The sequence below is a fragment of the Paenibacillus sp. FSL R7-0216 genome, from assembly GCF_037969915.1.
Lineage (GTDB): Bacteria > Bacillota > Bacilli > Paenibacillales > Paenibacillaceae > Fontibacillus > Fontibacillus rhizolycopersici.
In genome coordinates this window covers 3,836,317-3,877,500 of the sequence record NZ_CP150222.1, presented here as the reverse complement: position 1 = coordinate 3,877,500, position 41,184 = coordinate 3,836,317, and the positions used below count along the sequence as shown (strand labels likewise).

Below are 41,184 nucleotides of genomic sequence, written 5' to 3'. Positions count from 1 at the left end.
TTTAGAAACATTCCTTTTAGCTGAACTTGTGTCAAAACAAGTTAAATAAGAGGTAGTGACTACTGATGCGAAGGTTTTGTGATGGCCGATCCTTTGGGAGTGCGCGGCTGCTTGCGAGAGCAAGTCAGCAAGCGACGGACAACGAGCGGACAGCACAATACCGAGCAACTTGGTTAAGCTTACTACTAAGAGCACACGGAGGATGCCTAGGCGCTAGGAGCCGAAGAAGGACGTGGCGAACAACGAAACTGCCTCGGGGAGCTGTAAGCAAGCTTTGATCCGGGGGTGTCCGAATGGGGAAACCCGGCTGGGTTAATATCCAGTCACTCGTATCTGAATTCATAGGATGCGAAGAGGCAGACCAGGGGAACTGAAACATCTAAGTACCCTGAGGAAGAGAAAACAAAAGTGATTCCGTCAGTAGCGGCGAGCGAACGCGGAACAGCCTAAACCAAGGAGCTTGCTCCTTGGGGTTGTGGGACGTCTCACATGGAGTTACAAAGGTTCATATTAGACGAAGAGGTCTGGAAAGGCCCGCCAAAGAAGGTAAAAGCCCTGTAATCGAAAGTGTGAACCCTCCGAGACGGATCCCGAGTAGTGCGGGGCACGTGAAACCCCGTATGAATCTGCCAGGACCATCTGGTAAGGCTAAATACTCCCTAGTGACCGATAGTGAAGCAGTACCGTGAGGGAAAGGTGAAAAGCACCCCGGAAGGGGAGTGAAATAGAACCTGAAACCGTGTGCTTACAAGAAGTCAGAGCCCGATCTATGGGTGATGGCGTGCCTTTTGTAGAATGAACCGGCGAGTTACGTTTGCAAGCAAGGTTAAGCCGTGAAGGTGGAGCCGCAGCGAAAGCGAGTCTGAATAGGGCGACTTAGTTTGTAGGCGTAGACCCGAAACCGTGTGATCTACCCCTGTCCAGGGTGAAGGTGCGGTAACACGCACTGGAGGCCCGAACCCACGTACGTTGAAAAGTGCGGGGATGAGGTGGGGGTAGCGGAGAAATTCCAATCGAACTCGGAGATAGCTGGTTCTCCCCGAAATAGCTTTAGGGCTAGCCTCGGAAAGAAGAATAGTGGAGGTAGAGCACTGATTGGGTGCGGGGCCCGCCAAGGGTTACCAAGCTCAGTCAAACTCCGAATGCCACATATTTATTATCCGGGAGTCAGACAGTGAGTGCTAAGATCCATTGTCAAAAGGGAAACAGCCCAGACCATCAGCTAAGGTCCCCAAGTGTGTGTTAAGTGGGAAAGGATGTGGAGTTGCACAGACAACCAGGATGTTGGCTTAGAAGCAGCCACCATTTAAAGAGTGCGTAATAGCTCACTGGTCGAGTGACTCTGCGCCGAAAATGTAACGGGGCTAAACACACCACCGAAGCTATGGCTAGATGCTTTGCATCTGGGGTAGGGGAGCGTTGTATGTAGGTAGAAGGTGTACCGTAAGGAGCGCTGGACAGCATACAAGTGAGAATGCCGGTATGAGTAACGAAAAGATCAGTGAGAATCTGATCCGCCGAAAGCCTAAGGGTTCCTGAGGAAGGTTCGTCCGCTCAGGGTAAGTCGGGACCTAAGGCGAGGCCGAAAGGCGTAGTCGAAGGACAACAGGTTGAAATTCCTGTACCACCGTAATCCGTTATGAGCGATGGGGTGACGCAGTAGGGTAGTGACGCGAGCTGATGGATGCTCGTCCAAGCAGTGAGGCTGGTGTGTAGGCAAATCCGCACACCGTAAGGCTGGGCTGTGATGGGGAGGGAAAATTATAGTACCGAAGGTCATGATCTCACACTGCCAAGAAAAGCCTCTAGTCAGGAGAAGGTGCCCGTACCGCAAACCGACACAGGTAGGCGAGAAGAGAATTCTAAGGCGCGCGGAAGAACTCTCGTTAAGGAACTCGGCAAAATGACCCCGTAACTTCGGGAGAAGGGGTGCCCCGGTAGAGTGAATAGCTCGAGGGGGCCGCAGTGAAAAGGCCCAAGCGACTGTTTAGCAAAAACACAGGTCTGTGCGAAGCCGCAAGGCGAAGTATACGGGCTGACGCCTGCCCGGTGCTGGAAGGTTAAGGGGAGTGGTTAGGGGTTAAACCCGAAGCTATGAACCGAAGCCCCAGTAAACGGCGGCCGTAACTATAACGGTCCTAAGGTAGCGAAATTCCTTGTCAGGTAAATTCTGACCCGCACGAATGGCGTAACGACTTGGGCGCTGTCTCAACGAGAGATCCGGTGAAATTTTAATACCTGTGAAGATGCAGGTTACCCGCGACAAGACGGAAAGACCCCATGGAGCTTTACTGCAGCTTGATATTGGACTTTGATACGATTTGTACAGGATAGGTGGGAGCCTAGGAAGCCGGAGCGCCAGCTTCGGTGGAGGCGCCGTTGGGATACCACCCTGATCGTATCGGAGTTCTAACCTGGTACCGTGATCCGGTACGGGGACAGTGTCAGGTGGGCAGTTTGACTGGGGCGGTCGCCTCCTAAAGAGTAACGGAGGCGCCCCAAGGTTCCCTCAGAATGGTTGGAAATCATTCGAAGAGTGCAAAGGCAAAAGGGAGCTTGACTGCGAGACTGACAAGTCGAGCAGGGACGAAAGTCGGGCTTAGTGATCCGGTGGTACCGCATGGAAGGGCCATCGCTCAACGGATAAAAGCTACCCTGGGGATAACAGGCTTATCTCCCCCAAGAGTCCACATCGACGGGGAGGTTTGGCACCTCGATGTCGGCTCATCGCATCCTGGGGCTGAAGTAGGTCCCAAGGGTTGGGCTGTTCGCCCATTAAAGCGGTACGCGAGCTGGGTTCAGAACGTCGTGAGACAGTTCGGTCCCTATCTGTCGTGGGCGCAGGAAATTTGAGAGGAGCTGTCCTTAGTACGAGAGGACCGGGATGGACGCACCGCTGGTGCACCAGTTGTTCCGCCAGGAGCACAGCTGGGTAGCTAAGTGCGGACGGGATAAGCGCTGAAAGCATCTAAGCGTGAAGCCCCCTCAAGATGAGATTTCCCAATTAGTAAGACCCCTTGAAGACGACGAGGTTGATAGGCCTGAGGTGGAAGTGCAGCAATGTATGGAGCTGACAGGTACTAATCGGTCGAGGGCTTATCCAAATATCTAAAACAGCAAATTCGTTTCGTATCCAGTTTTCAAGGATTAAACCTTGAACCGTTTGGTGGCGATGGCGGAGGGGTTCCACACGTACCCATCCCGAACACGACCGTTAAGCCCTCCAGCGCCGATGGTACTTGGACCGAAGGGTCCTGGGAGAGTAGGACGCCGCCAAGCAATATTCCCTGATAGCTCAGTTGGTAGAGCACTCGACTGTTAATCGAGTTGTCACAGGTTCGAGTCCTGTTCGGGGAGTCCATCCTGGAAGGAAGCATGTATGCATTTCATATTTGCTTCTCTTCTGGGGAAACCAACTCATATGGAGAGGTGTCCGAGTTGGCCGAAGGAGCACGATTGGAAATCGTGTAGGCGTCACAAGCGTCTCGAGGGTTCGAATCCCTCTCTCTCCGCCAGCAAGGACTTTGTTTGTGGCCCGTTGGTCAAGGGGTTAAGACACCTCCCTTTCACGGAGGTAACAGGGGTTCGAATCCCCTACGGGTCATTCTTTATCGTCCCAGATATGGAGGCTTAGCTCAGCTGGGAGAGCATCTGCCTTACAAGCAGAGGGTCGGGGGTTCGATCCCCTCAGCCTCCACCATATCGATTCTCTTTTACTGACGCGGGGTGGAGCAGCCCGGTAGCTCGTCGGGCTCATAACCCGAAGGCCGCAGGTTCAAATCCTGCCCCCGCAATTATCCTCGCAAGAGGATGGCATGATCCAAGTGTGGAGCCGTGGTGTAGAGGCCTAACATGCCTGCCTGTCACGCAGGAGACCGCGGGTTCGAATCCCGTCGGCTCCGCCATTATTTTATGCCTTCTTTGTACGAGCCATTAGCTCAGTTGGTAGAGCACCTGACTTTTAATCAGGGTGTCGAAGGTTCGAGTCCTTCATGGCTCACCAGTTTCATATTCTTTATGCGGACGTGGCTCAGCGGTAGAGCATCGCCTTGCCAAGGCGAGGGTCGCGGGTTCGATTCCCGTCGTCCGCTCCATCTAATACGCGCCCTTAGCTCAGCTGGATAGAGCGTTTGACTACGAATCAAAAGGTCAGGAGTTCGAATCTCTTAGGGCGCGTTTCCTTGCCGGTGTGGCGGAATTGGCAGACGCGCGCGACTCAAAATCGTGAGGGAAACCGTGGGGGTTCGAGTCCCTTCACCGGCATCAAACCAAACAGATTTATAAATTCACGCTAATGTGATATTTATAAATCTGTTTTTTTATTTTGCCTTTTTTCATGTTCCAAGCAATGTTTCTTCAGAAGGTGAATCGAATCATCCCCTCCCCATTTCTCCAAATCAGACAATGGCCATCCGGAGAGTGGAGGGTGCCCGCCCACTCCTTATCAGACTTTTCTTTATTGAAAAATCAAATCGTACAAGCATATAATGAAGACTCAAAGCAGATCAGGTCGTTATGGGTCAGGCTTGGATGAAATCGTAAATGATTACAGGGGGAAGCTGCTTTGTTAAGTAGTTGGTATCAGACTTTTATTAAAGACAAGACGCTCTCGAAGATGGTGGTTATATATAGTCTGATAGCCATCGTTACTGTGATAGGCATCGCCCAAGCGATCTTTAGGAGCATGTTGGATTCGGCCGTGCAAAGTCAGATGGAAATCCAACGCAGAGCCTTGGACAGTATAAATGACTACGTGCAGAAAAATGTGGACTATGTGGAGCAGATTACAAACGAAATATATAGTCAATCAGCGCTTGCGGATAATGTGTCTTTTTTTCTCATGCACAACTACAACGAATATGTGAACTACAGATTGGAGAAACTCACCGGTTCCGGCGCCTCATACTGGGATGCCGCGAGTTTCTTTGTTAGGAAAATGGATGCCAATCCTGCGATTAAAGAGCTTATTCTTTATGGGGAGGATAGTCAGCAAGTATACGATTTCTGGCATGGGCGATTGAAGTCCTATCAAGTAAACGCCGAGAAGTCCTATGTGCCTGGAGCCATCATGAATGAATCCGCTCGAATCTCTGTTCCTAATCTATGGCTTGAAAAGCTCGTCGATAAGAACCAGGAGCGGATGTACACGGCGCGTACGAACATCACAAACCGGTATAATCTAAAGACGGTTGGACATCTGCTGGTATACTATGATTCCGACCAAATCGGCTCAGCCATAGCCCCATACGAAAATAAGCTTAAAGGTAATTTATTGGTGCTCACCCCAAAGGGCAAGGTGATTTATGATCGGTCCGGCCAATATTATAACGAACCGTATCCATATGGCGAGCAAGTTCTATCTTACAATGGTTCGGCCATTTTGAAGGAAAATTCATGGATTAGCGCTGTCCAAAATAATAATGGTTACATTGTGCTAAGTGTCGTTCCCAAGGCGGAAATCAATGCCGGATTAGTGGATATTCAGCGAACTATTGTGATTTTGAGCATGGCTTGCATACTTGTCATCATTTTGATTCCCTTTGGATTCGTGATGAATTATACCAAACAGATGCATCTGATTATCCATTCAATGCGCATTGTTGAAACAGGGGAATTGAGCGTTCGCATTCCCGTTAAAAGGAAGGATGAATTAGGGCTGATCGCAGGCAGTTTCAACCAAATGCTGAATAAACTTACCCACCATATTAACCGTAGTTATAAGGCGGAAGCAGAGCAAAGCCGGGCGGAAATGACCGCGCTTCAGGCTCGCGTGAACCCGCATTTCTTGTTCAATACACTGGAAGTCATCCGAATGAGAGCCGTCTCGTTGGGCGTAACGGAAGTAGGGGACATGGTCTACAATCTGGCGAACTTATTTCGGAATCTAGTCGAGGAAGAGATGTTTGTAAGCCTTCAGCAAGAGATGGAGAACAGCAGGATGTATCTGGAATTGTTCAAGTCTCGTTACCAGGATAATTTCAGCTATGAGATCCGATTGGACCCTCGAACGGCGGACCATTGCATTGTAAAGTTGTCGCTACAGGTCATCATTGAGAACTTTATCGTTCACGGTTTGCGCGACGACGATATCATCAACCGCATTGAGGTGAGTTCCGAACTAAAGGACGAATTTGTATCAATTGTTGTCAGCGACAATGGAGTAGGGATGAGCGAGGAGAGGTTAAATGCAATCCGACAATCTTTGTCACAACCTGATTCAGGCAGCAAATCCTTCGGACTTCGTAGTGTATACCAACGGCTGATTTATATCTATGGCGATGAATGTACCATGAATTTGGACAGCAGGTATGGCGAAGGAACAACGGTAATAATCAGTATGCCTTACGTGAAGGGAGATTTATAGGTGTACAAAGTTCTTCTTGTAGATGATGAGAAATATATTCTTGAAGGTCTAAGCAGCTTAATCGATTGGGGAGCAATGGGACTGGAAATCGTGGGAATGGCAAAGGGAGGAAGGAAAGCCCTTGAACTGCTTGCCACCACGAAAGTGGATGTTTTGATTACGGATATCTCCATGCCGGGAATGAACGGGTTGGAGTTAATCCGCAAGGCACGTCAAGACGATGATCAACTCAAGGTCATCATTTTGAGTGGTTACAATGAATTCGACTATCTCAAGGAAGGGATGAGTCTGGGCATTGAGAATTATCTCTTGAAGCCGGTCAATGTGTCTGAACTCACCCAAACTTTGAGCACGCTCATGGACAAGTTGGAGGCTGCTAGACCCAATTACGATGATTTAAATGACATTTACATTATCAGAAATAACACCCTTCATCGCTGGATGACCAGGCAAATCGCGGCAGCTGAGTGGAAAGAGCGCTGTAAGCTGCTTCAGCTTGGCCCTACTCGCCAATACAGATTGGCCGCAGTTGCCAGGAAGGGAGACTATGCAGACCGGTTATTTGATGAATTGGACGAGACGAAGGGCAATCAAGCCCCGTGGGTCTACCGCGATCTTGATGGGGATGTGGCCATCATATTTCAGTCGGACAATGAGGGAGGGTTGAGCGAGTTTGCCCAAAGGTTTCTGCAAGAGTGGTGCTCGAGAGTTGGACAGGAAGAGCGAAACGATATCCGGATCGGACTTGGACGAGTCGAGGCTACGGAGGACTCTGATTCTCTGAGCTATGACGAGGCGAAACAGGCATTGGATTATTTCCTGCTGTTTCCCAGAGAAACGATTTTCCAATATGAGAAAATGAACATGTCTAAAGTGTTGATACGTTCGGAAAGCAGCATCAGCTGGGAACAGTATATCCAATTGCTTCATACCCGGGACGCCGATAGACTGAAAGACGTGATTCAAGAAGATTTTGTCAAGCTGCAGCAACAGGAGGGCATGACGCCTCGGCACTTATGGAGAATTGCCGCTGAGGTTATGATCCGCCTTAAGCTGGCTGTGGAAGAAGTAAGACCTGCGGATCCTGCGCTGGAGGAGAAGTTTTCCGATCATCTAGATCTTCTTCATAACACAGTAGAATGGGCAGGATTTATGGAAATACTGAGAAATATGGCGCAAATGTCAGTGGACACGTTACAGGCGGCCAATTACAGCCCTGTGATCCAGCAAGTATTAAAGCTGGTGAAAGATACGTATACCGAGAACTGGACACTCATGCAGTTGGGGGATCGGTTTCACACGCATCCTGTCTACTTGGGCCAACTGTTCCGCAAGGAAACAGGTGTGAGCTTTGCCGGATACGTGAACCGCTACCGAATTGAGCAGGCGAAGAGATTACTGCGAGAAACGAACCTGAAGGTCAATCAAGTGGCTCGTGAAGTCGGATATTGGGAAGTTGCTTATTTTTATAGGCAGTTCCGAAAATATGTCGGGGTCTCACCAATGGAATATAAATCACTCGTATGAAAACGGGTGAGCAACGAAACGCCGTTATCGTCGATAGATAAACGGCGTTTTTATTATGAAGTGCTGCTATGCTCCGAGGGGTATCGCACCTTTCTTTAGTTTGGTTAAGGTATCTTAGTTTTGTCTGCTGTTGGAACGGACGGTTTTTTGATAGCCTGAAAATGTAAGAGTAAAGCGGTTTCAAAACAAAAGGGAGGTTAACGCAAGATGAAAAAGAATTTCAAACTAACTCTGATTTTGGTCCTCGTATTGGCATGTACGACAATCTTGTCGGCCTGCGGCGGAACGGGCAAAGAGAAGGAGGCCGAAGTCGCCGGCAACAGCGGTGCTGCAAAGCCGGTGGAGTTGATCTGGTATAACATTGGCACACCTCAGAAGGATACCGATATGGTCATGGCTGAAGTGAGCAAGTATACCGCGGAGAAAATTGGGGTCACCGTAAAGATGAAACAAATCGACTTTGGCGATTACACGCAAAAAATGCAGGTTCTGACGCAATCCGGTGAGCCCATGGATATTCTGTTTACGGCTTCGTGGGGGTTTGATTATGTACAGAACGCAAGAAAAGGCGCATTCATGGAATTGAATGATCTTCTGGATCAATACGGGCAGGGAATCAAGGAGACGCTGGATCCCGCATTTCTGGAAGGATCCAAGGTGGATGGGAAGAACTATGGGATTCCCGCCAATAAGGAGCTTCCCGCCCAGGATGTCTGGCGTTTCAATAAGCAATGGCTCGACAAGTACAATTTGGATATTTCGGGCGTAAGAAGCCTGGAAAGTCTGGAGCCGCTCTTGAAAACGATTAAAGAAAACGAGCCCGGTGTAGTTCCGTTCATGATTGACCGAAACTTTATTCCTAATCTTCCCTATGATTACGTTATTCAGAATCTCCCAATGGCTGTGAAGCTCGATACGAACGACTTTAAAGTGGTTAATATTCTGGAAACTCCTGAGTTGAAGCAGTCTTTGGCGACAATGCGCAAATACTATCAGGCAGGATATATCGATCCTGAGGTAGCAACGACGACAGAAACTTCAGACTTAACCAAAACAGGCAACTGGTTTGTAGACCGTCCAACGACCCAACCGTTTGCTGATAATTTGTGGACGGCTTCCCTCGGCTATCCGGTAGTTTCTACACCGGCGACGGATCCTATCATTTACAATTGGTCGGTTATGGGATCCCTGCAGGCGATTTCCGCAAATTCTAAGCATCCGGTAGAAGCCATGAAGTTCCTCAATCTGCTGAATACCGATGCGTATCTGCGTAACTTGGTAGACTCCGGCATTGAGGGCGTGCACTATGAGAAGATCGGAGACAATGTTGCTAAAAATTTGGACAAATCGAGAGATTACGATATGCCTTCGTTTGCCATTGGAAACATGATGCTGACTTACTTGACTGAGGGGGATCCTGCAGATAAATGGGATGGCTTCCGCAAATTTAATGAAGAAGGAGTACCTGCTCCACTCTTGGGCTTTAATTTTAACGGCAATGATGTGTTACCGGAGTTAGCCGCATTGAATAATGCAAAGGATCAATTCTGGGCGCCGTTGATGACGGGTTCCGTAGATCCGGACAAATATTTGCCAAAAGCAATTGAGGAGCTAAAAGCAGCCGGATTGGATAAGATCATCGAAGAAACTCAAAGACAGCTGGATGAATGGCGCGCGACGCAGAAATAATGAATCAGAAACGGAGACAAGCGAACCAGACTGGGGTTACCCCAGTCTGGTTCGCTCCTAAACATCGAATAAAGTTTGGATAGGAGGAACGAAATGCATGCGATCCGCCATTTTTTTAAAGACTTTCACAAGAATTTACCTATTTTGCTAATGGTTCTGCCAGGAGCCATCGGTTTTATTATTTTTTCCTATTTGCCGATGGGGGGGACGTTGCTTGCCTTCAAGCAGTACCGATATAACGGTGAGGGCTTTTTGTCCAGCTTTTTAAGCAGCGAATGGGTAGGGATCAGAAACTTTACCTTTCTATTTGGTACCAATGATGCCTATATCATTACCCGAAATACGCTACTTTACAATATAGCCTTTATTACGCTAGGCACTTTAGCTGCTGTCATTATGGCGATCCTATTATCGGAGATCGTGAACAAGCGCTTGTCCAAGCTATATCAGACGGGAATGTTTCTTCCTCATTTCATGTCCTTTGTGATTGTCGGTTTTTTTGTTTACAGCTTCTTGAATGCGGATAAAGGACTACTTAACAGCGTGTTGAGCGGTTTCGGTTTGCAAGAAATATCGTGGTACGCTACGCCTGAATACTGGCCTTACATTCTCATTATAACGAACCTGTGGAAAAGCATAGGTTATACCAGTGTGGTCTATTTAGCGGCCATTACTGGATTTGACCGTTCATTATACGAAGCCGCCATGATTGATGGAGCCAGCAAGTGGAGGCAGATTCGCAGCATTACGATCCCCCTCTTAAAGCCGTTGATCATTATCATGACATTATTGGCTATCGGTAGAATCTTTTATGCGGACTTTGGATTGTTTTACAACGTTCCGCGCAACTCGGGCGCACTGTATCCAGTGACGAATGTCATCGATACTTATGTGTATCGCGGATTGAATGCTACCGGTGAAATGGGAATGGCGACGGCGGCAGGATTTTATCAGTCCATCATTGGGTTTATTCTGGTCATCACTTCAAATTACACCGTTCGTAAACTCGATAAAGACAGCGCGTTGTTTTAATAGATTTATGGAAGCGAGGAAAGCTTGTGGCTAGCAAATCCAAAACATATCGGGATATTCATAGTCTCTCGCCACGTATGAACCTGATACTTAATGTGGTCGTCGCAATATGTGCCTTAATTTGTGTATTTCCGTTTGCTTTTGTCGTGATTCTCTCCTTCACGGACGAAAAAAGCCTGGCCTATCATGGCTATCGCCTGATTCCTGAAAAATGGAGCACGTATGCGTACGAGTATCTATTTCAGAATGGCTCTCAGCTTTTGCGATCCTACGGAGTCACCATTACCGTAACGGTAGTGGGGACAGTGATTAGTCTTTTAGTCATTGCCTTGTATGCTTATGGAATCTCTCGATCCAGCTTTAAATACCGCAGTTTTTTTTCGTTTTTGGCGTTATTCACCATGCTGTTCAACGGTGGACTTGTACCGACTTTTATCGTGGTCACCCAGGTACTTCATTTGAAGGATACACTATGGGCACTGATCTTACCCATGGCGATGAATGCTTTCTATATTATGATCATGCGTACATTCTTCAAAGGCCTTCCGGATGGAATTATCGAATCGGGAAAAATTGATGGAGCCAGCGAGTTTCAAATTTTCGCCAGAATTGTGTTGCCGCTTTCCTTGCCGGGCTTGGCTACCATTGGTTTATTCTGCACGCTCGGGTACTGGAACGACTGGTTTAATGCCTTGCTGTATATCGACAATCCCGACCTGGTTCCGTTGCAATCCATGCTGATGCGGATTGAGAGCAGCATGGCCTTTATTCTGCAGAATGCAAAAAACAGCGGTTTAGGGAGCGCGGCAGCGAGCTTGCCTCAAGAGACTTCGCGTATGGCCATGGTTGTACTGGCTACAGGTCCGATCGTGTTGGCCTATCCGTTTTTCCAGCGTTTTTTCATCCAGGGTCTAACCGTAGGCTCGTTAAAAGAATAATGGAAATGCAGCAATCGCTGTACACCGGGAATGGAGTGCAATGATGAATAGAATGGATCGACTAATCCGCCATTTAAGCGAACTGCAATGGAAGGATTCGCAAACACTGACTACCTGGAAAATCAAGCGGGGACGCTACCTTCTCCCCGGCGAATATGATTGGGAAGAGGAAATATCAGTTGAGTTTGCGGGAGATGCACTGAACGGGGCTGCCGGAACTACGTATTTGCTGCGAAAAAGCGTGGTTGTCCCTGCGGAGTGGACCGCCGAGGATGTAGGATTGGTGTTCGAATCCAACGGTGAAGGACTGCTGCGAATCAACGGCCATTCCTATCATGGCTTGGACAGTAATCATTGCTTTATTCCTATGGATCCGCGTGAGGTCGGGTACCTTCCGGAATTGGAAATTGAATTGATGGACCCGGAACCGAATCCGGATGATCGCCTGAACCAACAATTCAATCCGCGAAGACAACCGATAGCCGACTTAAACGTTAGGCTCGTCATAGTAAACCGGCCCATCCGAAGTCTGTTGTATACGATAACTGTGGCGGCGGGATCCGCAGCGTTGCTGCCGGAACGGAGCCTTGAGAAGAACCGCCTGATGGAGGCGCTTTACAGGGTACATGACGCCTTTGCGTATTTGTCCGGGGACGCGGAGGAGGATCGGGCGGTGTTTCCGGACCCGGAAGAGGTCCAACGGCTTGAAGAAATGCTGCTCCATGCACTCCGCGAGGACTCGACGGGCAAAAAAGCGGGCGTGATGCACATGGTAGCCCAGTCCCATATTGATATTGCATGGCTGTGGCCTATACGGGAAACCGTGCGGAAAGGCAGCCGCACGTTCTCGACGGCTCTTCGTTTGATTGAGGAGTTTCCGGAGTTTCATTACGCCCAGAGCCAACCGCAATTGTATGCCTATGTCAAAGAGCATGATCCCGAGCTCTACGGCCGCGTCAGGGAACAGATAGCCAAGGGACGGTGGGAGCTGGTAGGGGGGATGTGGGTTGAACCGGACCTGAACATTCCCAGCGGCGAATCCTTGGTGCGACAAAGTTTGTATGGACAGAAGTTTTATATGGAGGAGTTCAGCAAACGCTCCTTTATTGAATGGTTACCGGATACCTTCGGATATTGCGCTTCCCTGCCGCAGATTTTAAAGCTTTCCGGGGTCGAGTACTTTATGACCAGCAAGTTGAATTGGAGCGATACCAATCCGTTCCCTTACGACATTTTTCATTGGGTAGGAATAGATGGAACGAGTATTCTTTCTTATCTGAATCATGGTTTAGGCGAGGATACCCGCCCGAAGGATATCAGAGAGCATTGGGACTTCTTCCGACAAAAAGACGTTCATGACGAAGAAATGCTGCTCTATGGTCATGGTGATGGGGGCGGCGGGGCGACTAGAGAAATGGTCGAGTACGTTGCGCGATCCGCCAATCTCCCCGGATTGCCTGTCAGTAAGTTCAGTACAGCCGAGGAGTACTTCCGCGGACTGGACGCTTCGGCAGAATCGTTTCCTAAATGGTATGGTGATCTGTATTTGGAATATCACCGCGGAACCTATACATCCCAGGCGAGAAACAAGCAGATGAACCGGAAGATGGAGCTGTTATTCCGGGAAGCGGAGGTATGGAGCAGTTTGGCGACTAGCGTGAATAGTGAATCCGCATCGAATAGGGGGTTCGCGACGTCTTTGGAAGAAGGCTGGAAGCTGATTTTGCTAAATCAATTCCATGATATTATTCCAGGATCCTCCATTCCCGAGGTATACGAGACTTCTTCAAGGGAGTATGCCAAAGTGGCTCAAATCGGCCATTCGGTTTTGAGAAGCGGGATTGCCAGTTTACTTTCGAAAATTAGCGTTGCGGGAGAGGGCATCCCTTACGTCGTTTTCAACAGTTTGGGCTGGGAACGAAATGCCGTGATTCAACTTCGGTTGGAAGCAGCGACAGTTGCGTGGGTGGTTGACAGTCAAGGGAGAACCCTGAAATCCCAGGTGATTGAGGACGAGAATGGACGCTTTCTGCTGACGGAACTGCCTGCGGTTCCCGCATTCGGTTATACAACGGTATGGCTGCGTACGAAGCCATTGGACGTTACGCGGAATCAGATTGACACTGAGCAGCAAGCGGGTGCGGTTCAGCCGTTACGCTGGGAAACGGATACCTACGTACTTGAGTTTAACGAGCGCGGAGAGATTACTCGCTGGCGGGATAAGGAAGAGAAACGCGAACTGCTGATAGGCGGAAGGGTAGCCAATGAATTTCAGTTCTTCCATGACCGGCCCGTGGAGTGGGATGCGTGGGACGTAGATCATCGTTACGCCAAACAGTCTGCCGGAACGGCGAAACTGGAATCTTTCGAGGTCATAGAAAACGGAAGCGTCAGAGATGTGCTGCGTTTACGCTGGTCTTGGAGCCGATCTACGATTGAGCAGGATATCGTCTTCCAAAAGGGCATGCGAAGAGTGGACTTCAAGACTTCTGTGAACTGGCAGGAAAGTCATAAATTATGGAAAGTCGCTTTTCCCGTGGATCTTATTGCTACCAAGGCCACTTATGAGATTCCGTTCGGCGCTTTGGAACGTTCCACGACGAATAATACGAGTTGGGATCAAGCCCAGTTCGAAGTTTGCGGGCATCGCTGGGCCGATCTATCCGAGGGCGGTTACGGAGTCAGCCTCCTGAACGACAGCAAATACGGATATGACATAAAGGAGGGTGTCTTGAGACTCTCCTTGTTGAGAGCACCGAAATGGCCGGACAAGCATGCGGATTTGGGGCAGCATGAGTTCACTTATTCGCTATATCCGCATCGCGGGAACTGGCGGGAGGCGAGTGTCGTACGTACCGCTGCGGAATTAAACCAGCCAGTGGTCGTTGAGCAAGCCAAGATTCAGGCAGGAATTCTGCCAGGCGATAATTCGTTCTTCCGTTTAGTTAGCGATCATGTCATATTGGATACGATTAAAATGGCAGAAGACAAAAAAGGAACGATTCTGCGCTTTTACGAGTCGTCAGGGGCTCGTGAACAAATTCGCTTGAACTGGAAGCTTCCTATGCTTAAAGCCATGGTGGTTAATCTAATGGAAGAAGAAATAGAAGAAGCATTGGTGCATGACGGAGAGCTCTATCTTGATTTTCGTCCTTATGAGATCAAGACCGTAAAGCTGATTCATGAAAATGGCTGCTAATGGCTGTTACTAAAGAACGAGGATTTCAAATGAGTTATTCGCAGGAGGCGGAACATGACATTAAAAGTTGGGTTTATCGGATGCGGCGGGATTGCAAAGGGCAAGCATATGCCAGCACTTTCAGAGGTCAAAGAGGTAGAAATGGTGGCATTTTGCGATATCGTTGTGGAGCGAGCAGAAGAAGCCAAAGAAAAATTCGGTACCCAGGATGCGCAGGTCTTTGATGATTTCAAGCAAATGTTAGCGAACACCGATTTGGATGTGGTCCATGTTTGTACTCCGAACTCTTCTCATGCCGAATTATCCATTGCGGCCATGGAAGCGGGCTGCCACGTGATGTGCGAAAAACCGATGGCGAAAACTTCCGAAGAAGCAAGAAGCATGGTTGAAGCGTCCAAGCGCACCGGTAAGAAATTAACGATAGGTTATCAAAACCGGTTCCGGACGGATTCAAGATATTTGCATGAGGTATGCAGAGAAGGCGAACTGGGAGAAATTTATTTTGGGAAAGCCCATGCGGTTCGTCGCCGCGCCGTCCCAACATGGGGTGTTTTCCTGGATGAAGAAGCCCAGGGCGGAGGACCATTGATTGATATCGGCACACATGCCTTAGACCTCACCCTTTGGATGATGAATAACTATAAACCTAAATACGTGGTCGGGAAAACCTATCATGCATTATCCCAAACTCCTAATGCGGCGAATGCTTGGGGATCGTGGGATCCTGCTCAATTTACCGTCGAAGATTCGGCTTTTGGTTTTGTTGTGATGGAAAATGGTGCAACGATCTTTCTGGAATCAAGCTGGGCCTTAAATAGTTTGGATACCAAAGAAGCCAAAACCACGCTGTGCGGTACTAAAGCGGGGGCCGACATGAACCATGGCTTAACCATTAATGGCGAAGATCACAGCTTGCTCTATGAGAAGAACATAAAGCTGCAACCGGGCGGTGCCGATTTCTATGATGGGGATATTGAGCGGCCGGAATTTCTAGAAGCGAATTCTTGGATCAATGCCATTCTCAATGATGCCGAACCTGTTGTGAAACCGGAAGAAGCCTTGGTGGTTACTGAAATTTTAGAGGCACTCTATAAATCTTCCAAGCTGGGCGAGCCCGTTTATCTATAAAAGAGGACCAAAGATTTCCATTCATCCGCGATGGCGATGAACCACGTGTCAAATAGAAGGGAGTACCAACCATGAAACTGGGCGTATTTACCCCGTTGTTTAACCATTTAAGCTTTGAAGAAATGATCGAGGAAGTTTCAAAAAAAGGGTTGCAAACGGTAGAAATCGGTACCGGGGGCTCTCCGGGCAACGCTCATTTGGATATTGACGAATTATTGGGAAGCTGTGATGCAAGGAAAGAGTACTTAGCTAAATTAGCCGACAGGGGATTGGAGATATCTGCCTTAAGCTGCCATCATAATCCGATCTCTCCGATCCCGGAAGTGGCGGCGGAAGCGGACGAATTACTCCGTAAAACCATAAAGTTGGCAAGTTTAATGAACATTCCCGTGGTGAACGGTTTCTCCGGCGTTTCGGGCGGGAATGCATCGGACACCCAGGTGAACTGGCCTGTATTGCCTTGGCCGACCGAATATGACGACAGCTATAATTATCAATGGGAACAAAAATTGATTCCTTACTGGAAAGAGATGAACGCGGAAGCGGAAGCCGCAGGCGTGAAGATCGGAATTGAGCTTCACGGCGGCTTCTTGGCCCATACGCCATATACGATGTTGAAATTGCGGGAATCGACCGGAAAAGCCATTGGCTGTAATTTGGACCCAAGTCATTTATGGTGGCAAGGAATTGATCCGGTAGCGGCCGTCAAAATTCTTGGCGAAGCCGGCGCAATCCACCACTTCCACGCAAAAGACACCTATTTGGATCAAGACAATATCAATATGCATGGATTAACGGACATGCAGCCCTACGGAAACGTGAAAACTCGTGCCTGGACCTTTCGCACAGTCGGCTGCGGCCATGATTTGAAAACCTGGTCGGATATCATTTCGGCCTTGCGGATCTATGGTTATGATTATGTTCTGAGTATTGAGCATGAGGATCCGCTGATGACCGTCGACGAAGGATTGACGCGTGCCGTAGCCAATTTGAAGTCAATTCTGATTCATGAACAACCTTCAGCAATGTGGTGGGCATAATAGTAGATAAACGGTATCAACAGGCAGGTTCAACGTTTTGCTTTCGGGCAAAGGGTTGATCCTGTTATTTTTTCTTGACTTCTTCCTTGAAGTCGCTATAATAGTAAAAGTGACCCGATTTTGTGCGGACACAACTTTAGTTAACGGGACGTAGCTCAGCTTGGTAGAGCACCTGGTTTGGGACCAGGGGGTCGCATGTTCGAATCGTGTCGTCCCGATCATGGAAACAGTCATCCTTTAAGGATGGCTGTTTTTGTTTTGCTTTTTTTTATGAGGCGCCGTTGTCTCCTAGAATTGAATAAACGCTCTCGCTATCGGCCACAATAGAGACAAAAGTCCGATAGAAGGGGATAACCGTGAATATCTTCCATATCAAAAAACATCTAAAAAAACGATGGAGAAGATGGAGACGCGCCATATGGACCGCCAGCGCCTTTTGTTTGATTGCGGTTATGGCCTGGATGGGGCTCCCATTATCTAATCAAATGGAAAAGCTGATGGCCCGAGAACCGATGGCGATCGAAACTTTGGGGAAGTGGCAGGAAGCTGCACCGGATGCCGATAAAGCGTGGTTGTTAGAGCTGGATGAGGATAAATCGCGAATCGTTCATTTGACGAAAATATATACCTGTGGCGAAGAAAGCACCGTTCTTGGAATTATGACCCCGGAGGAAATTACAACGCTCATGAAAGATCACCCTTCATGGGAGGGAAGACTGGGCGCAGGCGGCGACGTTTGGGTTGAGGAAAAAATCAATGGTCTTTCCGACACCTGCAAGACGAGGGGTTACATCGGTTTGGACAAGGATGGCAATTTGACGTTGTTTGACGGTCCACCGAAGAAGGAAAAGGTGATTCGTACTTTTTTTCAAATGGACGTGGAGATGATGGAGAGTGCGCTTCCGGCCGAAGTGATTCAACAACTACAGCAAGGAATTCGCATTCAGGATGTGGAAGAGTACAACAGCGTGCTGTCGACCTTTAGCGATTATGCGATTGAGCCCTCGGAAAGAGTCATGCAGCAGGATGATGAGGCATCGCGGTAGATCATCTCTCGTTGCTCCACTTTCCACCGTATGACAAGAAGGACGTTACTCCGTAACGTCTTTTTTGTGCTTTCTCCGGCAGTGCTCTCCTCTACAAAGTTTTTCCTCAATCTTTGCGATCTTTTGCTATAATAAAGTGAATACATATGTTCGCTTTACGCTGGAAGGGCTCCGTCTTAGGATCATGAGGAGTTTAGCAACGATAGGGAGAGATCAGTCTTGCGTATACTTGGAATTGACCCCGGCATCGCGATTGTCGGGTTCGGATTTATTGATAAACAAGGCAGTAAGGTGACGCCGGTGCAGTACGGCTGCATCCAAACCGAGGCTCATACGCCGGACGAAGAGCGGCTCTTGCATGTTTATGAGGCGATGGTTCAGTTAATCGACAAATACAAACCGGAAGCGGTGGCGTTTGAGAAGTTGTTTTTTAATCGGAACGTCACGACGGCGATGTCAGTTAGCCAAGCAAGGGGCGTGTTGGTACTTGCTGCGGTACAGAAGGGGCTGCCGATTGCGGAATATACCCCAATGCAAGTGAAGCAAGCGATTGTGGGTTACGGCAAGGCAGAAAAACGTCAGGTCCAGGAAATGACGCGCATGTTCCTGAAACTGCAGGCGATCCCCAAGCCGGACGATGTGGCGGACGCATTAGCGGTAGCCGTTTGCCACGCGCATTCTTACACATTAAATTCTAAAATAAACGAGGTATTGCGTTCATGATCGATTTTTTACGGGGGCAGATTGCCCATTTGGAAACAGAGTACGTCGTATTAGATGTGCAAGGGGTCGGGTATCGGGTGTTTTGTCCAAATCCGTACGCTTTGGCAGCCAAAGGGCAAGAAACGGTGACGGTCTATACCCATCACCACGTGCGTGAAGATGCCATTCTGTTGTTTGGTTTCCCGACCCGTGAGGAGCAGAAGCTGTTCCGAAAGTTGATTGAGGTGTCCGGCATCGGCCCACGTGTGGCGCTCGGGATCCTAAGCGGCGGTAGCCCGAACCATGTGGTGGCGGCGATCCATCAAGAGAATATCGCATTTCTGACCAAGCTGCCGGGAATTGGGAAGAAGACGGCACAGCGGATGATTCTAGACCTTAAGGACAAGCTGGAGGGCGTCGGCGGCACATTATTTGATCCGGTGCCTGCTGTCATTGGAGAGGCCGGGCTAGACGCCGGCAACCCGGGGTGGCCAGAGGCTCGCGAGGGCCTGAAGGCGCTGGGGTACACCGAGGCTGAGCTGGACAGGGTATGGCATCGTTTGAAAGACGATGTCGGGCCGGACGAGGCGGTGGATTCCGTCATGAAGAAGGCGCTCAAGCTGCTGTACGCCGGTTAAGGATAAGGACAGGAAGGGGAGCTTAGCGCATGATGGAGGACCGGATCATCTCCGCGAATTTGATGATGGAAGACCAGGCGGTGGAATTAAGCCTGCGGCCTCGTTATTTGGCGGAATATATCGGACAAAACCAGATCAAGGAAAACTTGAAAATATATATTGAAGCGGCGAAAATGCGTAAGGAAGCGTTGGATCACGTACTGTTATACGGACCACCGGGGCTTGGCAAAACGACGCTTGCGAATATCATTGCGAATGAACTTGGCGTCAATTTGCGGACAACTTCGGGACCGGCCATTGAGCGGCCGGGGGATTTGGCCGCGCTGCTGACCAATCTGCAGGAGGGGGACGTCTTATTTATCGATGAGATCCACCGTTTGCATCGGACGGTGGAAGAAGTGCTGTATCCAGCGATGGAGGATTTTGCGCTCGATATCATGATCGGCAAGGGGCCGAGCGCACGCTCTGTTCGGTTGGATCTGCCGCCGTTCACGTTGGTTGGCGCCACCACACGGGCGGGGCTCCTGTCGGCTCCGTTACGTGACCGTTTCGGGGTGGTCAGCCGCCTTGAGTTTTATAATATCGATGAGCTCAGCTATATCGTATCGCGGGGCGCGGACATTTTCGGCATTGAAATGGTTGGAGACGCGGCTACGGAAATCGCGCTTCGTTCGCGCGGGACGCCTCGGATCGCCAATCGCTTGCTAAAGCGGGTTCGCGATTATGCACAGGTACGCGGCGACGGCATGATTACCACGGAGATCGCCAAAGAAGCGCTGCAATTGCTGCAGGTTGACCCTATGGGGCTAGACCTGATCGACCATAAAATGCTGCGAGCGATGATCATGAGTTTCCGGGGCGGCCCCGTCGGGCTGGATACCATCGCCGCAACCATCGGCGAGGAGAGCCAGACGATCGAGGACGTGTACGAGCCGTATTTGCTGCAAATCGGTTTTCTGCAGCGGACCCCACGAGGGCGGATGGTGGCGCCGGCGGCGTATCAACATCTGGGTTTGCCGATGCCGGAAACGCCTTAACCTTAACTTGATTTAGCCCAACGGCATCATGAAGGAGGAGAAGCGGGTTTGAAACGTATAAAACGGACATTATCGTTAGGTCTATGGGGGAAAGGGATTCTTGCCGGCTTGCTGCTGGCCGGGGCTATGCACATGCCGGCATCTGCCGATCAATCGGACACAACGCGCGTGCGCGTGGCCATGTACTTGGATTTAGGCAGCACGTACAAATCGACGACCCCGGCAGTCACACTGAAAACAACGGCGGCCGCAGAAGCAGGGTTTGCAAACAACTCGATGTTGGAGCCTTGGCTCCAACTGGGGGCGGGAGGAACCACAAGATTTAGCATCAGCGGCTATAAGGTCAAAGCGTTAGCATCCGCAGATTGGGCCACGGTCGCGGCTGCGGTCAAGAAGCTGCAAAGCACGTCGGATAAGCCGGTAGCCTACGCGGTAGACCAAGCTGGGAGTACGGCATACCGCGTGTATACGGGGCCCTACGTCAGTGCGGCAGAAGCGCAGAAAGCGGCTGACCGGGTCAGCCAAACGTTGTCTGCTTCCTTGAAGGGCGGCAAAGCCGAAGCACGCGGACCGTTGTACGTATCCGCGGGTTCGTTTGCAAGTCAGGCGGAAGCCGTGAATCTTCGCCAAACACTATCCGCCCAGCAAGCGGAGGCGGTAGTGGCAATGACCGGACCGCAGCAATATGCGGTATGGGTTGGCGGCGCGCTAAGCGCATCGGAGCAATCTTCGCTGCAAACCGAGCTGTCCGGACTGTATCCGGGGATTTCCTGGGCCCCGGTGAACGAGAATGTCCCGGCCCTACTGCTGCACCGCGACGTGACGTTGAATTTGGACGCTCCTGCAGGCGTCGACCACTACGAGCTTAGCGGAGAAGGCACCAAGTTAACGATACGGGACGACGGCAATTCCCCGATCCAGGTCGTGGAGCGTTTTGCACGTAGTTACCGTGGTGATTTTGAGATCAGTAAAATGAACGGTCAGCTGGCTCTGGTCAACGAGCTGCCCTTAGAACAATATCTGTATTCCGTTGTCGCCGGTGAAGTCCCGTCGTCGTGGCCTCAAGAGGCGCTAAAAGCCCAGGCGGTCGCGGCGCGCAGTTATGCCCTGTACAATGCAGGACTAAACAAATTTAAAGTAGCCGGGCTTGTGGACACAACCTTAAGCCAAGTTTACAACGGTACGGAGAAGGAAGTACCCAGTATTGTCCAAGCGGTTGATGCCACGGCCGGTGAGGTGCTGGTTGCGGCGAATGGACAAATCGTGGAAGGCATTTTCGCGTCCAACAGCGGCGGCGTGACGGCGGATTCGAGCGAGGTTTGGGGGAATGTCAATCCGATTTACTCCAGCGTGACAAGCGATGGGGATGAATCGGCACAAGCCTCCTTGAAATCGTGGTATCATGTACTGCTGTCCAATGGGGTTACAGGATATGTTCGGGAGGATAATACGGCGTTAAACGGAACGACGCCAGCGGGCTTGCAGAAGTTGACGGTGACTACAAGCAACGTCTTGGTCCGTAAGCTGCCGCTCATTCAATCGGAAGTTGATCCGGTCGCCAAGCTGAATCCAGGTGACCTGGCCATCGTTTTGGACAAGGTGCCTGAATCCAGCTCCTATGCTTGGATTCGCGGACCTTTCAGCTCGGATGATTTAGTGAAGTCCCTTAAGGGAAAAACGTCTACGGAAGCACCGTCCCCTATTTTGAATCTGGAAGTCACCAAGCGTGGACCGTCCGGACGAGTAACGCAGGTCAAAGCTAACGGGCAACCGCTTGACGTCAAATATCCGGATTCGTATCGCTCTGCCTTAAACAGCTTACCTAGCACTTTGTTTGATATCGTTCAAACCGGACGGTATACTGTACAAGGTGCAGGAGGAAATACAGGAACAGGTACTGCCACGTCGGCAACGACGATACAGTCGGCATCAGGCAAGACGACGGCAAACAGCGGTTTAGTCGTGCTGAGCGGCGACAAGACGGCGCGCGTGATTGGGTCGACAAACCAATTTGTCTTCGTTGGCCGCGGAAACGGGCACGGCCTGGGGCTCTCGCAGTGGGGGGCTAAAGGATTGGCCGACGGCGGGTATGATTACCGGCAAATCTTGCAACACTACTACCAAAATGTGACTATCGTTAAGGAATGAATAAACCGATGAATGTGGATCTTTATGATTTCGAGCTCCCAGAAGAGCTGATCGCTCAAACGCCGCTGGCCGAACGAAGTGCTTCGCGCCTGCTGACGTTGAATAAACAAACCGGGGAAATCCGGCATCATACGTTTTCTGATATTCTGAATTATTTACAGCCCGGCGATACGTTGGTACTGAACGATACACGAGTCATTCCGGCCCGTTTGTTCGGAATAAAAGAGGATACCGGGGCCAAAGCCGAAGTGCTGCTTCTCAAAAATCTGGGCGATGACCGTTGGGAAGCCTTGGTCAAACCCGGCAAGAAGTTGAAGTCTGGCGCGGTCATCGCCTTCAGTGAGGAATTGCGGGCCACGGTCGAGTCGGAAGGCGAGATGGGCGGACGCATACTTCGGTTCACCTATGAAGGGATTTTTAATGAGATCCTGGATCGGCTGGGTCAAATGCCGCTGCCCCCGTACATCAAGGAAAAGCTGGATGATCGCGAACGCTATCAGACGGTGTATTCCAAACACGAAGGATCGGCTGCCGCGCCGACCGCGGGCTTGCATTTCACGGAAGATTTACTGGAGCAGGTGCGGGCTAAAGGGGTGACCCTCGCGTTTGTCACGCTGCACGTTGGGCTTGGCACGTTTCGACCGATGTCGGTGGACCGGGTTGAAGATCACGTCATGCATGAAGAATATTTTGTCCTGCCCCAGGAAACGGCCGACGTGCTAAACGAGACGAAAGCCAGAGGCGGAAGGGTCATAGCCGTCGGGACCACTTCGGCTCGAACGCTGGAGACGGTGGCCCAGCAATGCGGAGACGGCCCCATCGTCAAAAGCAGTGGTTGGACGGGGATTTTTATCTATCCCGGGTATCGATTTGGTTTGGTGGACGCGCTCCTCACGAATTTCCATTTACCGAAGTCGACGCTAGTCATGCTGGTCAGTGCGCTGGCGGGGCGGGAGCGAATCATAAGCGCTTATCAGGAAGCGATTGACCAAAGATATCGGTTCTTCAGCTTCGGCGACGCCATGTTTATTTATTAAAAGAAGAGGACGGTTGATCAGATTGGCAGCAGCAATAACCTATGAACATATCAAGACCTGCAAGCAATCCGGCGCCCGGCTTGGACGTGTGCATACCCCGCACGGTTCGTTTGACACGCCGGTGTTCATGCCGGTCGGAACGCAAGCCACCGTGAAAACAATGAGTCCGGAAGAATTAAAGGAAATGGATGCTCGGATCATCTTGAGCAATACGTACCATCTCTTTTTGCGGCCAGGACACGAGATCATTCGCCAAGCGGGCGGATTGCATAAATTCATGAACTGGGACCGGGCCATTTTGACGGATAGCGGCGGGTTCCAGGTGTTCTCTCTCAGCGAGATGCGCAAAATCACGGAGGAAGGCGTACATTTCCGCTCTCATCTGAACGGAGACAAACTGTTCCTCTCTCCGGAAGTGGCCATGGAAATCCAGAATGCGTTAGGCTCGGACATCATGATGGCGTTTGACGAATGCCCGCCGTATCCGGCGGAATACGACTACGTCAAGAACTCGCTGGAGCGCACGACCCGTTGGGCGGAACGTTGCTTGCAAAGCCATGCCCGTCCTCAGGATCAAGGGCTGTTTGCCATTGTTCAAGGCGGCATGTATGAGGACCTACGTAAGCAAAGCGCACGCGATTTGACTTCGCTAGATTTCCCGGGGTATGCTATTGGTGGACTGAGTGTAGGCGAGCCTAAGCCGCTGATGTATGAAGTGCTGGAATATACCGTTCCCCTGTTGCCGGCGAACAAGCCGCGTTATTTGATGGGGGTCGGTTCGCCGGACGCGTTGATCGAAGGAGCGATTCGCGGTATCGACATGTTCGACTGCGTCTTGCCGACTCGGATTGCGCGTAACGGTACGACGATGACCAGCCAAGGACGGCTCGTAGTACGCAACGCTCAGTATGCCAACGATTTCGGACCGCTGGATCCCGAATGCGACTGTTATACCTGCCGGAATTACTCCAGGGCGTATCTTCGCCACCTAATCAAAGCCGACGAGACGTTTGGGCTGCGGTTAACTACATACCATAATCTGCATTTTCTGATCAATCTGATGGGTAAAGTCCGTCAGGCGATTATGGACGATCGGTTGTTGAGTTTCCGGGATGAATTTTTTGAACAGTACGGTCTGTTTGGCAATGACAAAGGATTTTAAGCTATACCGTTAGCGATTTTAGAAAGGGGGATAAGACATGTTCTTTCAGTATGCCGCACAACAGCCGGCCGGCGGTTCGCTGGTCACCATGATCATTCCGTTTGTAATTATGATCGCCGTTTTTTACTTCCTACTGATTCGCCCGCAGAAGAAAAAGCAATCGCAGCGCTCTACGATGCTGAACGCTCTTAAGAAAGGCGACAAGATCGTGACGATCGGTGGTCTGCATGGGACGATTATGGAGCTTACTAACGACACGGTAGTGCTTCGCGTCAATGATGTAACCAAGCTGACGTTTGACCGCAGCGCGATCAGTCACGCCATTAAAGAGTCGGAAGGTTAATCGCGATAAAGACAAACCAAGAAAGAGCCTGTTGCGAACAGGCTCTTTTTCTTATATACCTCAGATTATTTCCGTCCCAAATTTACCCCGATCATTCCCCCAATGGCACCAATGACAACCCCCGGCAGGATCAAAGCCCATTCCTGAAAGCCTAGGGACGTATCCATGGCTAGAAAGCTGATCAGCAGCAAAAGCAGCACATAAAGTGCTCCGGTCAGAGCCCCTTGATACCATCCTTTCTGTTTCGCGCGTTTGCCGGATACGATCCCCCCGAACAAGACGGCAGCTACATGCACGAGATAGGTATATAACGTCATTTCGAACTCTTCCAGCATGTCTCCTTGGAGTAATAAGGATAAAATCAATGCGCCAATCATCATCCACAAAAATCCATACCATAACCCGGCAACGGTGGGTTGAGACAAACGAATCCCGAAAAATCGGCGGAACAAATGCATTGTGGTCGGCCTCCTGTCTTCAATGTCTACGACAGACGTTTTACCCCATCTTATGGTCAAGCTTTCCCAGATAGACCTGACTTGGCCAAATTGAGCGAGGAAGATTATTGCAAGCTTCCCGCATTTTAACCTGTGATATTTCGCATGGAAAGGAGAAGGGGCGGTCAGAATAGCTATACCATGTCTTGTGCGAACTTCTAGATCGAGGAGGGATTGCCCATGGTTGAGCATATGGCAAACCATATCTTCCGAACCGTCCTGATGTATTTCATGGTGTTCGGAGTCATGCGTATTATGGGAAAAAGAGAAATCGGCGAGCTATCCATCTTCGACCTGGTGATCTCAGTCATGATCGCGGAAATCGCCGTTTTTGCCCTGGAAGATATCGATCGGCCGATCTATGACGGAATTGTCCCCATGCTGACGTTGTTGCTGATCCAAATTGCGATCGCGATGCTGTCGCTCCGGTTTCGCAGGGTGCGGTTGTGGTTTGACGGCAAACCGAGCGTCATCATTCGAAATGGGCAAATCAACCGGAAAGAAATGAGGCGTCAGCGCTACAATTTGGACGATTTGCTGATGCAGTTGCGCTCGCAAAAGGTCGATAGCGTAGCCGACGTCGAATTTGCCGTATTGGAAACGAGCGGACAACTAAGCGTGGTTCCCAAGGACAAGTCCGAACAAAGGAAGGGGGGGCAACAAGCCCCAAAACGGGAAGCCAGTCTGTCCGCGAAAATCAAATTCGAGGCGCTTCCGTTGCCGCTCATTATGGATGGCAAGGTGAACGATGAGAACCTGAAGCAAATCGGGAAAACCCGCTTTTGGCTGAAAAATCAAATCCAGTCGAAGGGATTGACGGATTTTAAACAGGTGTTCTTTTGCAGCATCGATCATAAAGGAAAGCTTTATATCAATGCAATGGACGAGAAATAATCACAGCGGATTACATTCGGTTTCGGAACCATTTGCCAAAGATGGGAAGCCGCTTGAGGTCCTGAAGGTCAAACAATCCCATGATTCCGGCAAGAGCTAGATACAGCAACCCGGACAGCATCGCCGCTATTAAGAATTGCCATCCCATCTGTGAGCTGAGGACAAGGTTCTTATAGAAATAGTCAGCGGCGGCAGCCATAATGACCATTGCAGCACTAACCTTGAGCATATCAAGGAAGGGCAAACGGTAGCGAAGGGTCTTGGACACGCTGTACCCGTGCATGACTGTAACGATGATAAAGTTGACGATAATCGCGATAATCGCACCGTAGATACCTAGCGCCGGATTGGAGGCAAGGTAGAAGATCAGGGAAATTTTGATAATAGCCCCAACCAGCGTATTGATGAGCGCACGCCCCGGTTTGTCCAGAGCCTGCAACGTGGCCTGGAGCGGTGTTTGGATATACAGCAAGAGGGCAAACGGCGCCATGATCTTAAGCATGCCTCCGATGGAGTCATCGTTATAAACCAGCCGACAAATCGGTTCAGCCAGCACGAACATGATCGCGGCAAACGGAGCACCGGTAACGAGGGCAAGCCGTATGGATTGATGCAGTCGTAAATGGATCGTTTTGACATCTCCGCGTGCCTGGGCTTCGGCCAGGGAGGGAACCAGCGATACGGCAAGCGAAGACGTCAGCGCTCCGGGAAGCAGAAGCAGTGGGATGATCATCCCCTGCAGCGCTCCGTACTGGGAGGTGGCCACGGCGACCCCTACACCGGCGATTGCCAGACTTCGCGCGGTCGTGATCGACTCCAGCAGGTAGGATAACGAACCGACTAGTCGGCTGCCTGTCACCGGTATGGCGATGCGCAGAATCCGGCGCAGTGTGGCTCCAAACGGAGATTCGGTGGAGGTTAAAGGTTCGTCCGAGTTGGCGATGTCCGTGGGGAGATCCGCGATGGCGCTTGGTTTGGAGGACTCCAATCGCTCCCGCCGCTGCAGTCGGCGGTATTGCCACAGCAAGACGCCCATGCCGACCACTTCGCCGGCTACGACGCCAAGCATCGCCCCTGCGGCTGCGTAGGCGATCCCCATTGGGAGGAGCAAGTAAGAAAACCAGAGGACACCGATGATTCGGGCGACCGTCTCCATGATCGAGGAAACCGCCGAGGGGATCATATCCTGCTTCCCCTGGAAATACCCGCGATAGACCGATGATACCGAAACGATGATGATCATCGGACTCATGGCGATAAACGTATGATAAACACGTGGATCGGTGAGAACATACTTGGTGACCCAGGGGGCGCCAAATAAACAGAGAAAAGTAAAAAGAAAGCCGGCTGCCGTTGTAAACACCAAGCTTGTCCGCAAAATCGACACAGATCGCTCCGGTTTGCCCGAGGATTCCGCTTCTGCCACCAGCTTAGCCACGGCGAGAGGAATACCGCCGGTAATAATCGTAACCAGCACGAGAAAAAACGGATATCCGAGCTGGTACAGCCCAACGCCTTCGGCCCCGATCACACGGGGCAGCATGATGCGTGGAATGAAGCCCAGGAGGCGGTTCACGATCCCTGCCACCAACAGGATCATCGTACCCTGGATAAAGGTTTGTTTATTCAATCGAAACTCCACTCCCCCTGCAGCGCTCGTTGGATCTGGCAAAAACTCGATGCCGATAAGCTGCCTAATAAACTCGTAAACGAGGCTGTACAACCTCTCTCTTCATGGATATGACAAACCTGTCCCGGTTCATGACTTGTCTTTTTTGCAAGTTTTGAAAATGGAAGAACTCTTCTAAGCAGGATTCGGAGATTTAGGGTAGAATGTAATAAGACGGGTTTTCGAAGGAGGCTTGAAGCGTGGCTGAAGATCAAATGACGGACCAACAATTGAACGAGGCTGTCGAAAGCTTGTGCCGTAGCAAAGCCGAAGAATTCCAGCTAATCGGGTACGAGCATATCACTGGACCTGACATTTGGGAGTGTATCAGCCATAAATACGAGAAGGGCGGAGTCCCTCCCTTGTATCAACTGGTCAATGACATTCTTTCTCTGAAAGTAACCCAGTTTATGAACTATATGACGATGTCCGCTTATCGGGGATCCCGTTTAGATTGAATGGGATCTTTTTTTTCGTGCCGGTCGTTAATCAAATTGACAATATTAGATAAATTGACTGGTTTTTCGGCCATCGCTATAATAGGAATATTGAGAAATTGAAAGGGGAAAGAAGTACGGGATGAAAAGAATTATCGCATTCATAACCGTCGTGGTTGTCTCGTTTGGCATCATGGCATGGACAACTCCCGACCTGTTAAACAACGTACGTCTCGGCCTTGATCTGAAAGGCGGCTTTGAGATTCTATATGAAGCCAGTCCGCTTGAAGGCGGAGGCCAGGTCACGAAGGAGTCCTTGATCCAAACGGCGAAGAGCCTGGAGGACCGGGCCAACAAGCTAGGGACAAGCGAACCGGAAGTAACGACGGAAGGCACAAACCGGATCCGTTTGAAAGTGGCCGGTGTGACCGACGAAGAGACGGTACGCAAGACGATGAAAGAACCTGCTTCGCTGACGTTCCGCAGTAAGGACGGTACAGAGAAAAATGCCGACGAGTACAACAAGATCGAAATGATCGGCACGGACTTTGCCGCCAACGGGGCTAAACTGGAATTCACTCAAATGAATGAACCGGTTGTCAGCATTAAAGTGAAAAGCAAAGAGAAGTTTGCCGAAGTAACCAAACGCTTGCTGGGCCAACCCTTGGCGATTTATATGAACGAAGAACTGGTCTCCGATCCGGTCGTTCAAGCGGTTTTGACCGATGGGTCTGCGCAAATCAGCGTTGGCGGTGATTTGGATAAAGCGAAGGAATTGCGCGATAAGATTAACCTTGGTGCGCTTCCATTGAACCTGACGGAGAAATATTCCCAAAGCGTCGGAGCAACCCTGGGTAAACAATCGCTGGACAGAACGATCGAAGCCGGTCTGATCGGCTCGCTGTTCATCCTGTTATTCATGATTGGGATGTACCGGGTTCCAGGTTTGATTGCTGCGTTTACGCTGATCGTGCATACTTGGCTGCTCATTCTCGTGTTCGTTTGGGCGGACTTTACATTAACCCTTCCGGGGATTGCGGCTTTCATTCTCGGGATCGGGATGGCGGTTGACGCCAACATCATAACCAATGAACGGATTCATGAGGAAATGCGGACCGGCAAAAGCATTATGTCTGCTGTCAAAGCCGGGGACAAGCATTCCCTGCGTACAGTACTGGATTCGCAGATTACGACGATCATCGTTGCGGCCGTTATGTATGCGTATGGTACGGGGGCCGTCAAAGGCTTTGCCTTGGTGCTCATCGTGGAAATCGTACTTAGTATCGCCACGAATATCTATCTCTCCCGTTTCCTGCTGAACCTGCTGCTTAAAGCCGGCAAGCTGTTGAAACCGAAGTACTTCGGTGTGAAGGAGCGTGACATTCGTGAGCTTTAAAAAGAATTTGGATTACGTCCATCTGAGTAAATACTTCTACACCCTGTCAATCGTTCTGACGATTGCCGGCCTTATCTGTTTGTCGTTTTTCGGCTTGAACTATAGCGTCGACTTCAAAGCGGGATCTAATGTAGATATCTCGCTGTCCAAGCCGTTGACGGCTGAACAAATCAGCCCGATTCTAAAGAATCTGGGCATCGATGAGAATGAGGCGACCATCAGTCCCGGACAAGACCGGATGAACATCCGTTTTACGAAAGTGCTTAGCGAAGATAATGACGCGAAGCTGAAAGCGGAAATTACGAAATTGGACGATAAAGCTTCGTTCGAGGTGAATACGGTTGACCCGGAAATGGCCAAGGAGCTGGCACGCAACGCAATTTATGCCGTTTTGATCTCCTGCCTAGGGATTATCATTTACGTCAGCATCCGGTTTGAGTGGCGGTTTGCTGTGGCCGCGATCGTAGCGTTGCTCCATGACGCCTTTATGGTCATTGCCGTCTTCTCCATTTTCCGGCTCGAAGTTGATTTGACCTTTATCGTAGCGGTATTGACGATTATCGGTTACTCCATCAATGATACGATCGTTATCTTTGACCGGATTCGGGAAAATCTGCGTTTCTCCAAGCAGAAGTCTCGCGAGGATCTGATCAAACTGGTAAACCAAAGCGTAGCGCAAACGATCATGCGTTCCTTGTATACCGCGTTAACGGTGTTCGTAGCTGCGTTCTTCCTCTTCCTGCTGGGCGGGGAGTCGATCCGGATGTTCTCGCTGGCGATGGTAATCGGCCTGTTGTTCGGGGCGTATTCTTCCATCTTTATCGCCAGCCCGCTCTGGTTCGTCCTGAAGAGCAAGCAAAAGCATAAACCGGCCAAAGCATCCTAAGCGGCCGCTATGCCTGATTGAACCACCAATACATGAGCTGGATATGGATAGAGCCGCGTCTTATGACGCGGCTTTCGCAACTTTTCCGTTTTTACGTGCATCAGGAGGGTGATTATGACACGAGAACAAGCCGTAATTCCGGCACCCACAGCCTGGCCCGGCATCGTGGGGGATATCGTCCTAGCCGTATTCTTGGGGACGGTGGGTTTGCTGTATGGAAGCTTGGCTTTACTGGGCGGGGCTTTATATTCCGCGTATGATGCCGCCGCTGGCGTCGCTGCTAGGCTGCCCGGCCCGGGAACTCTCCGTTTACGGCAGTTCGGTTTGACGCCTACGGGCAAAGAGGCGCCCGAGCCGCTGCCAACCATTTTCTTCTCCGTCTTTCTGCTCATGGGCGCGGTGGAGCTAGGGATTGCGGCTTTCACCGACATCGCCGAGGCAGATACGGCTCCGCCGGAAACCTTCGTCTTGGCGGCCGTGCTCCTGTCCATGGCTTTACGGGAAGCCCTGTTTCAGATCAAGATGCGGTCTTCTCGCAGGAAGGCGGGTTTTGACTTGCAACCGATCGTCGAGAAACACCGTCATTCCCTGTTCTCCTCCGTCATTGTACTGGCCGGGGTCTTTGGAGCGATGGGAGGCCAAGCCTGGGATTTACCGGCCATGGTGTATCTTGAACCGAGTGCAGCGATTCTCGTAGCCTTGCATGTGCTGTTTCAAGTCTATCGGCTGGTGAAGCGCTCCATCTACGGTTCGTCTGCGCCGCAGCTCCGCGAAGAAGATGCCGCTTCATTGGTAGAAACGGTACAGCGCGTGCATGGTGTGATCACCGTAGACGATTTAAAGGCACAGGAGAACGGCCATTATGTGACCGTGACGGCCAAAATTTGCGTTAACCCCAAGATCACCGTTATGGAAGCCAATGACATCGCCAATCGAGCTAAAATGCTGTTACTAAACCGATTTTCCCATATCACTGATGTTCGGATTCATGTCGCGCCTTATGAGGCGGGGTATCCGTACAAGAGCAATACCGAGGAATCGGATAGCGATTTGCCGAACTTGCTTCAGTAAGCCGGCCCTGGGAAAGAACTGACAGGAAGAAAGAAGGTGCCGCTTTTGCTTCATTCCAAATACCGCTGGACACCGCTGCCCTGCGACGAAGAGGCTGCCAGCCGGCTCGCCGGTCATTTGAACATTTCCCCGCTGCTCGCGTCTTTGTTGGTTACGCGGGGGATGGAGAACTCAGCGGAGGCGGAGCTTTTCTTAAAAGGAAGCCTTGTGGATCAACATGACCCCTTACTGCTTAGCGGCATGAAGGAAGCCGTTCCTCGTATCCGCCGCGCGGTGGAAGAAGGCGAACGGATCTTGATCTATGGGGATTACGACGCCGACGGCGTTTCGTCCACGACGTTGATGATTTATCTGATGAGGCGCCTCGGCGCTACATATGACTTTTATATTCCGCACCGAACTAAAGAAGGTTACGGCCTGCATATTCCGGTATTAGAGCATTTTCATAAGAAGGGCTTTACGCTGCTCGTGACGGTAGATACGGGAATTAGTGCGGTTGATCAGGTGGCATACGCCAATGCGGCCGGGATGGATGTGATCGTCACCGATCACCACGAACCCCCGGCGGTTCTGCCAGAAGCGTATGCCTTGATTAACCCCAAGCTTCCCTACTGCACATATCCCTTTAAGGGGTTGGCTGGAGTCGGAGTAGCCTATAAGCTGGCTCAGGCGCTGCTCGGGGATGAAACCCCTGAAGCATGGACAGAGCTCGCCGCTTTGGGGACGATCGCCGATCTCATGCCGTTGACCGGAGAAAACCGCGTCATCGTCAAGGCAGGTCTCGCCTCGATGGCGCGATCGGCCTTCCCGGGAATGACGGCGCTGCTCGGGACCTCCGGCTGGTCCAGCGGAGAAGTGACTTCGACAGCGGTCGCCTTTGGATTGGCACCGCGGATCAACGCCAGTGGCCGCATGAGCCACGCTAACCGAGCTGTCTCCTTGCTGACGGCAGAGAGCATGGAAGAGGCTGAAGCGATTGCCGAGGAGCTGGATGTGCTTAATAAAGAGCGTCAAATGCTCGTTGAGGACATGGTTGAAGAGGCGCTTCAGCAATTGGAAGGCCAGGCGGAGGCGGAGGGATTACCCGACGTGATCGTCGTAGCCGGCGAAGGCTGGAACGCCGGCGTCGTCGGGATCGTCGCCTCCAAATTGCTGGAACGTTATTTTCGCCCGACTATTGTGCTGGGCATCCACCCGGAAACCGGGGAGTGTAAAGGCTCGGCCCGTTCCATCCCCGGCTTCGACATTCACGAAGCGTTAACGGATTGCGCCGACCTATTGGATCATTACGGCGGGCATCCTTCCGCGGCGGGCATGTCCCTTGGCCGGGAGCATTTGGAGGAATTCGGCCGGCGACTAAATGCCTTTGCTGCCGACCGGCTTCGTCCAGAGCATTTCGTGCCGGTCTTGCAAACGGATTTGGCTTGCTCCTTGAAGGACGTCACGCTCCAAGCCATCGAGCAGCTTCAGCATCTTGCGCCGTTCGGTATGGCTAACGCTTGCCCAAGGTTGCTTCTGAAGGATCTGAAACTACTGGAGTGCCGACAGATGGGCAAAGACGGCAAGCACTTGAAGCTGATTCTCGGCCAAAACGGAAAGACCGTAGAAGCGGTCGCGTTCGGCAAGGGCGATTTGGCCTCACTGCTGGCGGAGGAAGCACGGGTTGATATCGTCGCCGAAGCCGGAATTAACGAATGGAATGGGGCCCGCAAGCCGCAGTTGATGATCCAGGACCTGGCAGTCTCGCACCTGCAGGTATTCGATTACCGCGGCTCCCGGAATCCGGCGCTTCTGCTGGAGGAGCTACGCGGCAAGCTGGCAAAGCTACCCGCCTGCGGTTCGGGAACATCCGCCGTTGTGCTTAACGCGGGTTCCGCTTTTTACCAGTCCCGTGATTTGAAGGATACCCCGGTTTGGGTATATGATAAGAACGTTGGCGCGCTTCCTGGGAATGACCTCGCACAATCGGCGGGGAAAGACGCGATGACGACGCTGTTTGTCATGGAACTTCCGGAATCGCCGGAGGGATGGACCGGGATGATGTCCGCTTTTGCCGGATTGGAGCGCATCTATATGTTACATTCGCCGCGAGCGCCGCAGGAGCGAATCGAACCGCCTTCTCGGGATCAGTTCAAGCTGGTGTACAGCTTGATCTATCGTGGGGCGGAACAGGGATTGCGCGAGGAAGATCTGTTGGCTGCGCTTGCGAAACGTACCGGCTGGTCCCAGCGAATGCTGGAGATGTCGCTCGGTGTGTTTGAAGAACTAGGATTTATTATCCGGGCATCTGGAATGATTCGGCTCCATCCGTCACCTTCCAAGCAGGCCTTGGAAACCTCAAGCCGTTATCGAGAGCTGGGAGTGCTGGCTGAGATCGAGCAGATGCTGCAGTTTGGTCGGGTGCCGGAAATTACTGAATGGATGCTTACCCATATTCAGGGAGCTTCATAAATGATTTTTCGAGAAAATGAAATGATTTCGCACGCATTTGAACTAGGAGGAGATTGGTTTGGATTTTAAAGAGTACATTCGGGTGATTCCTGATTTTCCTCAGCCTGGCATCAGTTTCAAGGACATTACCACGCTGTTGAATGACGGCGCCATGTATCGCAAGGCGGTCGATGAACTGAAGCAGTTGGTGTCCCATCTTAAGATCGATCTGATCGCCGGTCCCGAGGCTCGTGGTTTCGTGGTTGGCGCGCCGCTGGCTTACGCGCTGGGCGTGGGGTTTGTGCCGATTCGCAAAAGCGGGAAGCTTCCCTATGAAACGATTGAGGTGGAATACGACCTGGAGTACGGTAAGGACCGTTTGGCGATGCATAGCGATGCGGTGAAACCGGGGCAAAACGTCCTAATCGCTGACGATTTGCTGGCAACCGGGGGGACGATTTCTACCTCCGTTAATCTGGTTCGCCAGTTGGGCGGCAACGTCGTCGGCACCGCGTTCTTGATCGAGCTCAGCGAGTTGAACGGCCGCAAGAAGCTGCCGGAAATCGATGTATTCTCGCTTGTGAAGTACGAATAAGCCGAAGAAGAGAAGGGGCTGTAGCCATGTGATCCATGGCTACAGCCCCTTGTTTGTTAAGTGAGTGAGCTTAATGCGCAGCGTCCTCATTGTCGTTGCTTAGCTTCAGGACCTGAATCAGCTTGAAGAACAAGCTAAGCAGGATCCCCGCGATCGTTGCCAGCGCCATGCCCTTCAGCGCGACATTGCCCATGGTCAGCGTGGTGCCGCTAAGACCGATGACGAGCACGATCGTCGTCAACAACATGTTGGTCGGCTTGGAGAAGTCGACCTTCTGCTCAACGAAGATACGCAAGCCCGAGGCCGCGATCACGCCGAACAAGAGCAGGGACACACCGCCCATAACGGGAGGCGGGATCACGGCGATCAACGTGGAGAACTTCCCGGAGAAGGAAAGCAAAATCGCGAAGATGGCCGCGCCGCCAATTACGAATACGGAATACACGCGGGTTAACGCCATGACGCCGATGTTCTCCCCATAGGTCGTGTTCGGCGTCGATCCTACAAAACCGGAGAGGATCGTAGAAATCCCGTTCCCCATGAGCGATCGATGCAGGCCCGGATCCTTGGACAAGTCCTTGCCCACGATGTTGCTTGTCACCAGCAGATGGCCGATATGCTCCACGATAACGACCAGCGCGACCGGTATGATCGAGATGATGGCGGAGGTATCCCATTGCGGCGTCGTTACCGTCGGCAGGGTAAACCATTTCGCATTGGCAATAGCCGCGGTGTCCACCTCGCCCATGAAGTAGGCTAGTACATAACCGGCAACGATCCCGATCAGGATGTGGATGATCTTTGGAAAACCGCGGAACAAGACCGCGCCAAGTACCGTAACGCCTAACGTTACGAGCGACAGCGTGATGTACGTCCCGTTGGGCGTCCAGCCCTCCGAGCCATCACTGATCCATCCGGCCATTCCGGCAGCGACCGGAATCAACTCCAGACCGATCAGAGCTACGATGGCACCCATGGCTGCAGGCGGAAACACAACATCGATCCACTTGGTACCGGCATACTTGATCAGCAGGGCGACCAAGAGGAAGATGACGCCGGTGACGATGAACGCGCCGAGCGCTAGGGCGTAGCCGTTCCCCGGATGACTCAGCAGAACCGCCTGAACCGGTGCGATGAAAGCAAAGCTGGAGCCCAGATAGGCAGGGATTTTTCCTTTACAGATGAGGATGTAGAGCAGGGTGCCGATGCCGTTCATTAGCAGGATCATGCCGGGGTCTACGCCAAACAGGTTAGGCACCAGCACCGTGCTTCCGAACATGGCAAACAAGTGCTGCAGGCTTAACAGCACGCCAGGTCCGAACGGGACTTTCTCGTTAACTTGAATTTCACGTTGCAACGCGTTCACTCCTCTATAGGTACGTTCATAAGATAACTATCCTTAATAGGATAATGACTATGCCGACAATTTTCAACAGAAAATTACTTGACTTTTGCCTTTGATCCTTCCATCATCATTCCCTAGGTTTGCCTGTAGGCATACGGCCAGGGTTGCATGAAGGCTCAGCCATGCCGATGTCCTTGGTGCAGGGACAATACCCGGAGTTGACGGAAGGGAACGCAAGAGTCATAATTATAGGAAATCAAAATGAGGCGAATTATGCTCTTGTATGCGTTTTTTCAGTATATTTTCATATAGAAAGGAATCAACAGGATCTCAATGGGCATAGAGCAATTACTCGAAAAGGCGTCTGCCTATATAAAGGAACCGGATCTCGATCGGATTCGGGAAGCGTACGAGTTTGCGGACGAAGCCCATCACGGACAGGTTCGCAAATCCGGAGAACCTTATATTCTTCATCCTTTGGCTGTGGCGGATATTGTTGTAAACATGCAAATGGATGCGCTGTCGGTCATTGCGGCCCTGCTTCATGACGTGGTCGAAGACACGACGGTGTCTTTAAAGGAGATACAGGAGCATTTCGGCAGCGATTGTGCTTTGCTCGTCGACGGGTTGACGAAGTTGGAGCGGATTAAATTCCAATCCAAAGAGGAGCAGCAGAACGAGAACTACCGCAAAATGTTCATAGCGATGGCACAGGACATTCGGGTGATCGTCATTAAACTGGCGGACCGACTGCACAATATGCGAACGCTCAAATACCAGTCGGAGGAGAGTCAGCGTCGAATCGCCTACGAAACGTTGGAGATTTTCTGCCCGATTGCCAACCGTCTGGGGATTTCGGCCATCAAATGGGAAATGGAAGATATCGCCCTGCGATACCTGAACCCGCAGCAATATTACCGGATTGCTAACTTGATGCGAAAGAAACGGGCGGAGCGCGAGGAGTACATCAAGAACGTCATCGCTCGCATCTTTGAGAAGTTAGAGGAAATGGGCGTGCAGGCGGATTTGTCGGGGCGCCCAAAGCATATTTACAGCGTCTATAAGAAGATGACGATGAAAAACAAGCAGTTCAACGAAATTTACGATCTGCTGGCCATTCGCATCATCGTTGACAATATCAAGGACTGTTACGCGACTCTGGGGATCATCCATACGTTGTGGAAGCCGATGCCGGGGCGGTTTAAGGATTACATCGCCATGCCGAAGGCGAACATGTACCAGTCGCTGCATACGACGGTCGTTGGCCCGAACGGGGAACCCACGGAGGTTCAGATCCGCACCTGGGAGATGCACCGGACGGCCGAATACGGGATCGCGGCGCACTGGGCATATAAGGAAGGCACAGGTACCGGCGGTTTGGAAAATAAAATCACGTTCTTTAACGAAATCCTGGAGCTTCAGCATGAAGCGAAGGATGCTTCGGAGTTCGTGGAATCGCTGAAAATGGATTTCTTCTCGGACCTCGTCTTTGTATTTACGCCGTCCGGGGAAGTCATCGAGTTGCCGGCGGGCTCGGTGCCGCTGGATTTTGCGTACCGCATCCATACCGAGGTCGGGAACCGGACGATCGGGGCCAAGGTGAACGGACGGATCGTGCCGCTGGATCATCGGCTGAAAACCGGGGACATTGTGGAGATTCTCACGTCCAAGCATTCGTACGGACCAAGTCAGGACTGGTTGAAAATCGCCCAATCCTCCCATGCCCGCAGCAAAATCAAGCAATGGTTCAAGAAGGAAAAACGCGAAGAGAACGTGGAAAAAGGCCGCGAGGCGATCGAACGCGAGCTGAAGCGGGCAGGAATCGAGCCTTTCCAATGGATGAGCGACGACAAGCTGCTGGAGGCGGCGAAGAAATACGCCTTCAACGACATCGACGACATGCTGTCGGCGATCGGGTTCGGCGGGATCACCGCCTCGCAGGTCGTGACCAAGCTGACCGAGAAGCTGCGCAAGGAACAGGAAGAGGCTTCCGGGCATATCGAGTTGACCTCGGAGGTCAAGGAAGTAAAAGCACCGGAAGAACGCAGACACCGTCCAACGAATGGCGTTGTCGTTAAGGGCATCGACAATTTGCTTGTCCGCTTTGCTAGATGCTGTAACCCGGTTCCGGGCGACGATATTGTTGGCTACATCACCCGCGGCCGCGGCGTATCGGTGCATCGGAGCGACTGCCCGAACATTCCGGGCGGAGGTGACGGCGAAGAAGCCGCACGCGTGATAGACGTGGAATGGGAAGAGGCCATCGAAGCGAATTACAGCGTCGACATCGAAATTACCGGCCACGACCGCCGCAACTTCCTAAACGAAGTGTTACAGGCGGTATCGGAGAGCAAAACGAATATTTCGGCCGTTTCGGGCCGATCGGATAAGAACAAAATGGCTTTGGTGCATATGACGATCCTGATCCGCAATACCGATCATCTGCAGTCTGTTGTGGAGAAGATCAAACGGGTGAAGGATGTGTACACGGTACACCGGATCATGCAGTAACGGATAGAAAGGATTCGAAGATCGATGAGAGTAGTCGTGCAGCGCTGCCGCGAGGCGCGTGTGAACGTAGGGGGAGAAACGGTCGGAGCGATCGGCCCCGGTCTTATGCTACTGGTAGGCGTGACGCATGAGGACACCGAACAGGATGCAGCCTATTTAGCGGAGAAAATCGCCGGCTTACGGATTTTTGAAGACGAAGCGGGTAAAATGAACCTCGCGGTAACGGAGATCGGCGGGGCGATTTTATCGGTCTCTCAGTTTACCCTATACGGCGATAGCCGCAAGGGCAGACGTCCGAACTTTATGGCGGCGGCCCGGCCGGAAATGGCTGAGCCGCTGTACGAGCGGTTTAATGAATTGCTTCGAGCTAAAGGATTGACGGTTGAAACCGGGGTGTTCGGTGCTGAAATGGACGTTGGGCTGACGAACTGGGGGCCGGTCACCTTGATTGTGGACAGCCCTAGTGGCGAGATCTAAATATGAAGAGGCAAAAGCGGGCCAAGACGCAAAGAATCAAGTGCGTCTGGCCCGCTTCTCTTTATGAGGCCGAAATCGGGAAGGTTTTCTCATAAATGCTGATTTCATTTTCCGGTTTCATCCCGGCTTTCTCATAAAGGCGGTAAGCCCCCGTTGGATTAGCGGCGTCGACGCCAAGGGAGACGTTGATTTGCCCCGCCCGGTAGGAAGAAGCGAATACATTCTGCAGTAGTGCCAGTGCCAGACCGCGACCTCGGTAACAGCGGCGGACGCCCAAATGTTCAATGAACAACAAGTCTTCACTCATGCGGCATAACGCAAAACCGGCAACGGTATCCTCCTCGGAATCCCAAGCGATCAGCCACCAGCGCTCTTCGAAAGTTGGCAGTTGCGTTCTTTCGATAAACTTCTCGATGGAAGGCACAGCAAAATCCCAATGGTCGGCGAATGCTTCCGTGTAGGCTTCGTAGACGGCCTGTTCGTCTCGTCCCTTAACGTACGGTACAATGGCGAAGCGTTCCGGCAAAACACCGGCAGCCGGTTCGGCTTCCAAACGGAGTGTCATCCGTTTGAAGTAGCGGATAGGGGCAAACCCGTGGCCCTCAAACAAGGCTGCGGCATCGCTGCACGAGGAGGGAATCATGCCTTGCAGGCGCTTGGTCTTGCCGGATTCGTCCCGGAGCGCCAGGGCACGCGCTTCAAGCACGGCCACGAGCGCGGCACCAACTCCTCGTCCGCGAGCGGAGGGCCGTACGCAGCCATAGCTGAACAACTTCTCTTCGCTGTCCTCTTCTAGAAAGGCGTATCCGACCAGATCGTCGTTCTCATCCTCGGCCACCCATACGTTATGATCCAGGTCGAAGCCTGACCACATGTTCAGAACATCATCCAGAACGATGTCGGGCGCTCCGAGATCTTCGGTGTCGCAAACGGCAACCAGATCGCAAACGGCCTGGGCATCGTCTAGGGTAGGATGGCGTAGGCGAAAGCCCAAATGGTTCATGTGAGGAAACCTCCTTATGCGGGATTTGGACCCATTATACCTCAAGATGGAAAATTTTCCTCTAAATTTAATGAAGGATTTGCGGTTCTAAAGGATAAGCGGACCGTTTTTGGTACAACCTTGTGGTAAAGAGCTACACGACCAAAGGAGTTGCTGACCGTGCACCAATCCGCGAAATCGAGAGATTGGCAATCCATTCCGCTCATCCCGGTAGGACATCGCAGCGAAGCCCGGGTGTCGGCCCGCTTAGCCGAGCCGGAGCGCTTTGATGCTGTGATGCCGGAGGCGAAGCCCTCTACTGAATGGCTGCCTCGGCCGGGAAGCTGAAGTTGATCATAAGGAGGTATGGGGCATGACCCAACATATTCAGGCCTATTTCAATACGGAAGATCAGGTGGAAGGCGCGCGCATTACTTTGCGGGCCTACAATATCAATGAGGTTGAAGCAGGTCATGTATCAAACGAATGGGGAGAGGACGACCGGCTCCAGGTTCCGCTGTTACCTTTAAATAACGGGGTAATCAGCGCATCGGGCGCGAACAACCCGGGAATCGTTCCAGTGCCCGGAACGGTGCGGGGTGTCCAGAGTGTGCTGCCCGTTACGGTCATGGGAGAGCGATATGCGGGTGATTCATTAAACGGAGAGCGCAGCGAAGCCGTTTCCGGGGACCGGCCGATGGCGTCGGAATCCCTCATCGACACCAGTGACGAGCCCCAAGGATGGAAATACGTACTTAGCGCAAGCGTTAAGGATAGCGATTATGAGACCGTCGTGCGAAAATTGCGCGAGCAGGGAGCTTACATCGCCGAGCCGTAATCCGATTGGAGCTTTCAATACGCTCTGTAATATAACTGTAATATTAGATACATGTTCCCTTAACATTGCTTGTTTATAATAACAGCATGACCCCCTTTTAATATAATACCTTTTGGACCTGCACCC

At 51.4% G+C, this 41,184-nt stretch carries 31 protein-coding genes, 11 tRNA genes and 2 rRNA genes; 40 read left to right on the top strand and 4 right to left on the bottom strand.

The window, feature by feature from the left end; all coding sequences use genetic code 11:
* Window positions 1-171 precede the first annotated feature (171 nt).
* The 29 genes from MKZ15_RS17705 to yajC all read left to right on the top strand — a co-directional run bounded on the left by MKZ15_RS17705 (window position 172) and on the right by yajC (window position 25,030).
* Window positions 172-3,104 (top strand): 23S ribosomal RNA (locus tag MKZ15_RS17705).
* Window positions 3,105-3,162: 58 nt separating this feature from the next.
* Window positions 3,163-3,279: ribosomal RNA gene (gene rrf / locus MKZ15_RS17700) — 5S ribosomal RNA — on the top strand.
* 5 nt (window positions 3,280-3,284) lie between these two features.
* Window positions 3,285-3,357: transfer RNA gene (locus tag MKZ15_RS17695), tRNA-Asn, on the top strand.
* A gap of 66 nt (window positions 3,358-3,423) precedes the next feature.
* Window positions 3,424-3,515, top strand: a tRNA-Ser gene (locus MKZ15_RS17690).
* Window positions 3,516-3,532: 17 nt separating this feature from the next.
* Window positions 3,533-3,604, top strand: a tRNA-Glu gene (locus MKZ15_RS17685).
* Between the two features lie 20 nt (window positions 3,605-3,624).
* A tRNA-Val gene (locus tag MKZ15_RS17680) sits at window positions 3,625-3,700 on the top strand.
* 20 nt (window positions 3,701-3,720) lie between these two features.
* A tRNA-Met gene (locus tag MKZ15_RS17675) sits at window positions 3,721-3,794 on the top strand.
* Window positions 3,795-3,828: 34 nt separating this feature from the next.
* A tRNA-Asp gene (locus MKZ15_RS17670) sits at window positions 3,829-3,905 on the top strand.
* A 22-nt stretch (window positions 3,906-3,927) separates the two neighbouring features.
* Window positions 3,928-4,003, top strand: a tRNA-Lys gene (locus MKZ15_RS17665).
* 16 nt (window positions 4,004-4,019) lie between these two features.
* Window positions 4,020-4,094 (top strand) — tRNA-Gly (locus tag MKZ15_RS17660).
* An 8-nt stretch (window positions 4,095-4,102) separates the two neighbouring features.
* Window positions 4,103-4,176 (top strand) — tRNA-Arg (locus tag MKZ15_RS17655).
* 7 nt (window positions 4,177-4,183) lie between these two features.
* Window positions 4,184-4,263, top strand: a tRNA-Leu gene (locus MKZ15_RS17650).
* A 301-nt stretch (window positions 4,264-4,564) separates the two neighbouring features.
* Window positions 4,565-6,364 carry a histidine kinase gene (locus MKZ15_RS17645; protein WP_339817175.1) on the top strand — a complete coding sequence of 600 codons (1,800 nt, stop codon included), beginning with the start codon at window positions 4,565-4,567 and terminating at the stop codon, window positions 6,362-6,364.
* Window positions 6,365-7,891 carry a response regulator transcription factor gene (locus MKZ15_RS17640; RefSeq protein ID WP_193418968.1) on the top strand — a complete coding sequence of 509 codons (1,527 nt, stop codon included), beginning with the start codon at window positions 6,365-6,367 and terminating at the stop codon, window positions 7,889-7,891. It begins immediately after the preceding gene.
* A 207-nt stretch (window positions 7,892-8,098) separates the two neighbouring features.
* The gene (locus tag MKZ15_RS17635) at window positions 8,099-9,580 is read left to right on the top strand and encodes an ABC transporter substrate-binding protein (RefSeq protein ID WP_339817174.1); all 1,482 of its coding nucleotides are present in this window, start codon (window positions 8,099-8,101) and stop codon (window positions 9,578-9,580) included.
* A gap of 93 nt (window positions 9,581-9,673) precedes the next feature.
* Window positions 9,674-10,612, top strand: a complete 939-nt coding sequence (locus tag MKZ15_RS17630) for an ABC transporter permease subunit (protein ID WP_193418965.1) — start codon at window positions 9,674-9,676, stop codon at window positions 10,610-10,612.
* A 77-nt stretch (window positions 10,613-10,689) separates the two neighbouring features.
* Window positions 10,690-11,550 carry a carbohydrate ABC transporter permease gene (locus tag MKZ15_RS17625; protein ID WP_339822491.1) on the top strand — a complete coding sequence of 287 codons (861 nt, stop codon included), beginning with the start codon at window positions 10,690-10,692 and terminating at the stop codon, window positions 11,548-11,550.
* 43 nt (window positions 11,551-11,593) lie between these two features.
* Window positions 11,594-14,749, top strand: a complete 3,156-nt coding sequence (locus MKZ15_RS17620) for an alpha-mannosidase (protein WP_339822488.1) — start codon at window positions 11,594-11,596, stop codon at window positions 14,747-14,749.
* A 54-nt stretch (window positions 14,750-14,803) separates the two neighbouring features.
* Window positions 14,804-15,877, top strand: a complete 1,074-nt coding sequence (locus tag MKZ15_RS17615; protein ID WP_193418964.1) for a Gfo/Idh/MocA family oxidoreductase — start codon at window positions 14,804-14,806, stop codon at window positions 15,875-15,877.
* A 71-nt stretch (window positions 15,878-15,948) separates the two neighbouring features.
* Entirely contained in the window at window positions 15,949-16,917 is a 969-nt protein-coding gene (locus MKZ15_RS17610) for a sugar phosphate isomerase/epimerase (protein ID WP_339817171.1), read from the top strand.
* 144 nt (window positions 16,918-17,061) lie between these two features.
* Window positions 17,062-17,135 (top strand) — tRNA-Pro (locus tag MKZ15_RS17605).
* Between the two features lie 138 nt (window positions 17,136-17,273).
* Window positions 17,274-17,963, top strand: a complete 690-nt coding sequence (locus tag MKZ15_RS17600; RefSeq protein ID WP_193418960.1) for a BofC C-terminal domain-containing protein — start codon at window positions 17,274-17,276, stop codon at window positions 17,961-17,963.
* A 219-nt stretch (window positions 17,964-18,182) separates the two neighbouring features.
* Complete coding sequence (gene ruvC / locus MKZ15_RS17595) at window positions 18,183-18,686, top strand: crossover junction endodeoxyribonuclease RuvC (protein ID WP_155608754.1); 504 nt, start codon at window positions 18,183-18,185, stop codon at window positions 18,684-18,686.
* The gene (ruvA, locus tag MKZ15_RS17590) at window positions 18,683-19,303 is read left to right on the top strand and encodes a Holliday junction branch migration protein RuvA (protein WP_339817170.1); all 621 of its coding nucleotides are present in this window, start codon (window positions 18,683-18,685) and stop codon (window positions 19,301-19,303) included. Before ruvC ends, ruvA begins: the two co-directional genes overlap by 4 nt.
* A gap of 32 nt (window positions 19,304-19,335) precedes the next feature.
* Window positions 19,336-20,340 carry a Holliday junction branch migration DNA helicase RuvB gene (gene ruvB, locus MKZ15_RS17585; RefSeq protein WP_339822485.1) on the top strand — a complete coding sequence of 335 codons (1,005 nt, stop codon included), beginning with the start codon at window positions 19,336-19,338 and terminating at the stop codon, window positions 20,338-20,340.
* 126 nt (window positions 20,341-20,466) lie between these two features.
* Window positions 20,467-22,488, top strand: a complete 2,022-nt coding sequence (locus tag MKZ15_RS17580) for a SpoIID/LytB domain-containing protein (protein WP_339822482.1) — start codon at window positions 20,467-20,469, stop codon at window positions 22,486-22,488.
* An 8-nt stretch (window positions 22,489-22,496) separates the two neighbouring features.
* Window positions 22,497-23,525, top strand: a complete 1,029-nt coding sequence (queA, locus tag MKZ15_RS17575) for a tRNA preQ1(34) S-adenosylmethionine ribosyltransferase-isomerase QueA (RefSeq protein ID WP_339817169.1) — start codon at window positions 22,497-22,499, stop codon at window positions 23,523-23,525.
* Window positions 23,526-23,547: 22 nt separating this feature from the next.
* Complete coding sequence (tgt, locus tag MKZ15_RS17570) at window positions 23,548-24,687, top strand: tRNA guanosine(34) transglycosylase Tgt (protein WP_155608751.1); 1,140 nt, start codon at window positions 23,548-23,550, stop codon at window positions 24,685-24,687.
* Between the two features lie 37 nt (window positions 24,688-24,724).
* Window positions 24,725-25,030 carry a preprotein translocase subunit YajC gene (gene yajC / locus MKZ15_RS17565; RefSeq protein ID WP_155608750.1) on the top strand — a complete coding sequence of 102 codons (306 nt, stop codon included), beginning with the start codon at window positions 24,725-24,727 and terminating at the stop codon, window positions 25,028-25,030.
* Window positions 25,031-25,095: 65 nt separating this feature from the next.
* On the opposite strand, the gene MKZ15_RS17560 is transcribed toward yajC, so the two are convergent.
* A complete protein-coding gene (locus tag MKZ15_RS17560; RefSeq protein ID WP_339817167.1) occupies window positions 25,096-25,488 on the bottom strand; it encodes a TIGR04086 family membrane protein in 393 nt (130 codons plus the stop codon).
* Window positions 25,489-25,707: 219 nt separating this feature from the next.
* Between MKZ15_RS17560 and MKZ15_RS17555 the strand changes: the two genes are divergently transcribed.
* A complete protein-coding gene (locus tag MKZ15_RS17555; protein WP_339817165.1) occupies window positions 25,708-26,421 on the top strand; it encodes a DUF421 domain-containing protein in 714 nt (237 codons plus the stop codon).
* A gap of 10 nt (window positions 26,422-26,431) precedes the next feature.
* On the opposite strand, the gene spoVB is transcribed toward MKZ15_RS17555, so the two are convergent.
* Complete coding sequence (gene spoVB / locus MKZ15_RS17550; RefSeq protein ID WP_193418954.1) at window positions 26,432-28,051, bottom strand: stage V sporulation protein B; 1,620 nt, start codon at window positions 28,049-28,051, stop codon at window positions 26,432-26,434.
* 239 nt (window positions 28,052-28,290) lie between these two features.
* Here spoVB and MKZ15_RS17545 point away from each other — a divergent pair, with 239 nt between their 5' ends.
* From MKZ15_RS17545 to MKZ15_RS17520, 6 genes are all read left to right on the top strand, one after another.
* Complete coding sequence (locus MKZ15_RS17545) at window positions 28,291-28,548, top strand: post-transcriptional regulator (RefSeq protein ID WP_193418952.1); 258 nt, start codon at window positions 28,291-28,293, stop codon at window positions 28,546-28,548.
* A 121-nt stretch (window positions 28,549-28,669) separates the two neighbouring features.
* A complete protein-coding gene (secD, locus tag MKZ15_RS17540; protein WP_155608746.1) occupies window positions 28,670-29,923 on the top strand; it encodes a protein translocase subunit SecD in 1,254 nt (417 codons plus the stop codon).
* Entirely contained in the window at window positions 29,913-30,809 is an 897-nt protein-coding gene (secF, locus tag MKZ15_RS17535; RefSeq protein WP_213623961.1) for a protein translocase subunit SecF, read from the top strand. The genes secD and secF overlap by 11 nt, the downstream gene beginning before the upstream one ends.
* Before the next feature lie 114 nt (window positions 30,810-30,923).
* Window positions 30,924-31,880, top strand: a complete 957-nt coding sequence (locus tag MKZ15_RS17530; RefSeq protein WP_339817161.1) for a cation transporter — start codon at window positions 30,924-30,926, stop codon at window positions 31,878-31,880.
* Window positions 31,881-31,925: 45 nt separating this feature from the next.
* Window positions 31,926-34,331: a single-stranded-DNA-specific exonuclease RecJ gene (gene recJ / locus MKZ15_RS17525; protein ID WP_339822479.1), complete on the top strand. Its 2,406-nt coding sequence runs from the start codon at window positions 31,926-31,928 to the stop codon at window positions 34,329-34,331.
* 58 nt (window positions 34,332-34,389) lie between these two features.
* Window positions 34,390-34,905, top strand: a complete 516-nt coding sequence (locus MKZ15_RS17520; RefSeq protein ID WP_155608744.1) for an adenine phosphoribosyltransferase — start codon at window positions 34,390-34,392, stop codon at window positions 34,903-34,905.
* A 70-nt stretch (window positions 34,906-34,975) separates the two neighbouring features.
* On the opposite strand, the gene uraA is transcribed toward MKZ15_RS17520, so the two are convergent.
* Window positions 34,976-36,262 (bottom strand): uracil permease, encoded by a 1,287-nt coding sequence (uraA, locus tag MKZ15_RS17515; protein WP_155608743.1) that lies wholly within the window; start codon window positions 36,260-36,262, stop codon window positions 34,976-34,978.
* 321 nt (window positions 36,263-36,583) lie between these two features.
* On the opposite strand from uraA, the gene MKZ15_RS17510 reads away from it, so the two are divergent.
* Window positions 36,584-38,761 (top strand): bifunctional (p)ppGpp synthetase/guanosine-3',5'-bis(diphosphate) 3'-pyrophosphohydrolase, encoded by a 2,178-nt coding sequence (locus MKZ15_RS17510; RefSeq protein WP_193418945.1) that lies wholly within the window; start codon window positions 36,584-36,586, stop codon window positions 38,759-38,761.
* Between the two features lie 24 nt (window positions 38,762-38,785).
* On the top strand, window positions 38,786-39,238 hold the full coding sequence (dtd, locus tag MKZ15_RS17505; protein ID WP_155608741.1) for a D-aminoacyl-tRNA deacylase: 453 nt from the start codon (window positions 38,786-38,788) through the stop codon (window positions 39,236-39,238).
* Between the two features lie 61 nt (window positions 39,239-39,299).
* Here the strand turns inward: dtd and MKZ15_RS17500 are convergent, their stop codons facing one another.
* Window positions 39,300-40,241 (bottom strand): GNAT family N-acetyltransferase, encoded by a 942-nt coding sequence (locus MKZ15_RS17500; RefSeq protein ID WP_193418941.1) that lies wholly within the window; start codon window positions 40,239-40,241, stop codon window positions 39,300-39,302.
* 159 nt (window positions 40,242-40,400) lie between these two features.
* Between MKZ15_RS17500 and MKZ15_RS17495 the strand changes: the two genes are divergently transcribed.
* The gene (locus tag MKZ15_RS17495; RefSeq protein WP_193418939.1) at window positions 40,401-40,568 is read left to right on the top strand and encodes a hypothetical protein; all 168 of its coding nucleotides are present in this window, start codon (window positions 40,401-40,403) and stop codon (window positions 40,566-40,568) included.
* Window positions 40,569-40,593: 25 nt separating this feature from the next.
* Window positions 40,594-41,058 carry a hypothetical protein gene (locus tag MKZ15_RS17490; RefSeq protein WP_155608738.1) on the top strand — a complete coding sequence of 155 codons (465 nt, stop codon included), beginning with the start codon at window positions 40,594-40,596 and terminating at the stop codon, window positions 41,056-41,058.
* Window positions 41,059-41,184: the final 126 nt, after the last annotated feature.

What these genes read in the sequence shown, in the direction of transcription:
- MKZ15_RS17630 (WP_193418965.1), top strand. Translation starts at nt 9,674, where the DNA reads ATGCATGCGATCCGCCATTTTTTTAAAGACTTTCACAAGAATTTACCT.
- ruvB (WP_339822485.1), top strand. Translation starts at nt 19,336, where the DNA reads ATGGAGGACCGGATCATCTCCGCGAATTTGATGATGGAAGACCAGGCG.
- ruvA (WP_339817170.1), top strand. Translation starts at nt 18,683, where the DNA reads ATGATCGATTTTTTACGGGGGCAGATTGCCCATTTGGAAACAGAGTAC.
- MKZ15_RS17510 (WP_193418945.1), top strand. Translation starts at nt 36,584, where the DNA reads ATGGGCATAGAGCAATTACTCGAAAAGGCGTCTGCCTATATAAAGGAA.
- MKZ15_RS17500 (WP_193418941.1), bottom strand. Translation starts at nt 40,241, where the DNA reads ATGAACCATTTGGGCTTTCGCCTACGCCATCCTACCCTAGACGATGCC.
- MKZ15_RS17610 (WP_339817171.1), top strand. Translation starts at nt 15,949, where the DNA reads ATGAAACTGGGCGTATTTACCCCGTTGTTTAACCATTTAAGCTTTGAA.
- MKZ15_RS17580 (WP_339822482.1), top strand. Translation starts at nt 20,467, where the DNA reads ATGCACATGCCGGCATCTGCCGATCAATCGGACACAACGCGCGTGCGC.
- MKZ15_RS17530 (WP_339817161.1), top strand. Translation starts at nt 30,924, where the DNA reads ATGACACGAGAACAAGCCGTAATTCCGGCACCCACAGCCTGGCCCGGC.
- dtd (WP_155608741.1), top strand. Translation starts at nt 38,786, where the DNA reads ATGAGAGTAGTCGTGCAGCGCTGCCGCGAGGCGCGTGTGAACGTAGGG.
- MKZ15_RS17625 (WP_339822491.1), top strand. Translation starts at nt 10,690, where the DNA reads ATGAACCTGATACTTAATGTGGTCGTCGCAATATGTGCCTTAATTTGT.
- MKZ15_RS17635 (WP_339817174.1), top strand. Translation starts at nt 8,099, where the DNA reads ATGAAAAAGAATTTCAAACTAACTCTGATTTTGGTCCTCGTATTGGCA.
- MKZ15_RS17615 (WP_193418964.1), top strand. Translation starts at nt 14,804, where the DNA reads ATGACATTAAAAGTTGGGTTTATCGGATGCGGCGGGATTGCAAAGGGC.
- MKZ15_RS17555 (WP_339817165.1), top strand. Translation starts at nt 25,708, where the DNA reads ATGGTTGAGCATATGGCAAACCATATCTTCCGAACCGTCCTGATGTAT.
- MKZ15_RS17620 (WP_339822488.1), top strand. Translation starts at nt 11,594, where the DNA reads ATGAATAGAATGGATCGACTAATCCGCCATTTAAGCGAACTGCAATGG.
- secD (WP_155608746.1), top strand. Translation starts at nt 28,670, where the DNA reads ATGAAAAGAATTATCGCATTCATAACCGTCGTGGTTGTCTCGTTTGGC.
- MKZ15_RS17490 (WP_155608738.1), top strand. Translation starts at nt 40,594, where the DNA reads ATGACCCAACATATTCAGGCCTATTTCAATACGGAAGATCAGGTGGAA.
- MKZ15_RS17560 (WP_339817167.1), bottom strand. Translation starts at nt 25,488, where the DNA reads ATGCATTTGTTCCGCCGATTTTTCGGGATTCGTTTGTCTCAACCCACC.
- queA (WP_339817169.1), top strand. Translation starts at nt 22,497, where the DNA reads ATGAATGTGGATCTTTATGATTTCGAGCTCCCAGAAGAGCTGATCGCT.
- yajC (WP_155608750.1), top strand. Translation starts at nt 24,725, where the DNA reads ATGTTCTTTCAGTATGCCGCACAACAGCCGGCCGGCGGTTCGCTGGTC.